This window comes from Jannaschia sp. Os4, assembly GCF_016820245.1.
Taxonomy (GTDB): Bacteria; Pseudomonadota; Alphaproteobacteria; order Rhodobacterales; family Rhodobacteraceae; genus Jannaschia.
The window spans coordinates 380038-434732 of the sequence record NZ_JAFCAR010000001.1 but is presented as its reverse complement, the minus strand read 5'-3'; the positions used below and the strand labels follow the sequence as shown (position 1 = coordinate 434732).

The following is a 54695-nucleotide window of genomic DNA, read 5'->3' as shown; positions in this document are numbered from 1 at the left end:
CCAATCGACCTTCGGCGCCTCCGCCATCAGCCCCATCTTGGCGAAGTTGTGCTCCGCCTCGTGCAGCTGGTGGGAGGCATGGAGAAGCGCCTTGGACGGGATGCAGCCCACGTTCAGGCAGGTTCCCCCCAAGGTCTCGCGCCCCTCCACGCAGGCCGTCTTCAGCCCGAGTTGCGCCGCGCGGATCGCGCAGACGTAGCCGCCGGGGCCGGAGCCGATGACGATGAGGTCGTATTGGGCCATGGGGTCGTTCCTCGTTGCCGGTCGCCGGGGGCGCTGCCCCCGGACCCCCGGGATATTTCGACCAAGAAAGGGGTCAGATCAGGGTTGAGATAGCCATTGCCACGGTCGCCGTGAACCCGACCATCCACGCGATGGAGCGGCCGGGCCGCGCGCCGAACGCGTAGAGCGGGACGTAGACGACGCGCGCGGCGAGGTAGGTCCACGCGCAGGCGGCGGTGAAGGCGGTGGACTGGCCCGAGAGCGTGACGACCAGCACGGCGGCGGTGAAGGGCACCATCCACTCGGTGTGGTTGTTCAGCGCGCGGTAGAGGCGGGCGGTTCGCTCCGACAGCAGGTCCTCGAGGTTCCCGCCCAGCCGCGCGCGGTCGCGCGCCGACATGGTCTTGCCGGGGCCGACCTCGCGGTTGGCGGGGATCGCCATGAGCGCGAACTGCGCCGCGTGCAGAAGGACGGCGAGGGCGAGGACTGTCAGTTCGGGTGTCATGCGCGCTCCGCCTAGTGCGAGGCACCCGCAGGGTGGGCGAGAGCCCACGCATGCGCGTCCGTCGCCGCCATCCGACCGCGTGGTCTCTCGCCCACCCTACGAGCCATCGCCGCCCCGCCGCGAGCGGATCACCATGTAGGTCGTGAAGAGCGAGATCGCCGCGTAGCCCGCCGCCAGCCACCACAGCATCGGGTCCGGCCCCCGCCACGCCTGCAGCAGGATGACGAGGATCACCGCGATGCCGACGCGGAGGATCCAGAAGGCGATGGCGCGGCGGGTGGGGGTCATGTTTTGCCATGTTCTACAGTCGGCTCGCCGGAGGCCGGAGATGGGAGAACTATTGCGACATCTAAATCCGCGCCGAGTTTTCTGGATATGTAGTTGGTCAGGAAGAAGCAAAGACCGATGCTAGTCAAAGCAATTAGCGATGCGAGCAGTCGATTCCCGAAGGGATCATAAATAATGATCTGTGGAATAGAGAAGACGATGATCGTTAGTCCGCCGCCTATAATTGCGATCGCACTCTCGCTCTGCCGAAACCGCTCCTCAAGCAAAACAGCGCCAACTTCTGATATGCGCCGAGCGCGGATGCTCCATTTTGCCCGTTCCGGAGATCTGAGGAGATATGCTGTCCCGACCGTGATAAGCAACTCTCCGATGACATACGCAATAAATACCAAGAAGAACCCTATTGCACCTTGAACAATTGGCTCAAGGCTCTCCATCCATTCCAACAAAGATCCGAGCGGATCTAACGAATACAGTTCATCAACTCTCTCTATGGCTAGGAGCGTCCTATCGCGGAATGCACTCAAACGCTCAGAATCAAATCCCTGTTCTAGGGTCACAATCTCCTGCTCGAGGGAAGATATTTCCATTCCCAACTCTTGAAGCTCACCAACCATAGGGGCAAAGTGCCCAATAAGGATTGAGCTAAAAAGATAGAGTGCTCCAAAGCCGACAGCCGAGAACGCGCGAGGCCACCTTGTTGGCAGATGTTGCATCATCTTTCACAAATCCATCAACAACCGCCGCGGGTCCTCCAGCGCCTCCTTCACCCGCACGAGGAACGTCACCGCGCCCTTCCCGTCCACGATCCGGTGGTCGTAGCTCAGCGCGAGGTACATCATCGGCCGCACCACGATCTCGCCGCCGACCACCACGGGGCGCTCCTGGATCTTGTGCATTCCGAGGATGCCCGACTGCGGCGGGTTCAGGATGGGCGAGGACATCAGCGAGCCGTAGACCCCGCCGTTCGAGATCGTGAACGTCCCGCCCTGCATGTCCTGCATGGTCAGCTTGCCGTCGCGCGCCGCCACGCCCTTCTCGGCGATGGCCTTCTCGATGGCCGCGAACGACATCGCGTCGGCGTCCCGGATCACCGGCACCACGAGGCCCGTCGGCGTGCCCACCGCGATGCCCATGTGGACGAAGCGCTTGTAGACCACGTCCGTGCCGTCGATCTCGGCGTTGACCTCCGGCACCTCCTGCAGCGCGTGGCAGCAGGCCTTGGTGAAGAAGGACATGAAGCCCAGCTTCACGCCGTGCTTCTTCTCGAAGAGGTCCTTGTATTCCTTCCGGAGCGCCATGACCGCCGACATGTCCACCTCGTTATAGGTGGTCAGCATCGCGGCCGTGTTCTGCGCGTCCTTCAGGCGGCGCGCGATGGTCTGGCGCAGGCGCGTCATCCGCACCCGCTCCTCGCGAGGGGCGTCGTCGGCGGAGACCGGCGCGCGCGGCGCGGCGGCGGCCTTCGGCGCGGGCGCGGACATCCCGGCCACGTCCTCTTTCATGATCCGCCCGTCGCGGCCCGAGCCCGCGACGGAGGCCGGGTCGATCCCCTTCTCCGCCATGATCTTCTTGGCCGAGGGCGCGTCCTCGCCGCGCTTGGCCCCGGCGGCGGCCACGTTGGCCTTGGCCTCCTCGGCCTCGGCCTTCCCCGCGCCCGGCGCGGGCTCCGGGTTCATCGCGGGGGGCTTCGCCGCCCCCGAGGCCGCGCCCGAGGACATGCGCGCCAGCACGCCGCCCGCCTCGACCGTGTCGCCCTCGGCCACCAGCAGCTCGGTCAGCGTCCCGGCGGCGGGGGCGGGCACCTCGACGGAGACCTTGTCCGTCTCCAGCTCGCACAGCATCTCGTCGGCGGCCACCTCGTCGCCCACCGCCTTGAACCACGTGGAGACGGTCGCCTCCGTCACCGACTCGCCCAAGGCGGGGACCATGACGTCGACGCTCTCGCCGCCGCCGTCCGAGGGCGCGTCCCCCGACGATCCGGGCTCGGCCACCGCCGCCGGCGCCGCCGCGTAGGAGGCGGACGCCCCCGCCCCCTCCGAGATGGTCGCCAGCAGCGCGTCGACGCCCACCGTCTTGCCCTCGGCGGCGACGATCTCGCCCAAGGTGCCGGTGGCGGGGCTGGGCACTTCCACCGTCACCTTGTCGGTCTCCAGCTCGCAGAGCATCTCGTCCGTCGCCACGGCGTCGCCGGGCTTCTTGAACCACGTGGCCACCGTGGCCTCGGTCACGGACTCGCCCAGCGTGGGCACCTTCACGTCGATCGCCATGTCTCAGTCCTTCTCGCTCAACGCCTCGGCGACGAGCGCCTGTTGCTGGGCCTTGTGTTGGGAGGCCAAGCCCGTCGCGGGCGAGGCCGAGGCGGCGCGCCCCACGTAGCGCGGCCGGGTGTGGGAGGCGCCGATCCGCGTCAGCACCCATTCGAGGTTCGGCTCCACGAAGGTCCAGCCGCCTTGGTTCTTGGGCTCCTCCTGGCACCAGACCACCTCGGCCTGGGGGAAGCGCCCGAGCTCGTCGACCATCGACTTGGCCGGGAACGGATAGAACTGCTCCAGCCGCAGGAGGTAGACGTCGTCGCGCCCGTCCGCGTCCCGCTGCTCCAGGAGGTCGTAGTAGACCTTGCCCGAGCAGATCACGACGCGCCGGATCTTGGCGTCGGGCTTGAGCTTCAGGTCGCTGTTGCCCTGCTGCGCGTCGTCCCACAGCACCCGGTGGAAGGTGGACCCGCGCTCGAACTCCTCGCGCTTGGACACGGCCAGCTTGTGGCGCAGCAGCGACTTGGGCGTCATCAGCACCAGCGGCTTGCGGAAGTCGCGGTGCAGCTGCCGCCGCAGGATGTGGAAGTAGTTGGCCGGCGTCGTGCAGTTGGCCACGATCCAGTTGTCCTGCCCGCACATCTGCAGGAACCGCTCCAGCCGCGCCGACGAGTGCTCCGGCCCTTGGCCCTCGTAGCCGTGCGGCAGCAGGCAGACGAGGCCGGACATCCGCAGCCACTTGGATTCGCCCGACGAGATGAACTGGTCGAACATGATCTGCGCGCCGTTGGCGAAGTCGCCGAACTGCGCCTCCCACATCGTCAGCGCGTTGGGCTCGGCCAAGGAGTAGCCGTACTCGAAGCCCAGCACCGCGTATTCCGACAGCGCCGAGTCGATCACCTCGTAATGGGCCTGCCCGTCGCGGACGTGGTTGAGCGGGTAGTAGCGCTCCTCCGTCTCCTGGTTCACGAGGCCGGAATGGCGCTGCGAGAACGTCCCGCGCGTCGAGTCCTGCCCCGCGAGGCGCACCTTGTAGCCCTCCGTCAGCAGCGAGCCGAAGGCCAGCGCCTCGGCGGTGGCCCAGTCGAACCCCTCGCCCGTCTCGAACATCTTGGCCTTGGCCTCGAGCAGGCGCCCGATCGTCTTGTGCACGGGCATCCCGTCGGGGGCCGAGGTCAGGGCGCGCCCCACCTCGTCGACCGTCTCCGGCGCGATGCCGGTCTCGCCGCGCACGTAGTCGTCTTGGTCGCGGCGGTCCAAGTGCGACCACCGCCCGTCCAGCCAGTCGGCCTTGTTGGGCTTGTAGTCGCGGCCCGCCTCGAACTCGGCGGCGAGCTTCTCCTGGAAGCCCGCCTTCATGTCCTCGATCTCGCCCTCGGGGATCAGCCCGTCCTTGACCAGCCGCTGGGTGTAGAGCGTCAGCGTGGTGGGGTGCCCCTTGATGCGCTTGTACATCACGGGGTTGGTGAACATGGGCTCGTCGCCCTCGTTGTGGCCGAACCGCCGGTAGCAGAAGATGTCGAGCACGACGTCCTTGCCGAACTTCTGGCGGAACTCGGTCGCCACGCGCGCGGCGTGGACCACCGCCTCGGGGTCGTCGCCGTTCACGTGGAAGATCGGCGCCTCGACCACCAGCGCGTTGTCCGTGGGGTAGGGGCTGGAGCGCGAGAAATGCGGCGCCGTCGTGAAGCCGATCTGGTTGTTGACCACGATGTGGATCGTCCCGCCCGTCCGGTGGCCGCGCACGCCCGACAGCGCGAAGCACTCCGCCACGACGCCCTGACCCGCGAAGGCCGCGTCCCCATGCAGCAGCACGCCCGTCACCTTGGTGCGCGCGGTGTCGTTCTTCTGGTCCTGCTTGGCCCGCACCTTGCCCAGCACCACCGGGTTCACCGCCTCGAGATGCGAGGGGTTCGCCGTCAGCGACAGGTGCACGGTGTTGCCGTCGAACTCGCGGTCCGACGACGCGCCGAGGTGGTACTTCACGTCGCCCGAGCCATCCACGTCCTCGGGCTTGAACGACCCGCCTTGGAACTCGTTGAAGATCGCGCGGTAGGGCTTGCCCATCACGTTGGCGAGGACCGACAGGCGCCCCCGGTGGGGCATCCCGATCACGATCTCCTCCAGCCCGAGCTGCCCGCCCCGCTTGATGATCTGCTCCATCGCGGGGATCAGCGCCTCGCCCCCGTCGAGGCCGAACCGCTTGGTGCCCATGTACTTGACGTGGAGGTACTTCTCGAACCCCTCCGCCTCGACCAGCTTGTTGAGGATCGCGCGCCGCCCGTTCTCGGTGAAGTCGATCTCCTTGCCCAAGCCCTCGATCCGCTCCTTGAGCCACGCGGACTGCTCGGGGTCGGAGATGTGCATGTACTGCAGTGCGAACGTCCCGCAGTAGGTCCGCCGCAGGATCGCGACGATCTGGCTGAGCGTCGCGACCTCCAGCCCCAGCACGTTGTCGATGAAGATCGGGCGCTCCATGTCCGCGTCCGAGAACCCGTAGCTCCTCGGGTCGAGCTCCGGGTGCGGCACCTCGGCCCGCATCCCCAGCGGGTCGAGGTCGGCGGCCAGGTGCCCCCGGATGCGGTACGCGCGGATCAGCATCAGCGCCCGGATGCTGTCGAGCACCGCGCGCTTCACCTGATCGTCCGTGACCTCGGCGCCCGTGGCGGCGGCCTTCGCCCGGATCTTCTCACCCGCCGCCTTGGCCTCCTTGGCCTGGGTCGCGGGCGCGGCGGGCCACTCCCCCGTCAGCGCGGCGGTCAGGTCGTCGCCCGGCACCGGGGGCCAGTCGCCCCGCGCCCACGACGGGCCCTCGGCCTCGGCCCGCGCGTCGGCGGCGTCGTCGCCCATCGCCCGGAAGAACTCGGCCCACGTCGCGTCCACCGCCGAGGGGTCGGCGGCGTAGCGGGCGTACATCTGCTCCAGCCAGTCCGCGTTGTGCCCCTGCAGGAAGGACGTGTTGCGGAAGGCGTCGTTGGGGGATTGCTCGGTCATGGCTGGACCTTCACGGATTGGGGGAACGGGGCGGGACGAGGGGTCATGGGGCGGTCTTGATCGTGACCATCTGGAGGTAGACGGGGAAGGCGAGCGCGCGGGCCGCCTGCGCCTCGGGCGGCAGCCGCGTCGCGTCGATCAGCGTCGCGGTCTGGCTGCGCCCGTCCGTCCCCGCCGAGGACGGGCGGGTGGCGACGTGCGCCGGGTGGTCCTGCCCCACGAGGCCGAGATCGACCGCGGCCGACCCCATCAGGTCCTCCCACGTCCCGCCCGCGGCGGGGGACATGTAGGTGCAGGCGGTCAGCGCGTCCCGGTCGCCATAGGGCTGCTCGGTCACGTAGAGGACCGCGCCCTGCGGGTGACGGAAGCCGGCGTGGCCGGGGGCGGCGAAGGCGCGCGCGGTCTGCTCGGCCATCGCCGCGACCCGCGCCGCCAGCTCCGCCTCGTCGGCGACGCCGGCGCCGGGCCGCAGGACGAGGTAGTCCCGCGCCACGAGGTCCGCCGCGTCGCGGAACGCCGCCGCGGGGCCGGACGCCGACGTCCATCCCCCCGCGGCGAGCGCCGCGGCCCGCGCGCCGGGCGTCAGCGCGTCGTCGTCGCACAGCGCCGCCGCGCCCTCCAGCGCGGTGCCGTCGGCGGACGCCGCCGCCGCCCACGTGGCGAGCGCCGCCGCCGCGGCCCCGGCGGCGGCGCGGCGGCGGCGCCTCGCCCGGATGGACGCGGGCGTCATCGCGCCTCGTCCTCGGTCAGGATCGTCCGCGTCTCGATCAGCGTGGCCACCGCCACGGGGCGCTCCGTCAGCAGCGAGAGGGTGTCGGGGTCGAGGGGCTGCACGATCACCTCCGCGTCCCCGATCCGGGACGCCTCCACGGGACCGAAGCCCTCGGGATACGCCCGCGCGGCCAGCCCATCCAGCGCGATGCGGCACACCTGCTCCACGCGACCGGGCAGGGTGGTCGTCCGCGAGATGGTCAGCGCCGCGCCCTCGCGGATCGCGACGCGCGCCCGGCTGGTCTCGGTGTCCACCTTGCGCGCCAGCCCCGCCACGGCGCGGCGCTGCAGGTCGTGCAGCTCGGCCAAGCTCGCGCCTCCGGTGTCGGCGGCCACGTAGGTCGCCACGAGGCCCCAGCCCAGCCGCTCGGCCGCGTCGGCGGGCACGGGCATCCCCGGCGTCAGCACCGTCCAGCCGCCGTCGGCCAGCGCCGCCACCGCCGCGTCGAACGACCCGCCCAAGAGGCAGGGCGGCGGCGCGGTCTGCGCGTGGGCGGACGTGGCGGCGAGGGCCACCGCGAAGAAGGCCGCGATCCGTCGTTCCATCTTGCCGTCCTCCATTCGCCCGCGACCGCCGGACCCGCCCGGTCAGCCCGCGATCGCCTCCTTGACCGCCTCGCCCAGCGTCGCGGGGCTGTCCGCCACCACGATGCCGGCCGCGCGCATCGCCTCGATCTTCGATTCCGCGTCGCCCTTGCCGCCCGCCACGATGGCGCCCGCATGGCCCATGCGGCGGCCCGGAGGCGCCGTGCGGCCCGCGATGAAGCCCGCGACCGGCTTCCACCGTCCCGCCTTCCGCTCGTCGGCGAGGAACTGCGCCGCCTCCTCCTCCGCCGTGCCGCCGATCTCGCCGATCATGACGATCGACTGCGTCTCGTCGTCGGCGAGGAACATCTCCAGCACGTCGATGTGCTCGGTCCCCTTGATCGGGTCGCCCCCGATGCCGACCGCCGTCGACTGGCCCAGCCCCATGTCGGTGGTCTGCTTGACCGCCTCGTAGGTCAGCGTGCCCGAGCGCGACACCACGCCCACGGACCCGCGCTTGTGGATGTGGCCCGGCATGATCCCGATCTTGCAGGCGTCCGGCGTGATCACGCCGGGGCAGTTCGGCCCGACCAGCCGCGTCTTGGACCCGTCCAAGGCGCGCTTCACCTTCATCATATCCAGCACCGGGATGCCTTCCGTGATGCACACCACCAGCGGGATCTCCGCGTCGATCGCCTCGAGGATCGAGTCGGCGGCGAAGGGGGGCGGCACGTAGATCACCGAGGCGTCCGCGCCGGTCCGCTCGACCGCCTCGTGGCAGCTGTCGAACACCGGCAGGTCGAGATGGGTCTGCCCGCCCTTGCCGGGGGTCACGCCGCCCACCATCCGGGTGCCGTAGGCGATGGCCTGCTCCGAGTGGAACGTGCCTTGGCTTCCGGTGAAGCCTTGGCAGATCACCTTGGTGTCAGTGTCGATGAGGATGGCCATTCGGGTCTCCGGGTCGTTTGTGCGTATGGGCGCGGGGCGGCGGTCAGCGCCCGCGCGAATGGATGACGAGGACGACGGGGTGGACCACCTGCGCCGTCTCGCCCGTGTCGGGGTTGGTGAAGCCGGTCGTGGCGAGGGGCACCGTCACCGACAGGTCGTCGAAGAAGAGGCCCACGCCGTCGGCGGCGTTGGTGCCCGCGCCCACGGGCGTCGCGGTCAGCCGGTCGCCCTCGACCAGCCGCGCCTGCAGCATCTCGCCCGCGACGCGGTTGGCCCCGGTCAGGCCCACCGCGGGCGAGCCGACCGAGCAGCCGTTGCCCTGATAGGTCACGTCCCGCCCGTCGGCGGCCGTCACCGACTGCCGGGGCGAGGGGCCTATCCGCAGGAAGGTCAGCGTCGCCGGGTTGACGTAGAGCACCGCGCCCGCCTCCGCCGGCTCGCGCAGAGGGAAGGACAGGGCCCGCGCCGCCCGTTCCTGCGCGGCGCGGGTCCGGTTGTTCAGGCACACCGCCTCGGCGGCGAAGCGCATCCGCTGGAACGCCGCCGCCTCCGTCGCCGCGTCCGCGCCGATCGGGTTGGTCGGCACGCACCCGGCGGCCAGCAGGGCGAGGGGCAGGAGGAACCGGATCATCGCAACACCTCTTCGCTCGCCTCGGGCGTCAGCCGCTCGACCGACAGGAACGTCTCGACCCCGTCCGGCCCGGGCCGCGTGCCTGTGTGGACGACGGCCACCCGCGACGGGTTCAGCGCCCGCGCGCCCAGCAGCGTCGTGCCCGGCAGCGCCGGGTGGGACGCGGGCACCGGCGCGTCCGCGCGGATGCCCTCCGCCTCCAGCGCCGCCGCGGCCGTCTCCGCCGCCGCCGCGCCGCGGTCCCCGTCGAACGCGACCTCGCAGCGCCGGTCCGTGCCCGGCGTGACGTCCGCGCCCGGCGAGGGCGCCACGTCCGAGAAGGGGGCGAGGTCGTAGAAGTCCACGCGCGCGCCCGTCGCGGCGATCTCCGCCTCCGCCCGCGCGGCGGTCAGGTAGGGCGAGAAGCAATGGTCCGCGAACGCGCCCAGCATGGCGTCGCGCGCCGGGTCCGCCCCGGCCGGCATCGCCGCCGCCACCACCGCGGCGCCGACCGCCATCCGGCGGCCGCGACGGGGCGCGGACCGGTCCCCCGGACCGCCCGCCCCGCGACGGCGCCGCGGCCCGTCGCTCACCCCTTCACCGCCTTCACGATCTTCTCCGCCCCGTCCGACAGGCTGTCGGCGGCGATCACGTTGAGCCCGGAGCCGTTGATGATCTCCTTGCCCTTCTCGACGTTCGTGCCCTCCAGCCGGACCACCAGCGGCACGGCCAGCCCGACCTCCTTCACGGCGGCGACCACGCCCTCCGCGATCACGTCGCAGCGCATGATGCCCCCGAAGATGTTCACGAGGATGCCCTTCACGTTCGGGTCCGACGTGATGATCTTGAAGGCCTCCGTGACCTTCTCCTTCGTCGCGCCGCCGCCCACGTCGAGGAAGTTCGCGGGCTCCGCGCCGTAGAGCTTGATGATGTCCATCGTCGCCATGGCGAGGCCCGCGCCGTTCACCATGCACCCGATCTCGCCGTCCAGCGCGATGTAGTTGAGGTCGTACTTGGAGGCCGCCAGCTCCTTGGGGTCCTCCTCCGTCTCGTCGCGCAGCGCCTCGATGTCCTTGTGGCGGTAGAGCGCGTTGCCGTCGAAAGAGACCTTCGCGTCCAGCACCTTCAGGTCGCCCGCGTCCGTCACGATCAGCGGGTTGATCTCCAGCATCTCCATGTCCTTGGACGTGAACGCCTCGTAGAGCAGCCCCATCAGCCGCACGCACTGCTTGACCTGCTGGCCCTCCAGCCCCAGCGCGAAGGCGATGCGCCGCCCGTGCCAGCCTTGGTAGCCCGTGGCCGGGTCCACGTCGAAGGAGAGGATCTTCTCGGGCGTCGAGGCCGCGACCTCCTCGATGTCCATGCCGCCCTCGGTGGAGCAGACGAAGCCCACCCGGCTCGTCTCCCGGTTCACCAGCAGGGCCAAGTACAGCTCCCGCGCGATGCCCGACCCGTCCTCGATGTAGACGCGGTTGACCTGCTTGCCCGCCGGGCCGGTCTGGTGCGTCACCAGCGTGTTGCCCAGCATCCGCTTGGCCTCGTCGGCGGCCTCCTCGACGGACTTGGCCAGCCGCACGCCGCCCTTCTCGCCCGCCTCGGCCTCCTTGAAGTGGCCCTTGCCGCGCCCGCCCGCGTGGATCTGCGCCTTCACCACCCAGAGCGGGCCGTCGAGCTGGCCGGCGGCGGTCTTCGCGTCGGCCGCCTTCGTCACCGCCACGCCGTCCGAGACGGGGGCCCCGAAGTCGCGCAGCAGCGCCTTCGCCTGATACTCGTGGATGTTCATGGGAGGGCCTCGTGGGTGGTCGATGCGTCCCCCGACCCCTACCCATCCCGATTCCCGGGGCCAACGGCATTCGTGCCCTTGCGGCGGAGAGGCGCGGATGCCCGGGCGAACGTGATCACACCTCCGACGGGTGTGATCACATTCGGCCGCGCGAGGCCCCGAACTGATTCGCCGCCTAGCGGTCGGGCGGGAAATGCCGCGCGAGATAGGCGTCGTCGTAGCGCGCGAGGCCCTCGGTGCAGGCATCCGGGGCGCGCTGCTCCGCCAGCGTCGCGACGGGCCGGTCCCGCTCGCCCGTGGACAGGTCCTGCCGATCGACGCCCACCGCCTCGACGATCACGGCCCCCGTCAGCAGGTTTGCCGAGCAGGTCAGCGCGGCCGCGTGGATCCGGTCGAGCAGGCTCCAGTCCCAGCCGATCACGCGCAGGGCCCCGTCCCGCAGGTCGATCACGACCGAGACGGTGGCATGGGTGCGCCCGCAGGCGAAGCAGCCCCAGCTGACGCGGAGGTTGCCGTTCCCCATCCGCTCCAGCGAGGGGGAATCCGACAGGTTGATCGGGGTGGCGAAGGCCGCGAGCAGCCCGTCGCCCCGCACCGTCACCACGTCGTGCGCGTCGTCCAGCGCGTAGACCGCCGCCGTCTCCGGGCGCCCGTCGCCGTCGAGGTCGACCTCGACGGACGCGCGCGGCCGGGGCAGGGCGTCGCGGTCGATCACCGGCTGCGCCCATGCCCCGGACGTCGCGCAGAGGACCGCCGCGGCGACCGCGGCGACCCTGATCGGCCCGTTGCGGTCAGCCGAGATTGCCGTCGATCCCGCGGCAGGCCTCGACGAGGCCCTTCACCGCGTCGACCGACTTGTCGAACATCGCCTGCTCGTCGCGGTCCAGCTCGATGTCGATGACCCGCTCGATCCCGTTCGCGCCGATCACCGTGGGCACGCCCACGTACATCCCCTTCAGCCCGTAGGCCCCGTCGACCCACGCTGCCGCCGGCAGGACGCGGCGCTGGTCGTTCAGGTAGGCCTGCGCCATCTCGATGGCCGAGGACGCGGGCGCGTAGAAGGCCGAGCCGGTCTTGAGCAGGCCGACGATCTCGGCGCCGCCGTCGCGCGTCCGCTGCACGATCGCGTCCAGCGACTCCTGCGAGGTCCAGCCCATCTTCACGAGGTCCGGCAGCGGGATGCCCCCCACCGTCGAGTAGCGCACCAGCGGCACCATCGTGTCGCCGTGCCCGCCGAGCACGAAGGCGGTGACGTCGCGCATCGACACGTCGAACTCGAGGCTGAGGAAGTGCCGGAAGCGCGCCGAGTCCAGCACGCCCGCCATGCCCACGACCTTGCTCGTCGGGAGGCCCGAATACTGCTGCAGCGCCCAGACCATCGCGTCGAGCGGGTTGGTGATGCAGATCACGAAGGCGTCGGGCGCGTTGTCGCGGATGCCCTCGCCCACGGCCTTCATCACCTTGAGGTTGATGCCCAACAGGTCGTCGCGCGACATGCCGGGCTTGCGCGGCACGCCGGCGGTCACGATGCACACGTCCGCCCCCGCGATGTCGGCGTAGTCCGACGAGCCCTTGAGCGACGCGTCGAAGCCCTCGACCGGCCCGGACTCCGCGATGTCGAGCGCCTTGCCCTGCGGCACGCCGTCCTGGATGTCGAAGAGGACGACGTCCCCCATCTCCTTCATCGCGGCGAGATGGGCGAGCGTGCCGCCGATCTGTCCCGCGCCGATCAGCGCGATCTTGGGTCGGGCCATGGGGGCCTCCTGTCCGGTCCGTTGGTCGGGGCCGGGCGTAGCGAAGGGGGGTGGGGCGCGCAAGCGGGCGCCCCCGTGCGGCATCCCTCGCCGCGCCTCCGCCGCCGGGCCGACGGGCCCCGCGGCGCCCGGGGCGGGCGCCGCCGATCCCCATGCGGGCAGGGCGGCGAGCCAGATCAGCAGGAGGATGCGGGCGAGGGGCATGGGGGCTCCGGGCGATGCATGGCGGACCATGCCTTGGGCGGAACGTTCGGGGAACGGGAATCTCCCGCGCATTCGGGTCGAATGCGTCAGGCCTCCGAGTCCGCGAGATGCGCGAGGTCGTCCATCCGCTCCTCCCAGTGCCGCCCCGACGCGATCAGGCAGGTGCGCCCGTCCGGCATCGTCAGGGCCACGGTCCACGTCCCGGTCTCGTCCGAGGCGAAGATCTCCATGATCCCGGCCCGCGCCAGCCCGAGGGCGCGGCGCGTCTCCCCGAATCGCTCCGCGAGCCGCGCCACGACCGCCGCGCGCGGCCCGCAGGCGTCCGGGGCCGCCGGGGCGGGCAGGGCGGTCAGCGTGGCCACGGCGGCGACGAGGGCCGCGAAGGTGGCGTTCAGGACGCGGATGCGTGTCATGGCGATCTCCTCCGCCCACGCCGCCCGAGACGGCCCGCGGGCGTCTCGGTGATGGGACCGCCCGGTCCGGGGCGGCGACGGGAGCAGAGGACGCCAGAGCGGTTAACGGACCGTTGACGCTTGCGGCGGAACTGCGGCCTCCGGTCATGCCGCGCCGCAGAAATGGTTGAGGAAGGGTTGATTTGCCGCGCTGCGGCGCGCGCGGGGGTCCGTTTGTGTCGCCGGAGGCGGTTCCGCCTTGCCGATCCTGTCGCGCTCGCCTAGCCCGTCCCCATGGTCGACCGTCCCCTCCGCTCCGTCCTCTACGTCCCCGCCGACAAGCCGCGCGCTTTGGAGAAGGTCCGCACCCTCCCCGTCGACGCGGTCATCCTCGACCTCGAGGACGCCGTCGCGCCCGACGCGAAGAGCACGGCCCGCGACGCGATTTCGTCCGCGCTGTCAGGGAATTGGGGCGACCGCCTCGTCCTCCTCCGCGTCAACGCCGCCGACACGCCGTGGCATGCCGACGACATGGCCGCCGCGCGGGCCGCCGGCTGCGGCACGCCCGACCGCCCCGTCCTCCTGCCCAAGGTGGACGCCGCCGAGGACGTCCCCGGCGACGGCGCGTTCTGGGCGATGATCGAGACCCCCGCGGGCGTCGACGACGTCGCCGCCATCGCCGCCTCCTGCGGCGGATTGGTGATGGGGACCAACGACTTGGCGAAGGAGCTCGGCACCGGCGACGACCCGTCCCGCCTGCCGCTGCTGCACGCCCTGCAGGCCTCCGTGCTCGGCGCGCGGATGGCGGGCGTCCCCATCGTAGACGGCGTCTACAACGCCTTCCGCGACGAGGACGGCCTCCGCGCCGAGGCGGTGCAGGGCCGGGCATGGGGGTTCGACGGCAAGTCCCTGATCCACCCGGCGCAGGTCGCCGTCGCCAACGCGGTCTTCGGCCCGTCGGAGGCCGAGGTCGATCTCGCCACGCGCCAGATCGAGGCGTTCGAGGCGGCGCAGGCCGAGGGGAAGGGCGTCGCCGTGCTCGCAGGGCGCATCGTCGAGAACCTGCACGTTGACACCGCCCGCGCGATCTTGGCCAAGTCGGCCGCGATCGCCGCGCGGGAGGGATGAATGGGCTGGACGCTACTGATCGGCGGGGTCGTCCTGTGGACCGCCGCGCATCTCTTCAAGCGGCTGGCCCCCGAGGCCCGCGCCAAGCTGGGCGAGCCGGGCAAAGGGCTCACCGCGCTGCTGCTCGTGGCCTCGGTCGTCATGATGGTGTTCGGCTACCGCTGGGCCGAGGGCGCGGTGTTCTGGGGCCGCGAGGGCTGGAACACCGGCCTCAACAACCTGCTGATGCTGCTGGCCTTCTACTCCTACGCCGCCTCGGGCGCGAAGGGGGCGAAGGTCTGGTGGGGCACCAAGACCCGCCACCCGCAACTGATCGGGTTCAGCCTCTGGGCCGTCGCGCACCTGCTGGTGAACGGGGACACGCCGTCCTTCGTGCTGTTCGGCGGGCTGCTGGCATGGGCGCTGGCCGAGATGGCGATCATCAACCGGCAGGAGGGCCCCTTCGTCCCGCCGCCCCGCGCGCCGGTGAAGAAGGAGGTCGTCGCCGTGGTCGCGACGCTCGTGGTCTATGTCGTGGTCGCGGGGATCCACGCATGGGCCGGTTACAACCCCTTCGGATGACGCCATGATCTACCGACTGCTCACGGGCGAGGACACGTCCGCCTTCTGTCATAAGGTCTCCGAGGCGCTGTCGAAGGGCTGGGCGCTCCACGGCTCGCCCGCCTATGCGTGGGACCACGCGGCGGGCGTCATGCGCTGCGCCCAGGCCGTGACCAAGGAGGTCGACGCCCCCTACGCGCCGGACATGAAGCTGGGCCAGCAGTGAGCCGCTTCTTCGAGGACTACCGCGTCGGCGAGGCGCTGGTCCACGCGACGCCCCGGACGCTCACCGAAGGGGAGCGGGCGCTCTACCACGCCTTCTACCCGGCGCGGATGGCACTGACCTCGTCGGACGCCTTCGCCCGCGATTGCGGCTGGGAGGACGGGGCGCCGCTGGACGAGATGATCGTGTTCCACACGGTGTTCGGGCGCTCCGTGCCGGACGTGTCGCTCAACGCGGTGGCGAACCTCGGCTATGCGGAATGCCGGTTCCTGCGGCCCGTCTGGCCGGGCGAGACGCTGCGGGCGGTGTCCGAGGTCATCGGCCTGAAGGAGAACTCGAACGGGCGCACGGGCATCGTCTGGGTCCGGACGACGGGCCTGAACCAGATGGACGAGCCGGTGCTGTCCTTCGTGCGCTGGGTGATGGTCCGCAAGCGGGACGCCGACGCCCCCGCGCCCGAGACGGTGGTGCCCGAACTGGCCGACGCGGTGTCGGCGCAGGACCTCGTGATCCCCGAAGGGCTGGACCTGCGCGGCTACGACCCCCGGCTGGCGGGGTCGTTCAAGCGGGCGCGGGACCATGCGGCGGGCGAGGTGATCGAGCATCCCGACGGCGTCACCGTCGAGGAGGCCGAGCACATGATGGCCACCCGCCTATGGCAGAACACGGCCAAGGTGCATTTCGACGCGACGGTGCGGGAGGACGGGCGGCGGCTGGTCTACGGCGGGCACGTCATCAGCCTCGCCCGCACGCTCAGCTTCGACGGGCTGGAGAACGCCTGCCTCGTGGCGGGGATCAACGCGGGCAGCCACGCGAACCCCTGCTTCGCGGGCACGACGGTGCGGGCGTGGTCCGAGGTACTAGAGATGACGGAGCTGCGCGAGGACGTGGCCGCGGTGCGGCTGCGGCTCGTGGCGACGGACGGATCGACGGCGGCGGGGGAGTTGCGCGGCGAGGACGGGCGGTACTTGCCGGGGGTGCTGCTCGATCTGGATTACTGGGCACTGATGCCGGCGTAGGGTGGGCGACAGCCCACGTGGCGTGCGGCGTGGGCTGTCGCCCACCCTACGAGCGGCGCGCCCGCGCGGAACGCGAGCGCCAACGAGCCGCGCATCGCCGGGCCGTCCCCACGGCACGGCGATCCGTCTCCGTTCGCGCGCTGTTCGATCGTCGTGCGGGGGTGATGGATAAAGTGCCTTGCAATGAGGTCGCATCGCCGCGCCACGGCCCTGCGACGCGCTCCCGTCACGGGATTCGCTAGACCTCCTGCACCTCCGCCACGCCCTTGAGGCTCCGCAACGCGCCCTTGACCGCAGGGCCCACGGGGTAGGGGTCGGGCAGCTCGAGCTCCACCTCGCCGGGCAGGTCGTCGTCCATCAGGCACAGGCGCAGCGGGCCGCGCACGCGGGCGGGCTCGGCGCGGAGCCGATCGAGGAGGCCCGACAGCGCGGGCAGCGTCTCCCGGTCCGACAGGAACACGCGCAGGCCCGCGGGCGCCGCCCGGTCGATCACATCGTCCATGGGCGTCACCCCGCGGGCGAGCAGCTTGAGCTGCCCCGCCTCGGAGGTCGCCTCGATCTGGAGCACGACCTTGGCGCCCGGCTCCAGGGCGTCGCGGTGCTTCTCGAGCACGTCGGCGAAGACCATGCACTCCCACGCGCCGGTGGGGTCGAGGCACTTCACGAAGGCGAAGCGGTTGCCGCGCGCCGACTTGCGCTCCTGCCGGTACTCGACGACGCCCGCCATCTTCACCACCGCGCCGCCCTTGGACTCCATCGCCTGCTGCACGTCCGCGAGCGTCTGGATCCCGGAACGCTTCAGCGCGGGCATGTCGTCGTCGAGCGGGTGGCCCGAGAGGTAGAAGCCGATGGCCGCGAACTCCTCGGCCAGCCGCTCGGCGGGCAGCCAGTCGTCGCGCTCGGGCAGGCGCGGCTCGGGCAGGTCCTCGCCCGCCTCGCCGAACAGGCTCACCTGCGACGACCCCCGCTGCTCGTGGATGGCCGCCGAGTAGCCGACCAAGGGGTCGATGGACGCCAGCACCCGCGCGCGGTTGCGGTCGAGCTCGTCGAAGGCGCCCGCCTTGGCCAGCACCTCGAGGGGCCGCTTGCCGATGCGCTTGAGGTCAACCCGACGGGCGAAGTCGAACAGGGTGGCGAACGGCTTGTCGCCGCGCCCCTCCTCCACCAGCTTCATCGCCTCCGCGCCCACGTTCTTGAGCGCGCCGAGCCCGTAGACCAGCTTGCCCGCGTCCACCGTGAAGCACGCCTCCGAACGGTTCACGCAGGGCGGCACGATCTCGATCCCGAGGCCCCCGCGCTCGGCGGGCTTGCGCACCTCCTCGGCGTAGACGGCCAGCTTGTCGGTCAGGTGGATGTCGGAGTTCATGATCCCGGCCATGAACTCGACGGGATGGTTCGCCTTGAGCCACGCGGTCTGGTAGCTGACCACCCCGTAGGCGGCGGCGTGGGACTTGTTGAAGCCGTAGTTCGCGAACTTGTCGAGGAGGTTCCACACCTCCATCGCCTTCTGCTTGTCGACCCCGTTCTTGGCCGCGCCCTCCAGGAAGAGGGGCCGCTGCGCGTCCATCTCCGCTTGGATCTTCTTGCCCATCGCGCGGCGCAGCATGTCGGCGCCGCCCAAGGTGTACCCGGCCATCTTCCGGGCGATCTCCATCACCTGCTCCTGATAGACGATGATGCCTTGGGTCTCGTCGAGGATGTCGTCGATCAGCGGGTGGAGCGTGTCGCGCTTGGACAGCCCGTTCTTCACCTCGCAATACTTCGGGATGTTCTCCATCGGACCGGGCCGGTAGAGCGCGACCAGCGCCACGATGTCCTCGATGCAGGTGGGTTTCATGCGCCGCAGCGCGTCCATCATGCCCGTCGATTCCACTTGGAACACCGCGACGGTGTTGGCGCTGGAGTAGAGCGCGTAGGACGCCTCGTCGTCCAAGGGGATCGCGTTGATGTCGTTCACCGTCTCGGGCGTCGGCTCGTAGAGGGTGCGCCCGTCGGCCGCGACGTGCAGGTCGCGGCCCTGCGCGCGGATCATGTCGACCGCGTTCTGCACCTGCGTCAGCGTCTTGAGGCCGAGGAAGTCGAACTTCACCAGCCCCGCCTTCTCGACCCACTTCATGTTGAACTGGGTCGCGGGCATGTCCGACCGCGGGTCCTTGTAGAGCGGCACGAGCTTGTCCAAGGGCCGGTCCCCAATCACCACGCCGGCCGCGTGGGTCGAGGCGTTCCGCAGGAGCCCTTCCAGCTTCTCGGCGTAGTCCATCAGCCGCTTCACGGGGTTGGTCCGCCCCTCGCGTCGGTCCTGCTCGGACTCGGCGCAGGCCTCGCGCAGGCGCGGCTCGTCTGCCAGCGCCTTGGTGATCGAGACGGGCTTCACCCCCTCCACGGGGATCATCTTGGAGAGCTGGTCGCACTGGAAGTACGGCATCTGCAGCACGCGGCCCACGTCGCGCACGGCGGCCTTGGACAGCAGCGCGCCGAAGGTGATGATCTGCCCCACCCGGTCGGCGCCGTACTTCTCCTGCACGTAGCGGATCACCTCCTCGCGGCGGTCCATGCAGAAGTCGATGTCGAAGTCCGGCATCGAGATCCGCTCGGGGTTCAGGAACCGCTCGAACAGGAGGCCGTAGCGGAGCGGGTCGAGGTCCGTGATCGTCAGCGCATAGGCCACGAGGCTGCCCGCGCCCGACCCGCGCCCCGGGCCGACGGGAATGTCGTGGTCCTTGGCCCACTTGATGAAGTCGGCCACGATCAGGAAGTAGCCGGGGAAGCCCATCCGCTCGATCACGCCCAACTCGTAGTCGAGGCGCTCCTCGTACTCCGCCACGGGCGCGGCGTGGGGAATGACCTTGAGGCGAGCGGCCAGCCCCTCGTGCGATTGGCGGCGCAGCTCGGCCACCTCGTCGTCGGCGAACCTCGGGAGGATCGGGTCGCGCGGATAGGCGGCGAAGGCGCAGCGGCGCGCGACCTCCAGCGTGTTGGCCGTGGCCTCCGGCAGGTCCGCGAAGAGCGCGGCCATCTCGGCGGGCGACTTGAGGTACTGCTCCGGCGACACGCGGCGCCGCTCCGCCTGCTGGTCGACGTATGACCCCTCGGCCACGCAGAGGAAGGCGTCGTGCGCCTCGTGCATCCCCTTCTCGGCGAACATCACGTCGTTGGTGGCGACGAGCGGCAGGTCGCGGGCATAGGCCTGCTCGACGTGGAAGCGCTCGGTCGGCTCGGGCGCGCCGCGGCGCTGCAGCTCGACGTAGAGGCGGTCGCCGAAGAACTCCTGCAACTGGTCGAAGATGCGGAGCGCCTTGGCCTCCTGTCCCGCCGCGACCAGCCGCCCGAGCACCCCGTCGGGGCCGCCGGTCAGGCAGATCAGCCCCTCGGCGTGGCGCCCCAGCTCGTCCAGCGTCACCTGCGGCTCCATCTCGGGGCGCGCCATGTAGAGGCAGGTGTTGAGCGCCATCAGGTTCTCGTAGCCCCGCTCGTCCTGCGCCAAGAGGACGACGGCGGCGGGGGAGCGCGGCTTCTCGCCCGGCTGGGCGGGGTCGTGCATGACGCTGACCTGGCAGCCCATGATCGGCTGGACGCCCGCCTTGGCGAGGCCCTGCGCGGCCTCGAGGGCGGAGAACATGTTGTTCGTCTCGGTGACCGCCACGGCGGGCATGCGCTGCTTGGCCACGAGGCCCGGCAGCGCCTTGAGGCGCACCGCGCCCTCCAGCAGCGAGTACTCGGTGTGCAGGCGGAGGTGGACGAACTGGGCCATGCCTCTCAGATAGTCCGCCCGCACCGCATGTTGAATGTCGATGTCGGGTTATCCCCAAGATGTGGCCCCGCGACGCCGCGCCCCTTGCAAACCCCGGCCCCGCTTGGCTTTACTCTGCCGCGACCGCCGCCCCCTCTACGCCGCATCGAGGGGGGCCTCCGGCGCCATCCGGTATCGCGGCCCGGACTCCCATGCAGATCACGTTCCGCCTCAACGGCGAGACCGTCACCGAGACCGTGGACGACCCCACGACGACCGCGCTCGACTGGCTGCGCGCGCGGGGCCTGACCGGGACCAAGGAGGGCTGCAACGAGGGCGATTGCGGGGCCTGCTCGGTGATCGTTACCGACGACTGCTCCGCCCGGGCGCTCAACGCCTGCATCCTCTTCCTACCCCAACTCCACGGCAAGGCGGTGCGCACGGTCGAGGGGATCGCCGCGCCCGACGGCACGCTCCACCCCGTGCAGCGCGCCATGATCGACCGCCACGGCAGCCAGTGCGGCTTCTGCACGCCGGGCTTCGTCACCACGATGGCCGCCGCCCACCTCAACGGCGCGACCGACCATGCCGACCAGGTCGCGGGCAACCTGTGCCGCTGCACCGGCTACGCCCCGATCCTCGCGGCCTGCGCGGACGTGGCGGACGCCCCCGTCCCCGACCACATGCGCGACGCCCCCCTCTCGGAGACGCCCCCCTTTCTTGGCCGAAATATCCCGGGGGAGGCGGCGCAGCCGACGGGGGCGGAGCCCCCCGCGATGCCCGGCAGCGAGGACGACCTCGCCGCATGGGCGCAGGCCAACCCGGACGGCACGATCGTCGCGGGCGCCACCGAGGTCGGCCTCTGGGTGACCAAGCAGTTCCGCGACCTCGGACCCCTCTGCTTCGCCGCCGGGGCGGAGGACATGCGCGGGGTGGCCGTCACCGACGACGCCATCCGGATCGGCGCGCTGACGGACATGGAGACGCTGCGCCACGCGATGGCCCCCCACCACCCGGCCTTCGCCGAACTCCTGCGCCGCTTCGCCTCCGTCCAGATCCGCAACGCCGCGACCATCGGCGGCAACGTGGCCGAGGGGTCGCCCATCGGGGACTCGATGCCGGCCCTGATCGCGCTGGGCGCGACGGTGCACCTGCGCCTCGGCGATCGGCGGCGTGAGATGCCGCTGGAGGACCTCTACCTCGACTACCGCGTGCAGGCGCGCGAGCCGGGCGAGATCGTGACGCGGATCGACATCCCTCGTCAGCGCGACACGCTCCGCTGCCACAAGCTCTCCAAGCGGTTCGATCAGGACATCAGCGCGGTCTGCCTCGCCGCCACCCTCCCCGTGGCGGACGGCGTGCTGGCGTCCCCCCGCGTCGCCTTCGGCGGCATGGCGGCGATCCCGAAGCGCGCCGCGGCGGTGGAGGCCGCGCTCGACGGTCGGCCCCTCGACCGGACCACGCTCGAAGCCGCCGTCGCCAAGCTGGCTGACGACTTCACGCCGCTCTCCGACATGCGCGCCTCCGCCGACTACCGGCTCGACGCCGCGAGGGGGATGCTGCTGCGCCTCGCCTCGGACGAGCCTTCGGTGCTGGAGGTCGCGCCATGACCGTGGCCAAGCCGCTCCCCCACGAGTCCGCCGAACTGCACGTGACAGGGCAGGCGCGCTACGCCGACGACGTGCCCGCGCCCGCGGGCACCCTGCACCTCGCCTTCGGGCTGGCGGAGGTCGCGGCGGGCACCCTCGACGCGCTCGACGTCGAGGCGGTGCGTGCGGCCCCCGGCGTCGTCGCGGTGCTCACCGCCGCCGACCTCGACTCCATGCCCGACTGCTCGCCGTCCAACCACGACGAGCCGCTGCTCTGCACGGGGACGATCCACTACGCCGGCCAGCCGCTCTACCTCGTGGTCGCCGACAGCCACCTTGCCGCCCGCCGCGCCGCCCGCCTGCACCGCGCGGAGGTGACGGAGACGGCGCCGATCCTTACCGTCGAGGACGCCCTCGCCGCCGAGGCGTGGTTCGACGGCGGCCCCCGCATCTGGTCGGACGGCGACGTGGAGGCCGCTCTGCGGGACGCGCCGCACGTCACCACGGGCGAGATCGAGATCGGCGGGCAGGAGCATTTCTACCTCGAAGGACAGGCCGCGCTGGCCCTGCCGGGGGAGGACGACATGCACGTCGTCACCTCGACGCAGCACCCGACCGAGATCCAGCACAAGGTCGCCGACGCGCTGGGCGTGCCGATGCATGCCGTCCGCGCCGAGGTGCGCCGGATGGGCGGCGGCTTCGGCGGCAAGGAGAGCCAAGGCAACGCGCTGGCCATCGCCTGCGCCGTGGCGGCGCGGCGGACGGGCCGCCCCTGCCGCATGCGCTACGACCGCGACGACGACATGGTGGTGACCGGCAAGCGCCACGCCTTCCGCGTGGCCTACGAGGCGGGCCATGACGGCGAGGGCCGCCTGACGGGCGTGCGGTTCCGGCACTGGGCGCTCTGCGGCTGGAGCCAGGACCTGTCGCTCCCCGTGGCCGACCGCGCCATGCTACACGCGGACAACGCCTACGACGTCCCCGCGATGGAGATCGCCTCGTGGCGCCTGCGGACGAACGTGCAGTCCGCCACCGCCTTCCGCGGCTTCGGCGGGCCGCAAGGGATGCTGGGGATCGAGCGGGTCATGGACCATGTCGCCCACGCCGTAGGGCGCGATCCGTTGGAGGTAAGACGCCTCAACTACTACGCCGAAGCGCCGGCGGAGGAGGCCGGGGGGCCAGCCCCCCGGACCCCCCGGAGTATTTCGGGAACATCGACGACCCATTACGGGCAGCCCGTGGACGACTTCTGCCTCGGCGCGATGACCGACCGGCTGGCGGACCGGTGCGACTACGCCGCCCGCCGCGCCGCCGTGGCCGCGTGGAACGCCGCCCACGACGTGCTGAGGAAGGGCATCGCCCTGACCCCGGTGAAGTTCGGCATCTCCTTCACCCTCACCCACCTCAACCAAGCGGGGGCGCTGGTCCACGTCTATGCCGACGGCTCGATCCACCTGAACCACGGCGGGACGGAGATGGGGCAGGGGCTCCACTCCAAGGTGGCGCAGGTGGCGGCCTCCCGGTTCGGCTGCGACCCGGGGCGCGTGCGGATCACCGCGACCGACACGTTCAAGGTGCCCAACACCTCGGCCACCGCCGCCTCGTCGGGCGCGGACCTCAACGGCATGGCGGTGGCGCGGGCCTGCGACACGATCCGCGACCGCATGGCCGAGGTGCTGGCCGCCGACCACCAGGCCGACGCGGCCTCGGTCGAGTGGGCGGGCGACCGGGTGCGGGTCGGCGGCGCGGAGTACGGGTTCGAGGAGGTCGCCGCCAAGGCCTACGCCGCGCGCGTCTCGCTCTCCTCGACAGGGTTCTACGCCACGCCCGAGATCAGCTGGGACCGCGAGGCCGGGCGGGGGCGCCCGTTCTACTACTTCGCCTACGGGGCATCCTGCTCCGAGGTCGTCGTCGACACGCTGACCGGCGAGAACCGCGTGTTGCGGACCGACATCCTCCACGACGCGGGCAGTTCGCTGAACCCCGCGCTGGACGTGGGCCAAATCGAGGGTGGCTTCGTGCAGGGCATGGGCTGGCTGACCATGGAGGAGCTGGTCTGGGACGACGCCGGGCGCCTGCGGACCCACGCGCCCAGCACCTACAAGATCCCCTGCGCCTCCGACGTGCCGGACCTGCGCGTCCACCTCTGGGACGCGCCCAATCGGGCCGGGACGATCTACCGGTCGAAGGCCGTGGGCGAGCCGCCCTTCATGCACGGGATCAGCGCCTTCATGGCCCTGTCCGACGCGCTGCGTGGCGACCGCTATCCCATGCTCGACGCCCCTGCCACGCCGGAGCGCCTGCTGCGCGCCGCGCGGCGATGATCACCGTCACCGTCGCCTCCACGCGCGGGTCCGTCCCCCGCGAGGGTGGCGCGTCGATGACCGTGACGGAGGAGGGCCAGACCGGCACCATCGGGGGCGGGCGCCTCGAATGGGAGGCGGCGGCGCATGCCCGCGCGATGATGGCCCGCGGGGAGACGCGCGACCGGCGCACCTACCCCCTCGGCCCGGCGCTGGGGCAGTGCTGCGGGGGCGCGGTTACGCTGGCCTTCGAGGCGGGCCGCCCCGAGCCCACGCGCGCCGGGCCGCCGCTCTGGGTCTGGGGCGCGGGCCATGTGGGCCGGGCGGTGGTCGCGACGATGTCCCCCCTCGCGGATCGCCCGATCACGTGGATCGACTTCGACCCCGACCGCTTCCCCGACCCGGCGCCCGACGGCGTGGACACGCTCGCGGCCGCCGAACCGGCCCGACTGATGCCCCGCGCCCCGTCCGACGCGGACCACCTGATCCTCACACACTCCCACGACCTCGACCTCGCGCTCTGCCACGCAGCTCTCTCCCACGGCTTCCGCTCCTGCGGCCTGATCGGCTCGGCGACGAAGTGGGCGCGCTTCGAGAAGCGGCTGAGGGCGCTCGGCCACGCCGACCTGGGCCGCATCGCCTGCCCGATAGGCGACCCGACCTTGGGGAAGCACCCGCAGGCGATTGCCGTGGGCGTCGCGGCCGCGCTACTGAGGCCCGGCACGAAGGGGGACTCGTGACGGACATCCTGACGATCGACGGGCTGACGAAGCGCTATCCCGGCGTGACGGCCAACGATTCCGTCTCGCTCCGCATCCGCCGCGGCGCGATCCACGCGCTGCTCGGCGAGAACGGCGCGGGAAAGTCCACGCTGGTCAAGGCGATCTTCGGCCTCGTGAAGCCGGATGCCGGGACCATGACCTTCGACGGCGCCCCCCACGCCCCCGCCGACCCGCAGGCCGCGCGCCGCGCGGGCGTGGCGATGGTGTTCCAGCACTTCTCCCTGTTCGACGCGCTCTCGGTGGCAGAGAACGTCAGCCTCGGGATGGAGGACCCGCCCGCGCTGCGCGACCTCGCCGGCCGCATCCGGCAGGTGTCGGAAGCCTACGGCCTGCCGCTCGATCCGGCCCGCCGCGTCGGCGACCTTTCGGCGGGCGAGCGCCAGCGCGTCGAGATCGTGCGCTGCCTGCTCCAGGAGCCCAAGCTCCTCATCATGGACGAGCCGACGAGCGTGCTGACCCCGCAGGAGGTGGACCGGCTCTTCTCGACGCTCCGCAAGCTCTCGGCGGAAGGGACGTCGATCCTCTACATCTCCCACAAGCTCGAGGAGATCCGGCAGCTCTGCGAGGCGGCCACGATCCTGCGGGGCGGCAAGGTCGTGGCCGAGGCCGATCCGCGCGCGACCTCCGCCGCGCGTCTCGCCGAGACGATGGTGGGGCAGGCGCTCCGGCCGCCCAAGGCCGCCGCCCACGCCACCGGCGACGTCCTCCTGCGCGTCGAGGGCCTGTCGCTGCCCCCGGCGTCCAAGTTCGGCACGCCGCTGCGCGACGTCGCGCTGGAGCTTCGCGCGGGCGAGGTGCTGGGGATCGGCGGCGTCGCGGGCAACGGGCAGGACGAACTGCTGGGCGCGCTGTCGGGCGAGCGGCGGAGCGCGCCGGGCACGATCACCCTCGAGGGCGCGGACGTCTCCCGCCTCGGCCCGACCGAGCGCCGCCGCGCGGGCCTGCTCGCCGCGCCCGAGGAGCGGCTGGGCCACGCCGCCGCCCCCGCCATGTCGCTCACGGAGAACGCCGCGTTGACGGGGACCGTGCGCGAGGACCTCGCCGCGCGGGGCTTCGTCCGCTGGGGCGCCGCCCGTGCCTTCGCCGAGCGCGTCATCTCCGCCTTCGACGTCCGCACCCCCGGCCCGGGGGCGGCGGCCCGCTCCCTTTCCGGCGGCAACCTGCAGAAGTTCGTCATCGGGCGCGAGGTGCTGCAGCGCCCCCGCGTCCTCGTGGTGGACCAGCCCACGTGGGGCGTCGACGCCGCCGCCGCCGCGGCGATCCGGCAAGCCCTGCTCGACCTCGCCGCCGGGGGGGCGGGGGTGATCGTCGTCTCCCAGGACCTCGACGAGGTCATGGAGATCGCCGACCGCTTCGCCGCGCTGAACGAGGGCCGCCTGTCGGCGCCGGTGCCGGCCGCCGACCTCACGCTGGAGCGGATCGGCCTGATGCTCGGCGGGGCGCACGGGATGCAGGCTGCATGATCCGCCTCGAACGCCGCCCCCAGCCGTCGCGCGCGTGGTCCTATGCCGCGCCCGTGGTGGCCGTCGCGCTGACCATGGTGGCGGGGGGGCTGATGTTCGCGGCCCTCGGGATCGATCCCTTGGCGGCGCTGAAGGCGATCTTCTGGGATCCCCTGCTCGGCGAGTTCGCCTTCTACTACCGCGGCCAGATCCTCGTGAAGGCCGGGCCGCTGATCTTGATCGCCGTGGGCCTCGCCTTGGGGTTCCGGGCGGGCGTGTGGAACATCGGGGCCGAGGGCCAGTACATCATGGGCGCCATCCTCGGCGCGGCGGCGGGGCTCGCCTTCTACCCCTCCGGCTCGTGGCTGATCTTCCCCCTCATGGTCGTCGCGGGCGCCTTGGGCGGCCTGCTCTGGGCGATGATCCCCGCGCTGTTGAAGGTCCGCTTCGGCACCAACGAGATCCTCGTCTCGCTGATGCTGGTCTACGTGGCGGAGAACGTCCTCGCCTCGGCCTCCGTCTCGTGGCTGCGCAACCCGGAGGCGGTGGGCTTCCCCGGCTCGCGCAACCTCGGGCGATGGGAGGCGAGCGCGAACCCCGAACTGATCGCGGGGACCGGCGCGCATTGGGGCGTGCTGACCGCGCTGCTGGCCGTGGTCGCCGCCCACGTCCTGCTCCACCGCCACCTGCTCGGGTTCCACCTGCGGCTCGCGGGGGAGGCGCCCCGCGCGGCGCGCTTCGCGGGCGTGAACCCCGGACGCCTCGTGGCGGTGTGCTTCTGCATCTCGGGCGCGCTGGCGGGCTTGGCCGGGCTGTTCGAGGTCACGGGGCCGGCGGGGCAGGTCAACATCGACTTCGCGTCGGGCTACGGGTTCACCGCCATCATCGTGGCCTTCCTCGGGCGGCTGTCGCCCATCGGCATCCTGCTCGCAGGGCTGCTGATGGGGCTGACCTACGTGGGCGGGGACGCGGCGGCGACGAACCTCGGCCTGCCCATCGCGGCCATCTCGGCGTTCCAAGGGATGCTCCTGTTCTTCCTGCTCGCGGTGGACGTGCTGGCGAACTTCCGGGTGACGCGGACATCTCCACCTGCGGCGAAGGCGGCGCTGCCAAAGACGGTTGGAGACCATTCCTTCGGAGGCGCCGAATGACCCACGCCCGCATGGCCCTGCCGATAGGCGCCCTGATGGGGGGCGCGATGCCCCTCATGTGGCACGCGATGGGGGCGGGCGCCGGCCTCGGCTTCGCCCTCGCCCACGTGGCGGTCGTGGCGGCCGCGCTGTCCCTCGCCCTCGTCTGGCCCGCCGCGCGGGCCTTCGCCACGCGCCACCGTCCGTCCCCGGCGTTACTAGGACAAATGGCGCTTGGCGGGGCGGCGGGCTTCGCCCTCGCCTGTGCCCATTGCGTCCTCGCGGGGCACCTCGCGTGACGGGCTCGCGCGATCCCTCCCTCCTCGTGGCGGCCGCCATCGGCCTGCCGCTCCTCGTGCTCGCGGCGGGGCTGGGCGGCTTCGTGGGCACCGCCGCGCTCTACTTCGAGTCCGCCCGCATCCTCTACGTTCCGCACTGGGGCATTCTGCCCTTCGTCCTCCTGCCGCTCGGCCTCCTCGTCGCCGCGTGGCGGTCGGGATGCCCCCTCTGGCTGCGCGCCGCCCTCCTCGGCTGGACGGGCGGGGCCGTCGCCGCGGCCATCGCCTCCGGAGGGACCGTCAGTGTCTGACCACGCGCGCCCAGAGGCCAAGGAATGATCGGCTCCATCGACCCGGCTTTGCTCGTCGCGGCCCTCATGGTTGCCTCGACGCCCATCCTGCTCGCCGCCTTGGGCGAACTCGTCGTCGAGCGCGCGGGCGTCCTCAACCTCGGGGTCGAGGGGATGATGATCATGGGGGCCGTCACCGGCTTCATGGCCGCCGTCGCGTCGGACAACTCGTGGGTCGGCTTCCTCGCCGCGATGGGCGCGGGCGCGGCGATGGCCACGCTGTTCGGCATCCTGACCCAGCACCTGCTGTCGAACCAAGTGGCGACGGGCCTCGCCCTCACGCTCTTCGGGCTCGGCCTCTCGGCGCTGCTCGGGCAGGGCTGGGTGGGGATCAAGGCGCCGGGGCTCGCGCGGCTGGACCTCGGCCCGCTCTCGGACCTTCCGGTGCTGGGGCCCATGCTCTTCCGCCACGACCCGCTGGTCTACGTCTCGCTCGCCCTCGTGGCGGCGACGTGGTGGGTCCTGAACCGCAGCCGCGCGGGCCTCGTGCTGCGCGCCGTGGGCGAATCGGCCGAGGCGGCGCACGCGCTCGGCTACGACGTCCGCGGGGTCCGCATGGCCGCTATCGCCTTCGGCGGCGCGATGGCGGGGCTGGGCGGGGCCTACCTGTCGCTCGTCCGGGTGCCCGCGTGGACCGAGGGCATGACGGCCGGCGCGGGATGGATCGCGCTGGCCATCGTGGTCTTCGCCTCGTGGCGCCCGGGCCGCGCTCTGATCGGCGCCTATCTCTTCGGCGGCATCGCCGTGCTGCAGCTGAACCTGCAGGCGGCGGGCGCCCGCATCCCGGTCGAGCTGCTGAGCGCGTCGCCCTACCTTGCCACCATCCTCGTCCTCGTGGTCATCTCCGCGCGCGCCAAGGCCGGCGGCGTCCGGGGCGACGCCCCCGCCGACCTCGGCAAGCCCTTCCACGCGGCGAGATAGCCGTCACTGCCACTGCCAAAGCGGCCCGCCCTCGCGGCCGCCACTTAGGGGAGACCTCCATGATCCGCAGAACCCTGCTCGCCACCGTCGCCGCGCTGGCCGCCACCGCCACCGGCGCCTTCGCCGACGGGCACGAGCCGCTGAAGGTCGGCTTCGTCTACGTCGGCCCGATCGGCGACGGCGGCTGGACCTACCAGCACGACCAAGGCCGCCTCGCGGTGGAGGAGGAGTTCGGCGACCGCGTCGAGACGATCTACCAGGAGAACGTCCCCGAAGGGGCCGACGCCGAGCGGGTCATCACCCAGATGGCGCTCCAAGGCGCGGACCTGATCTTCACGACGTCCTTCGGCTACATGGACCCGACCAACGCGGTCGCCGCCAAGTTCCCGGACGTGAAGTTCGAGCACGCCACCGGCTTCAAGCGCGAGCATCCTAACGTCTCGACCTACGACGCGCGCTTCTACGAGGGCCGGGCCGTGATCGGCCACATCGCCGGCCACATGACCGAGACCAACAAGATCGGCTACATCGCGTCCTTCCCGATCCCCGAGGTCATCCAAGGCATCAACTCGGCCTACCTCCATGCGTCCAAGGTGAACCCCGACGTCGAGATGGTCGTGACGTGGGTCTACACGTGGTTCGACCCCGCGAAGGAGGCCGACGCGGCCCGCGCGATGATCGACCAAGGCGTCGACGTCATCATGCAGCACACCGACTCGACCGCGCCGCAGGCCGCCGCCGCCGAGGCCAACGCCAACGGGGGCCGCGTGTTCACCTTCGGGCAGGCCTCCGACATGTCCGAGTTCGCCCCCAACCCCCGCATCGCGTCGATCATCGACGACTGGGCGCCATACTACATCGAGCGCGTGGGCGCGGTGCTGAACGGCACGTGGGAGCAGCAGGCCCACTGGGGCGGGATGCCCGAAGGCGAGGTCGTGATCGGCGAGATCACCTCCGAGGTCCCCGCCGAGGTGAAGGCCGAGGCCGAGCAGATGATCGCCGACATCACGTCGGGCGCGTACCACCCGTTCACCGGCCCCATCAACAAGGCCGACGGGACGCCGTGGCTGGCCGAGGGCGAGGTCGCCGAGGACGGCGCGCTCGCGGGGCTCGACTTCTACGTCGAGGGCATCGACGCCGAGATCCCGAACTGAGCCGGTCGAGACGACCTGCGGAAGGGCGCCCCTGCGGGCGCCCTTTCTCGTTCCGGGCCTAGCGCCGGTCGCGTGGCCGGGAGGAGAGGGCCGCCGCCACCGGCCGTCCGAGCGCCGCGCTCTCGAGCGCCTCGCCGCGGGCAAGCACGTCCAAGGTCGCAGCCAGCCGCTCGACGCGCCACAGGCCGATGCCGAACGCGGCCCCGCCCGCGAGAAGGCCCGCCGCCCCGCCGAGGCCCAGCCCCAGCAGCGCGACCATGGTCCCCGCGAGCGCGACGGACCATGCCTGCGCCTCCGCGCGCATCGCGGTCGCCCGGACGTGGGGACGCGGCGCGCCGCGTCGGCGCGCGGCCTCGACCAGCGCGTCGAACACGTTCTCCTCCAGCCACAGCAGCCGCAACGTCGCCAGCACGAGCCCGAGCGCGACGAGGGGACCGGGAAGGGCCGGGACGGCCAGCGCGGAGATCGCGAGAAGGGCGGCCCCCGTGGCGAGGTGGGCGGGATCGTCCGAGCGCGGCGGGCGGGACATGACGGGACCTCCGGAAGGAACGGGACGTCGGCACAACCCCAGCGGGTGCGGGCAAGGTTCCATGACATCCATGCGACGGCCGGTCCCCGCTTCCCAGCGCGCGCCCCGGCGTCCATGCTCGACCCATGACGCAGCTCACGACCCTCGACGGGACGCCCGTCTCCGGCCTCTGCTTCGGGGCGATGCAGTTCGGCGGCACCGCCGACGAGGCGGCCTCCCGCGCCCTCTACGACGCCTGCCGCGCGGCGGGGATCAACTGGTTCGACACCGCCCACGCCTACACCGGCGGGACGTCCGAGCGGCTCCTCGGCGGCTTCGCCTCGCCGGAGCGCGAGGCGGTGCTGATCGCGACGAAGGCCAGCTACGACGGCGGGGCGGGCCGGGCCAACATCCTGCGGAGCCTCGACGACTCCCGCGCGCGGCTCGGGACGGACGTGATCGACCTCCTCTACCTCCACCGCTGGGACGACGCGACGCCGCTGGAGGAATCGTTCGAGACCTTGGCCGAGCTCCGGCGGGCGGGCGCGATCCGCGCCATCGGGGTCAGCAACTACGCCGCATGGCAGGTGATGAAGGCCCAAGCCGTCGCCGCGGCCTTCGACACCCGGATCGACGCGATCCAGCCGATGTACAACCTCGTCAAGCGCCAAGCCGAGGTCTAGATCCTGCCCATGGCCGCCGACCAAGGGATCGCCGTCGCGCCCTACTCCCCGCTGGGCGGCGGCCTGCTGACGGGCAAGTACGCGGGCGGGACGGGCGGGGGGAGGATCGTGGACAACGAGATGTACGCGAAGCGCTATGCGCCCGGCTGGATGCACGCCGCGGCCGCCGACCTCGCGGCGCTCGCGCGCGAGGCGGGCCACGACCCGGCCACGCTGGCCGTCGCATGGGTCGCGGCGCACCCCTCCGTGACCGCGCCGATCGTCAGCGCGCGCTCCGTCGGGCAGCTGCGTCCTTCCCTCGCGGCGGCGGACCTCGTCCTCGACGGGGCGCTGAAGGCCCGGCTCGACGCGCTCGCCCCCGCCCCGCCCCCGGCCACCGACAGGCTGGAGGAGGCCTGAGCGCACCGTTTCCCGCCGCCGAACGTCCTGTCCCGCCGGAAGCGCTTGCCGAACGGCCCGTGCGGGGGGACGGTCGCGTCACCATGATCCACGCGGACTTCATCGTGATCGGGGGCGGCATCGCCGGCACCTCCGCCGGGGCCGCCCTCGCGTCGCTCGGACGGGTGCTGCTGTGGGAGGCGGAGGCCGACCTCCGCCACCATGCTTCCGGGCGCTCCGCCGCGCTGTTCGAGGAGAGCTACGGCCTTCCCCCGACCGTCGCCCTGAACCGCGCCAGCCGCGCCGCCCACGCGGCGGCGGAGCACCTGTCGGCGCGCGGCCTCCTGCTCGTCGGGATGGCGGGCGAGGAGGACGCGCTCGCGCGCGACGTCGGGGAGATGCGCCTCGCCCCCCTCTGCGCCGCCGAGGCCAGGGACCGCGTCCCGATCCTGTCGGACGCGGTGATCGGGGCGGGCTGGCACGACGACGCGTGGGACCTCGACACGGACGCCATGGTGACGGGCGCGGCCCGCGCCATACGCGACGCGGGCGGGGCGGTGGAGACCGGACGGCGGGTGGACCGGATCGCGCGCACGGCCGCCGGGTGGCGGGTCCACGCGGGCGACCGCGTCGCCGCGGCGCCGGTGCTCGTGGACGCCGCCGGGCCGTGGGCCGACGCGGTGGCGGGGATGGCCGGCGTGGCGCCCATGGGCCTGACGCCGCTGCGCCGGTCGATGGCGCGGATCGCGGCGCCGGCGGGCCATGACGTGCGCGGGTGGCCCATGGTCCTCGGGGCCGGGGAGTCGTGGTACATGAAGCCCGACGCGGGCGCGCTGATCGTCTCGCCTGCCGAGGAGGAGCCGGCGGAGGCCCATGACGCATGGGCCGACGACATGGTCATCGCCGAGGCGCTGCACCGCTGGGAAGGGGCCGTCACCGTGCCCGCGACCCGGCCGCTCGCGACGTGGGCGGGGCTGCGGACCTTCGCGCCGGACCGGGCGCTGGTCCTCGGGCCGGACCCGGACGAGCCGTCCTTCGTCTGGTGCGCGGGGCAGGGCGGCTACGGCTTCCAGACGGCCCCCGCCGCCGCCCGCCTCCTCGCGGACCGGGTGGCGGGGCGGGCGCCGGAGCTGGACCCCGCCACCGTCGCGGCCCTTTCCCCGGAGCGGCTCCGGTGACCCGCAGGCTGGACCTCCCCGACGGGGCCGAGGCGCGGGACGGGCTGCTGCACGCGCCATCGGCGGAACGGAACGCGGAGCCGATCCTCGCGGTGCTGGACCCGCGGCTGCCGACCGCCGGACGGGTGCTGGAACTGGCGTCGGGCACGGGCCAGCACGTCGCGACGCTGGCCGCGCGGCACCCCGGCCTGACCTTCGAGCCGACCGAGCCGGACCCGCTGCGCCGGATGACGATCGACCGCCGCTGCGCCGCGCTCCCCAACGTCGCGGCGGCCCGCGACCTCGACGTGTCGGTCGCGGGCTGGGGCGCGCGGGGACCTTGGGACGCGGTGGTCGTGGTGAACCTGCTGCACCTGATCTCGGACGCGGAGATGGCGGTGCTCCTCGACGAGGCGGCGCGGGGCCTCGCGAGGGGCGGCCTCTTCGCCGTCTACGGGCCGTTCCGGCGCGCGGACGCGCCGATGACGGAAGGCGACGCGGCCTTCGACGCGAGCCTGCGGTCACAGGATCCGGCCATCGGCTACAAGGAGGCGGAGGTGGTCGAGAGCGTGCTCGCTGCGCTCGGCCTGCGGCCCGAGCGGGTCGAGATGCCGGCGAACAACCTGATGGTGCTGGCGCGGCGGTAGCCGGACACGCGACCGCCGCGCGGGCGCGTCGCTCAGGAGGAAGCCGACCCGGCCGTCCCCCGCAGCCACGCCAGCATCTCGGCCGCCGCCGCGCCCGGCGCGCTCCGGCCGGCGGCGACCGCCTCGGACATCGCCGCCATCTGCGCCCTCGCGTCCCCCTCCCGGAGCACGGCGAGCAGCCCCGCCCGCACCTCCTCCTCGAACCAGTGCGCGGCCTGCGCCGCCCGCGCCGTGGCCCAGTGCCCCTCGGCCCGGCGCCAGTCCGAAAGCTCCGTCATCGCCGCCCACGCCGCGTCGAGCCCCGTCCCCTCCACCGCGCTGACCGGCAGCACCTTGGGGAAGCCCGGCGCGTCCTGCGGGCGGCGGCGCAGGAGCCGCAGCGCGGAGGCGTAGTCCGAGACGGTGCGCGTCGCGGTCTTGGCCAGTTCGCCGTCGGCCTTGTTCACGAGGATCAGGTCGGCGGTCTCCATGATGCCGCGCTTGACGCCCTGCAGCTCGTCCCCGCCCGCGGGCGCGATGAGCAGCACGAAGAGGTCCGACATGCGCGCCGCCGCCGTCTCGCTCTGGCCGACGCCGACCGTCTCGATCAGCACGACGTCGAAGCCCGCCGCCTCGCACAGGCTGGCGGCCTCGCGGGTCCGCCGCGCCACGCCGCCCAGATGCGCGGCCGAGGGGGAGGGGCGGACGTAGGCGTCAGGGTCGCGCGACAGCCGGTCCATGCGGGTCTTGTCGCCGAGGATCGACCCGCCGGTGCGGGCGCTGGACGGATCGACGGCGAGGACCGCCACCTTGAGGCCGAGCCCCGTGAGCATCCCCCCGAACGCCTCGACGAAGGTGGACTTGCCCACGCCCGGCGTCCCCGACAGCGCGATGCGCGCCGCCTCCCGCCCCTCGGACTGCGCGGCCTGCAGCAGGTCCACGGCCCGCGCCCGGTGGTCGGGGCGGGTCGATTCGACCAGCGTGATCGCCCGCGAGAGCGCCCGGCGGTCGCCGGAAAGGAGGGGCGCGAGGAGGTCGTCCATGCGCGCGGTGATGGCATGAGGGGGCGGTCCGCGCTAGCTGACGCTCATGCGCCTGTTGCTCGCCCTCCTTCTGCTCGCCCCGCCCGCCGCCGCCCAGTCGGCGTGGGAGATGCGCGTGGCGGGCGTGCCGGTGGGCGAGGCGACGCTGACGCTGTCGGGATCGGTCCTCGAGGGAACGGCGCGGTCCACGGGCATCGCGCGGGCGGCCGGGGGCTACGACTGGGCCGCGCGGCGCAGCGGCACGCGCTACGAGGAGGCGGAGCGCGTGCGGGGCGAGGACCGGCGCACGCGGCTGCGCCTCGGGTCCGGCGTGGAGGTCTTGGAGGTGCCGGAGGGGGAGGTCGCGCTGGACGCGGCCCTGCTGCGCGGCGCGGTGGACCCCGTGACCGCGATGGTCCGCCTCCTGCGCGACCGGCCTGCCGGGGCCGCGCCCTGCGCGCTCGACGTCCGGTTCACGGACGGGGTGAGGCTCGGGCGGATGACCTTGGCGCCCGGACCCGATCCGCTGACCTGCGCCGGGGCTTGGGCCCGCTTGGCCGGGCCGCCCCCGGCGGACGGGCGCGAGCGTCGCCGCTCGGCGGCCTTCGCGGTGGTGCTGGTCCCGCTGGGCGACGGCTTCCGCGTCGTGGAGGTCAACGCCGAGGCGCCCATCGGACGGTTCCGCCTGATCCGGCGATGAGGCTGCCCGTCGACGACGTGCTGCCGGACCTCCTGCGCGCCCTGCGCGCCGACGGGGCCGCCGTGCTCCAAGCGCCGCCCGGCGCGGGCAAGACGACCCGGGTGCCGCCCGCGCTCTTGGAGGACGTGAGGGGCAGGATCGTGATGCTGGAGCCGCGCCGCCTCGCGGCGCGGGCCGCGGCCACGCGCATCGCGGAGGAGATGGGCGAGGCGCCGGGCGGGGCGGTGGGCTATCGGATGCGGGGGACGTCCGTCCCCGGGGACCGGATCGAGGTCGTGACCGAGGGGATCCTGACCCGGATGCTGCAGTCCGACCCCGACCTGCCGGGCGTCGGCGCGGTGATCTTCGACGAGTTCCACGAGCGCTCGCTCAACGCGGACCTGGGGCTCGCGCTGTGCTTGGAGGCGCGGTCGGTGCTGCGCCCCGACCTCTGGCTGCTGGCGATGTCGGCGACGCTGGACGCGGGGCCGGTGGCGGAGCTGATGGGCGCGCGGGTCGTGACGTCGGAGGGCCGGGCCTTCCCGGTGGAGCGGCGGTGGCGGGCCAAGCCCGCCGGCGGGCGGCTGGAGCAGGACGTGGCCGGGCTGGTGCGCGACGCCCTGGAGGCCGTGGACGGCGGGGTGCTGGCCTTCCTTCCGGGCGAGGGGGAGATCCGGCGGTGCATGGCGCTGCTGGACGACCTGCCCCCCGGCGTGGAGGTGCGGCCCCTCTACGGGGCGCTGCCCTTCGAGCGGCAGAGGGCGGCGATCCGACCGGCGGACGGGGGAACGCGAAAGGTCGTTCTGGCGACGTCCATCGCCGAGACCTCCCTCACCATCGAGGACGTGCGCGCGGTCGTGGACGGCGGTCGGGCGCGGCGGATGCGGTTCGACCCCTCCTCGGGCATGGCGCGGCTGGTGACCGAGCGGGTCACGCGGGCGGAGGCCGCGCAGCGTGCGGGGCGCGCGGGGCGGGTGGCCGAGGGCGTGGCCTTCGCCAACTGGACCCGCGGGGAGGAGGGGGCGCTGGCCGCCCACGCGCCGCCGGAGATCGAGGTGGGCGACCTCGCGGGGCTGGCGCTGGAACTGGCGGCGTGGGGGTCGGACGACCTGCCGTTCCTGACCCCGCCCCCGGAGGGTGCGCTGGCCGAGGCGCGGGCGCTGCTCCACGACCTCGGGGCGCTGGAGGACGGGGCGATCACCGAGCACGGACGGGCCCTCGCCCGCCTGCCGCTCCATCCCCGCCTCGCCCACATGGTCGCGCGCGGGGGCAGGGGCGCGGCCCGCCTCGCGGCGCTGCTCGCGGCGCGGCCGGCCCCGGGGCCGGTGGACCTGACGGACGCGTTGCGCGCGCTCCGGCCGGAGGTGGCCGCCGAGGCCAAGCGGCTGCGGCGCCACGAGGGCGGCCCGGACCTGTCCCCCGCGCAGCAACTCTCCCTCGCCTATCCCGACCGCATCGGCCTGCGCCGGCACGGCGACGCGCCGCGCTGGCTGCTCTCCGGCGGCAAGGGTGCATGGATGGACGCGGGGGAGCCGCTGGCGCAGGTCCGCCTGATCGTGGCCGCGGACCTCGACGGGGACCGGCGGGAGGCGCGGGTGCGCCGGGCGCTCGCGCTGTCGGAGGCGGAGCTGCGCGAGGTGCATGGCGCGCGGATCGCGTGGGTGGACCTGTGCGCATGGTCGCCGCGGGACCGCCGGGTGCAGGCCCGCCGGCAGGAGCGGCTGGGGGCCATCGTGCTGGACGACCGTGTCTGGCGGGGCGCGCCGCCCGAGGCGCGGGCGCGGGCGGCGCTGGACGGCGTGCGCGACCTCGGGCTCGAGTGCCTCGACTGGACCGCGGCGGCGCGGCTGGCGCGGGCGCGGCTCGCCGCCGCGGGCCTGCGGGACGTGACGGATGCCGGGCTGCTGTCCGCCGCGGAGGATTGGCTGCTGCCCGTCCTCGGCGGGGTGCGTTCGGCGGACGACCTCGCGCGGCTGGACCCGGCGCGGGCGCTGCTCGACTGGCTGGACTGGGGAGAGCGGCAGGACCTCGACCGCCGCGCGCCGCCGCACTACGAGACCCCGCTCGGGCGACGGGTGCCGATCGACTACGGGGGAGAGACGCCGACGGTGTCCCTGCGCCTGCAGGAGCTCTTCGGAGAGACGCGGCATCCGGCGGTCGGAGGCACCCCCCTCCGCATGGAGCTGCTGTCGCCGGGGCAGAAGCCCGTGGCGGTGACGACCGACCTGCCGGGCTTCTGGCGCGGCGGCTACGCGGACGTGCGCAAGGACATGCGCGGGCGCTACCCCCGCCATCCGTGGCCGGAGGATCCCACCGAGGCGGACCCGACGCTCCGCGCCAAGCGCCGCGGCTCCTAGGCCAACAGGTCCTTGAGGATCCGGCTGCCTGCGTCCTCCAGCCCCTCGATCACGTCGAAGTGGTGGCGGCCCGTGTGCAGCCGCAGCGTCGCGCCCCACACCTCCGACAGGCGGTCTGCCTGCCAGAGGAACGCGGGACGCTCGGCCGCGCCCACGTGCACCGAGATACGGACGCCCGAAAGCGGGCGCCCGAGGACCGGGGATTCGGAATGGGCGTCCTCCGCGTCGATGCGCCAGTCCGAGTTGAGCGTGAGGCGGGCCAGAGGCCGAAGGTCGGAGAGGGGCGAGATCGGCACGGATGCGCGGAGGCGGGCGGCGCATCGCGGCGCCGCATCGGGCATGGAGAGGCGCGCGACGAGGTGGCCCCCGGCGGAGTGCCCCGCGAGGCGGACCGGCCCCGGGACCCGCGCGGCGGCCGCATCGACGGCGCGGGCGACGTCCCGCGTGATCGACGCGATCCGCGCCTCGGGGGCGAGCACGTATCCCGGGATGGCGACCGCGTGCCCCGCCTCGAGCGCGCCCCGCGCGAGGTGAGACCAGTCGCTGCGGTCGAACGCCCGCCAGTATCCCCCGTGCACGAACACAACGAGGCCCCGCGGCGGGCCGTCGGGCCGGAACAGGTCGAGCGCGGCCCGCGGATGGTCGCCGTAGGCGATGGTCTCGGGCGGTCGGGCCTCGCGGAACGCGGCCGCGGCCTCGGCCCAGCGGTCCGGGTAGGCGGCGGCGCCGGGGATGTGGGGCGCGTTGGCGTACCCGTCGTCCAGCGACGCGCGCTCGAGGTTTCGCCAGCCGTCCATCCTGCGCCCCTCCGGATGCGAAAAGGGCGCGGATGGCCCGCGCCCTCGTCGGATTGGAGAAGACCGTCGCGTCGGGATCAACCCCTCGGCGACGGACCCGTGGCCCCGCGCCCGCGATGCGGACGAAAGGCCGCGGTTCAGTGCATCTTCTGACGCACGACCTCGATCGAGTCGTCGATCAGCTTGTTCGCCTGCTGCGCGCCCATCTGCGCAGCCACGACCTGCGCCGCGACGGAGGTCGCCACTTGGATCGCGCGGTCGCGCACCTCGCGGACGGCGGCGTCCTGGGCCGAGCCGATCTGGTCCTCGGCGGCGGACAGGCGGCGCTCCACCTGGCGGTCGAGGTCGGCGCGGGCCTGCTGCGAGGCGGCCTCGGCCTCGCGGCGGGCGTTAGCGACGATCTCGTCGGCTTGGTCCTGCGCGGCGCGGGTCTTGCGCTCGTAGTCGGCGAGCACCTTCTGCGCGTCCTCGCGGATGGTGCGCGCCTCGTCGAGGTCGCGGCGGATGCCCGCGGCCCGGTCGTCGAGCATGGCCGACAGCTTCGGCGGGACCTTCAGGTAGAAGATGATGCCCACGAAGAGGAGGAAACCGATTGTGACGACGAAGTCGGTGTTCTTCAGCGAGAAGAACGGCCCCGACGCAGCCAGCGCCGGCGTGGCCAGCAGCAGGAGGGGGAGGGCGAGTCGGATCATTGCTCAGGCTCCCTTCACGCGGGCGTCGACGGCGGCGTCGATGGCGGCTTGGTCCGGCGTGCCACCGAGGGCCGCCACGAGGTCGCCCGCCACGTCCTTGGCCACTTGGGCCACGGAGGTCTCGGCGCCCGCGCGGATCTCCGCGATGGCGGCCTCGGACTCGGCGGTCTTGGCGGCGATGCGCTCGTCGGCCTGCGCGAGCGCGGCATCGAGGTCGCGTTGGATGTCGGCGCGCATGTCCGCGTTGATGCGGTTCGCCTCGGCCCGCGCGTCGGCCAGCGCCTTGTCGTAGGCGGCCTCGGCCTCGGTGGCTTGGCGCTTGAGGTCTTCGGCGGCGGCGAGGTCGTTTGAGATGGTGCCCGACCGCTCGGCCAGCACCGCGGTCATGCGCGGCAGGGCGTAGCGGGTCAGGATGAAGAAGATCGCGGCGAGGGCCACCAGCAGCCAGAAGATCTGGTTGGCGAACCACGCGTCGCAGAGCTGCGGCATGCCGATGGCGTTGCCGAGCGCGTTGACGCAGGCGCTGGCGGTCCCGTCCGTGACGACGACGGCGTCGGCCATGTCAGGCTCCGTGGATCAGAGGGGGGATGCTACGGCGGGGGCTTCGGGCCCCCGCCGCGCGCAAGGATAGCCGATCGCTCAGACGGCGAACATCAGCAGCAGCGACACGAGGAAGGCGAAGATGCCCAGCGCCTCGGCGAACGCGATGCCGATGAAGAGGGTCGCCGTCTGGGCGCCGGCGGCCGACGGGTTGCGCAGCGCGCCCGCCAGGAAGTTGCCGGCCACGTTGCCCACGCCGATGGCGGCGGCGCCCGAGCCGATGGCGGCCAGACCGGCGCCGATGAACTTGCCGGTGTCGGCCAGGATTACGATGTCGCCTTCCATGGGGATGCTCCTTGCGTTGGAAGTCAGTCGTGAGGGGGTCCGATCCGGCCCGTCAGTGGTGCGGGTGCAGCGCGTCCTTGAGGTACACGCAGGTCAGGATCGTGAAGACGTAGGCTTGGATCGCGCTCACCAGCACCTCCAGCCCGAAGATGGCGACGATGCCGAGGATGGCGATTGGCGCGACGGCGGTGATGGCCGCGAAGCCCGCGAACACCTTGAGCACCGCGTGGCCCGCCATGACGTTGCCCGCCAGTCGGATGGAGTGGCTCACGGGGCGCACGAAGTAGGAGATGATCTCGATCACGGCGAGGATCGGGCGCAGCGCCAGCGGCGCGCTGTCGACCCAGAACAGCTTGAGGAAGCCCGCGCCGTTCTTGACGAAGCCGAGGATCGTCACCGCGATGAACACCCCGAAGCCCAGCACCGCCGTCACCGCGATGTGCGAGGTGGGCGAGAACGACATCGGGATCAGCGCGAGGAAGTTCGCGAAGAAGATGAACAGGAACAGCGTGAAGATGTAGGGGAAGTACTTGAGCGCGTCGCGCCCGGTCACGTCCTCGACCATCTTGTGCACGAAGCCGTAGGCCAGCTCGGCCATCGACTGCCCCTTGGACGGCACGATCGCGCGGCCCCGGGTCATCAGCAGCATCAGGATCGCGACGCAGGCGACGGCCAGCGCCATCCACGCGGTCGCGTTGGTGATCGTGTACCACGCCACGGGGTCGCCCGCCTCGCCGAACAGCGGCTTCACGATGAACTGGTCCATCGGGTGGAACGACAGGCCACCCTCGTAGTCGGCCTCGGGCGTGACGCCCACGGCGTCCACGGCGGGCTCGGCGTCGGGCACGGGGGCGGCGGTGACCATGTCGGTCTGGTCGCCCTCGACCACGATGACCTCTTCGTTCTCCATCAGGCGTCCCCGTCCTTGGTCGCGTCTCTCTCGGGCGCGTCCATGCGCGCCTGCACCTCCTGCGCGGAGGCGATCATCGTCTTCACCCCGGCCGCGAAGCCGAGCAGCGTGAACACGACCAGGAACCACGGCAGGGTTCCGAAGAGCGCGTCCAGCCCGTATCCCATCCCGAAGCCGATCAAGAGGCCGGCGACCAGTTCGACCACCATCCGCCATGCAAGCTGGGCGCGGTGATGGTGGCTCTCCTGATGGGGGGCGGGGGCGTCCTTGGCGCGCATCTCGGCGATCCTGCGCTCCAGCGCGGCCAGCCGATCCTCGTCCTCGGGCATCCTCGGGTCCCCCACGGGTCGGGCAGGCGTCTAGGCGGCGGCGGGAGGGGTGTCAAACGGACCGAATTTCCCAACCGGAGCAGTGGTTTGACGAGCGCCGCAAGCGCCTCCGGCGAATCCGCTCGTTCAACCCCGGCGTTGAACGTCAGTCGCGCGTGCGGACCACCCGACCGCCGAATCCGGGGCCGATGCCGCCCGCCAAGGCCAGCCGCCGCGCCCCGAGCCCCTCGGGCAGCACGTAGCCCGCCCGCGCGGAGAACCGCCCGTCGTAGGGCCCCGCGTAGACCGCGCGCCGCCCGGCCAGCGGCGCGAGCGAGAGGTCCGGCGCGAAGCGATGGCCCAGCCCCGACAGCCGGAAGCCGGGCGCCGCCGCGATCCGATCGAGGTAGCCCTCGACCGCGAGCGCCCCGATCCCCGCCGCGAATGCCGCACGCCCGACATCGGCGCGCTCGACCCGCAGCCCGCCGTCCTCGCCGCGCCCGAGCGCGGTGACGTAGCTGCCCGGATCGACCCGTGCGTCGATCGGAGCCCCGCCGATGCGCCCGTCCCCCGCCGTGCCGGCCACGAGGTCGAGCGGATGCGGCGCGGGCTCCACCCGGCTCGCCACGAGGGTGCCGCCCTCCCACACGCCGCTCACGGCGGCGCGTTCGCCCTCGACCGGGCGGCCGAGCGCGCCCCGCTCCGCGCGCACCGGGGAACCGTTCACCGTGAACCGCCCGCCGCGCAGCTCCCGCACCGTCCCGACGAGCTGCCAGTCGATCGAGACGTCGCGCGTGGCGTAGGTCCCGTCCGCCGCGCGGACGGCCCGCGCCGAGAGCGACATCCCCTGCGCGAGGGCCGAGGGGGCGACGTCGCCGTAGGCCGTGCGCACGCGCAGCCCCTGCGCGAAGCCCAGCCGCAGGCCGTTGACGCGGATCGAGCCGAGCGCCGTCAGCGTCCCGACGATCCCTGTCCCCCCGATCCCGCCCTCGAACGGATCCTCCCGGTCCTGACCGCGCGCGGGCGCGGCGATGGACGCGCCGAGCAGCGCCAGCAGGGAGCGGCGGTCAATCGTCACGGCGGTCCTCCTTGTCTTCCCGCAGCAGGTAGACGCCGAAGCGATAGCGCTCCGTCGCGGCCGCGTCCCCCGCCGCCTCGCGCTGGAGGTCGGTGGACATGGCGTTGAGGTCCTCCAGCGCGGACTGCGCGAGGTCGCGGGCCCGCGCCTCGACGGCGTCCACCGCCCCGGGGGTCAGCCGGTTGAAGAACACGGCGCGCTCGAGGAACCGCGGCTCCCCCGACAGGACGTTCTCCGTGGCCGCCGCGAGGTGGTCGCCGACGTTGGCGGCGAAGAACACCATCCGGTCGTCGGCGGCCCCCGGCCCGGCCAGCGCCGTCTCGGTGAGGTGGAGCAGGCCGTCGCGCTCCTCCACCAGCCCCTGCCGCATCAACTCGTCGAGCACGGTGCGCGGACGCACGTCCCGGCTCACCTCCCCCGCCAGCGTCTCGAAGTCGGCGCCGCCCGCGTCCGCGCGGGGCAGGGGCATGGGGCGCCCGTCCGCGTCGCGCAGGTCCGCCCGGCCGCGCCAGCGGCCCAGCACCGTAGCCGAGGTCGCCGCCTTCTGCCGCGCCGTCTCCCACGCCTCGTCGGTGGCCGACAGGATCGCGCGCACGTCGCGGCGGTGCACCCCCGTCAGGATCGTCACGCGGCTGTCGGTCGGGGGCGCGTCGTCGATGCGGAAGTCGCGATGGGCGACCTCGACGTAGACGGACTTGAGCAGCCGGTAGAGCGCGGGCGCGGTCACCCCGCGCGCGATCAGGAGGCGCACGAGGGGGCGCAGCATGCCCCGCAGCATGCGCATCGTGGTGGTCGCGTCCGAGTCGCTCATCCCTCCCCAGATAACGACCGTGTGAAAAATCTCCACACCATCGTTGACACGATGCCGGCATGCCGCAGATTGCGACGTGGGTAAAATGCACACAAGACTGGTCCGGCACCCACCGGACCCGACAGGAGAGACCGATGACCCTATCGCTGACCCGCCGCGCGGCCCTCGCCGCCGTGGCCGCCGCCGCCTCCGTCACGCTGGCCGCGCCGCTCCCCGCCAAGGCGCAGGCCACGGGCGACATCGTGGACACCGCCGTCGCGGCGGGCTCCTTTTCCACGCTGGTCGCCGCCGTGCAGGCCGCCGGCCTCGTCGAGACGCTCAAGGGCCCCGGCCCGCTGACCGTCTTCGCTCCGACGGACGAGGCCTTCGCCGCGCTGCCCGCCGGCACGGTCGAGTCGCTGCTGCTGCCGGAGAACCGCGACCGGCTGGTGTCGATCCTCACCTATCACGTCGCGCCGGACAGCTACCCCGCCGAGGCGCTGCTCGGCCAGCGCGGGCGCATCCCCACGGCGCAGGGCGGGCGCCTGCGGATCGACGGCACGGACGGGGTCTCCGTCGACGGGGCGACCGTCACCGCGCCGGACGTGTTCGCCACCAACGGCGTCATCCACGTCATCGACGCGGTTCTGATGCCCGATCACTGATCGCCGCGCCGCCCGCGGGCGCCCGTTCCACCGGGCGCCCGCATCTGGCATGGACGGTCCATGCCCGCGCCCTCCCTCGACACGGTCTTCGCCGCCCTCGCCGACCCGACGCGGCGTGCGATCCTGTCGATGCTGCTCGAGGACGACATGGCGGTGACCGACGTGGCCGCCCCCTTCGACGTGAGCCTCGCGGCCATCTCCAAGCATCTCGGCACCCTCGTGCGCGCCGGGCTCGTCGTGCAGGAGCGGCGGGGCCGCGTCGTGTGGTGCAAGCTCGACCCCGACGGCCTGCGCGAGGCCGGGGCGTTCCTGCAGGGGTTCGGACGGTTCGAGGGGCCGGACTGGGACCGGATCGAGGCGCTGCTCGAGTCCTACGGGATCAGCGAGCGGTAGAGCGCGGCGACGCGCTCCCCCTTGGCCGGCCACAGGCCCTCCGCCTCGACCTTCGCCCTGGCGCGCGCGCCCATCTCCGCCGCCGCGACCGGGTCGTCCGCGATGCGGCGGATGCCGGCCGCGATGCCTGCGACGAACGCCTCCGGGTCGCTCGGCGGCACCATCACGGCGCAGCTTCGATCGAGGATCGCGCCCGGCCCGCCGTAGTCGGCGGCCACGATCGGCAGGCCCCAGCGCATCGCCTCGTAGACGACGTTGCCCGCCGGCTCCCGGAACGACGGGAACACGAACGCGTCCGCCGTCGCGTAGAGCGCCTCGACCTCCCCGCGCGGGATCAGCCCGAGGAACCGCACCCGGTCCCCCAGCCCCGCCGCCTCGGCCTCGGCCCGGCAGGGCGCGATCTCCGGCCCGTCGCCCGCGGAGGTCAGGTGCAGGCGCGGGTCGTTCAGCCGCGCCATCGCCCGGATCACGTCGCGCAGCCCCTTGGTCCGCACGCCGCGGCCGACGTGGAGGAGGCGGACCTTGCCGTCCCCCACGGGGCGGCGCGGCCCGGCCACGCCGTCGATCCCGAGCTCGAGCACCGTCTCGTAGCGGCGCGGCGGCAGCCCCGCCGCCACCAGCCGCTCCCGCACGTAGGGGGCGACGCCCAGCACCAGCGCCGCCTCGGCGTAGGATCCGCGCAGCCACGGGTCGCGGCGCAGGCGCAGGCCGTCGAGGCCCCGCGCCGCCTCCTTCAGGGTCGGGCGCCCCATCTCACCGCGCAGCCCCGGCGGGGTCGGCAGCGCCCCCCCCAGCGGGCCGATCACGAAGGGCAGCGGCCCGCCCCGGAACGGGCTGGGGTAGCGCATCGCCTGCGGCATGACCTGGTGGCCGAGGTCGTAGTCGCCCGCGTGCTCCCGCACGTGCCGCCGCACCCGGCGCGCCAGCAGCGGCCATTCCGGCTTGGCGAGGCGGCGCAGCGCCCCCATCCGCCAGACCGCGCCGGGCAGCCGCGCCCCGATCACGCGCACGCCCGGCAACTGCTCCGCCATCGGGGTGTGGCCCGGCTGCTCGAACGCCATCAGCGTGAGGTCCACGCGGTCCGCCAGCATCTCCGCCCAGCGGAAGGCAACGAAGGCCTCGCCCGTCGCCTCCCGCGAGGCGAAGGGCGAGACCATCAGCACGCGGGGCCGGCTCACCGTCCCGCCTCCTCCTGCGCGAGCCGGGCGCGGGCGACGGCCTCGTGCGCGGCGGCCTCGCGCTGGTCGCGCAGGCGACCGCGCACGTAGTCGAGATGCCCCTCCATCGCCCCCCGCGCGCCCTCGGCGTCGCGCGACTGGATCGCGGCGTTGATCGCGCGGTGCTGGTCGAGCAGCGCGCCGCCGGTCGTCCGCTGGCGGAACATCACCGCCCGGTTGCGCGCCACCGCCTCGCGCAGGAGCCCGAGGGTCGCGCGCATCACGTGCAGCATGACCGCGTTGTGGGACGCCTCGGCGATCGCCATGTGGAAGTCCGCGTCGAGCCGGGCCTCCGCCTCCGCGTCGCCCTTGGCCGCCGCCGCCTCCATCTTCCCGAACACCGCGTCGATCAAGGCGAGGTCCGTCTCCGACCCCGCGCGGGCGGCGCGGGCGGCGGCGAGCCCCTCGAGGTCGCGGCGGAAGGCCACGTGATCGTCGAGCGCCGTCTCGTGGGAGGCGAAGAGCGCGATGAGGGCGGGGGCGAAGCCTTGGCCGAGCGCGGCGTCGACGTAGACGCCCGACCCCGCCCGGCTCTCCAGCAGGCCGCGCGACGAGAGGTCCGCGATCGCCTCGCGCAGGGAGGGCCGCGACACGCCCAGCCGCTCGGCGAGGTCCCGTTCGGGCGGCAGCCGGTCGCCGGGGCGCAGCACGCCGCGCAGGATCAGCCCCTCGATCTGCCGGATCACGGCGGCGGCGAGCTTCTCGGATTCGATCGGCCGGAAGGGGGCGAGGGTCTGCGAGGACGAGGGTCGGGGGGACATGGGCGCGGCTCCGTTGGTCAACTCATATGACCACGTGCGCGTCATGTCACCGTGTCCTCCGGACGCAAGGAGGCCCCCCCGGACGCGCCCGGGGAGGCCCCGCCGACCCGGCGGTGGTTATCGATGTGGTGCGCCGGGCCGGACCGCGATCACCCGGCGGGGGTGATCACGATCTCGACGCGGCGGTTCTGCTGGCGGCCCTGCGGCGTCTGGTTCGTCGCGATGGGCTGGCTCTCGCCGCGGCCGGTGGCGATCACCTGGCTGGAGCCCGTGCCCGCCGAGCGCAGGATGTTGGCGACCGCGCGCGCGCGGCTCTCCGACAGGTCTTGGTTGAAGGCGGCGTCGCCGGTGCTGTCGGTGTGGCCGATCACCTGCACCGTCTGGTTCGGGTAGTTCCGCAGCACGCCCGCGAGGTCGAACAGGTCGTCCTGCAGGTCGCCGCGCACCGCCGAGGAGTTCACGTCGAACAGGATGTCCTGCGGCAGGTTCACGATCAGCTGGCTGCCCGTGTTGGTGATGCCGATGCGCCCGTCGCCCAGCTCGCGGCGCAGCTCGGCCTCCTGCCGGTCGAGGATGTTCCCGACCCCCGCCCCGATGGCCGCGCCGATCAGCGCGCCCGCCGCGACGTTGCCCGCGTCGCGCTCGCCGACGCGGCTACCGATTGCGCCGCCCGCGATGGCACCCGCGATGGCCCCGCCCTGCGTGTTGTTCTGAATCCCGCCCGTGGGGGCGCAGGCCGACAAGGCGAGCGCGCCGGCGGCGGCGAGAGTGAAATGCGTCTTCATGTCGATCCTCGACTTGTCCCGTGATGGAGCGGAGGGAACGCATGGATCGCGCGCCGGGTCCGCCCCTCCGGTCCGAACCGTGCAGGTCGGGCGGAGAGTTGCCGGCAGATGGGGGCAGGCGCCCGCGTTATGCAATATCGGCAGTGGGTTTGCCGATATGCGCCGGTCCCGCCTCGGTCCGGGCCGCCTCCCACGCGAGGATCGCGCGCTTGACCGGCAGGCCCCAGTGATAGCCGCCGAGGCCGCCCGACGCGCGCAGCGCCCGGTGGCACGGGATCAGGTAGGAGACCGGGTTCCGCCCCACCGCCGTGCCGACGGCGCGCACCGCCTTGGGGTGGCCGATGGCGCGCGCGATCTCGCCGTAGGTCGTCACGTGGCCCGAGGGCACGCGCATCAGCGCCTCCCACACCTTGATCTGGAACGGCGCCCCGATCAGGTGGAGCCGCGCCTCCCCGCGCGCGCCCCACGCGTCGCGCGCCATCTCCGCCACCGCGTCCTCGTCCGCCACGTAGTCCGCGGCGGGCCACCGCGCCCGCAGGTCCGCCATCGCCACCTCCGGCCCCATGTCCGCCGCCAAGGCGATCCCGCAGATTCCCCTGTCCGTCGCCATCACCAGCGCCGGCCCGAAGGGCCCGTCCACCCAGCCGTGCCGGATCGTCAGCCCCGCGCCCTTCCGGGCGTAGTCGCCCGGCGACATCGCCTCCCACCGCAGGAACAGGTCGTGCAGCCGCGACGTCCCCGACAGCCCGACCGAAAGCGACGTCTCCAAGGTGGTGAACCGCTCCGACAGCAGCGCCTTGGCGTGGCCGAGCGCGAGATACTGCTGCAGCCGCTTGGGCGAGATGCCCGCCCACGCCGTGAACACGCGCTGCAGGTGCGAGGGCGACAGCCCGACCGCCGCCGACAGGTCCTCCAGCGTCTGGTTCGGCGGCCCCGCGTCCACCGCCTCGATGGCCCGGCGCATCACGCCGTAGTGGTAGCGGTCCGCATGGGGGTCGGGGGGGAGGGCGCGCATCTGGGTCATGGGGGCCAAGATACGGGGCCGGCCCCCGTCCCGCGACCCGAACCTTGCGGGACCGCCCCCCGCATGGCACCGGGCGCCGCATGGCCAAGCAACTGCCCTACGCCACCATGCAGGAGGTCTTCCGCCGCTTCCACGCCGCGGAGGCCGAGCCGAAGGGCGAGCTGGAGCACGTCAACGCCTACACCCTCGTCGTCGCCGTGGCGCTGTCCGCGCAGGCCACCGACGCGGGCGTCAACAAGGCCACGCGGGGCCTCTTCGCCGTGGCCGACACGCCCGAGAAGATGCTCGCCTTGGGCGAGGAGGGCGTGACCGAGCACATCAAGACGATCGGTCTGTTCCGCAACAAGGCCAAGAACGTCATCAAGCTGTCCCACCGCCTCGTCGACGAGTTCGGCGGCGAGGTCCCGACCTCCCGCGCCGCGCTGGAATCCCTCCCGGGCGTCGGGCGCAAGACCGCCAACGTCGTCCTCAACATGTGGTTCGGCCACCCCGCGCAGGCCGTCGATACCCACATCTTCCGCGTCGGCAACCGCACCGGCATCGCGCCCGGAAAGGACGTCGTCGCCGTCGAGCGCGCCATCGAGGACCACGTCCCCGTCGAATGGCAGCGCCACGCCCACCACTGGCTCATCCTGCACGGGCGCTACACCTGCGTCGCGCGCAAACCCAAGTGCCCTGCCTGCCTGATCCGCGACCTCTGCCCCTACGAGGAGAAGACGGAATGATCGCTGCGGACTGGTCTGCCCGGACCACCGAGGCGGCCACGGCGATGGCGCAGATCCGATCCGGCGACGGGGACACGTACCGCGCGATCCGGGCGATGGAGGCGCTCGGGCCGGAGGCATCGGACGAGGTGATCGAATACCTCACGGGCGTCCTGTTCGAGGCAGGCGGCTCCCCGACGGACTTCCGAGAGGTGCAAGCCATGCTCGCGCGCGGCGCGTCTGCTGCCGAAATCGCCCGCCATATGAACACCCCGCTCTAGGGACACCTCCCTCATCTTGCTCCAATTACCTCGGGGGTCCGGGGGCGGAGCCCCCGGCGGATCGGCCCGCAGGGCCGACACGAAGGACACGAACATGAGCACCCAAGTCATCGGCATCGGCAACGCGATGGTCGACGTCATCGCCCCCGCCACCGACCTCTTCCTCGACCAGATGGGCATCGAGAAGGGCATCATGCAGCTGATCGAGCGCGACCGTGCCGAACTGCTCTACGCCGCGATGACCGAGCGGACCGAGGCGCCCGGCGGCTCGGTCGGCAACACCATCGCGGGGATCGGCGCGCTGGGCCTGCCGACCGCCTTCATCGGCAAGGTCCGCGACGACGCGCTGGGCCGCTTCTACGCCGACGCGATGGAGGCGCAGGGCACCGCCTTCCCGCTGCCGCCGCAGCCGGTGGAGCGCCCCACCTCCCGCTCGATGATCTTCGTCTCGCCCGACGGGGAGCGGTCCATGAACACCTATCTCGGCGCGGGCGCCGACCTCGGGTCGCGGGACGTGGACGGGCTGGGGGACTCGATCTTCGCGCAGGGGGGCCTGCTCTTCCTCGAGGGCTACCTCTTCGACAAGCCCGAGGGGAAGACCGCCTTCGCCGAGGCGGCTGCCAAGATGAAGGCGGCGGGCGGACGGACGGCGATCACCATCTCCGACCCGTTCTGCGCCGAGCGCCACCGCGCCGACTTCCAGCGCCTCATCGCCGGGGACGTGGACATCGCCATCGGCAACGCCGCCGAGTGGACGACCCTCTACGAGACCGACGACCTCGACGCGGCGATCGACCGCGCCGCGTCCGCCTGCGACCTCGTCGCCTGCACCCGCTCGGGCGAGGACGTCTGGATCCGGCAGGGGGCCGAGCGCTTCACCGCCCCCGTCACCCCCGCCCGCGTGGTCGACGCGACCGGCGCGGGCGACCAGTTCGCCGCCGGGTTCCTCTACGGCCTCGCCACCGGCCGCGACCCCGGCACGGCGGCCCGCATGGGCGTGGTCTGCGCGGCCGAGGTGATCGGCCACATCGGCCCCCGCCCGCAGGTCGACGTCATGGACCTGTTCCGCGAGGCGGGGCTCGCCTGACCCGTAGGGTGGGCGACAGCCCACGTCTTGGGACGCGTGGGCTGTCGCCCACCCTACGCCGCCCTTCCCCTCGCCCCCGCCCCGCGCCACACTCCCCCCGACCACCACCGGAGGCCGCCCATGAACATCCTCGTCACCGGCGCCGCCGGCATGATCGGACGCAAGCTCGTCGACGCGCTCGTGGCCCAAGGCCATCTCGGCGGCACCGAGATCACCGCCCTCACCCTCGTGGACCAAGTCGCCCCCGTGCTGCCCGACGGCGTGCCGGGCGCCGCGCTGGCCGTCGACATCGCCGACCCGGCCGCCGCCCCCGCCCTGATCGAGCAGCGGCCCGACGTGATCGTCCACCTCGCCGCCGTGGTCTCGGGCGTGGCGGAGGCGGACTTCGACCTCGGCTACGACGTGAACCTCGACGGCACGACGCAACTGCTGCGCGCCATCGCGGACCAGGACGGCTACCGCCCCCGCTACGTCCAGACCTCCTCCATCGCCGTGTTCGGCACCCCGCTCCCGGACCTCATCCCCGACGAGCAGCCGCTCGAGCCGCTCACCTCCTACGGCACGCAGAAGGCGATGGGCGAGCTGATGGTCAACGACCTCAGCCGGAAGGGCGTCCTCGACGGCATCTCGCTGCGCCTGCCCACCATCTGCGTCCGCCCCGGCAAGCCCAACGGCGCCGCCTCCAGCTTCTTCTCCGGCATCGTCCGCGAGCCGCTCAACCGCGAGGAGGCCGTCCTGCCCGTCCCCGAGGACGTGCGCCACTGGCACGCCTCGCCCCGGGCGGCGGTGAACTTCCTCCTCCACGCCGCGACCATGGACCTCGAGCCGATGGGGCCCCGCCGCGCCCTGTCGCTGCCCGGCGTCTCCTGCACCGTGGGCGAGCAGATCGCCGCCTTGGAGCGGGCCGCGCCCGGCGCCTCCAAGCTGATCCGCCACGAGCCGGACGAGACGGTGATGAAGATCGTCGAGACGTGGCCGCGCGGGTTCGACCCCAAGCGGGCGCGGTTCTTGGGCTTCGAGGCCGAGCCCGACTTCGACGCCATCGTCCGGGTCTACGTCGAGGAGGAACTGGACGGCGAGGTCCCGTCCTTCGGGTAGACCGTCCTGACGCGGTCCATGCGGCGCGCCTTGCGCGATACGCCCGCGCAGCGGGCCGCGCATCGCCGGGCCGCCCCCCGGCCCGGCGATCCTGCGACGATGGCGCTCCGCTTGGGCTGCGTGCGGGGGTGAGGGATAAACTGCTTCGCCCGGAGGGCGCATCGCCGCGCCGCGGCCCGCCGATGCGCTCGCGTCACGCCTCACCCCAGCCGCGCCTCCAGCCGCTCGAACCCCCGGAACCGCACCCGCGCGCCCCGCCGCGTCCCCGTCACCGCGTAGCTGGGAAACCGCGCGAGGAACCGCTCCACCGCCAACCGCCCCTCCATCCGCGCCAGCGTCAGCCCCACGCACACATGCGGCCCGCCCGCGAAGGCTAGATGCCTCGGCGCCCCCCGGTCCAGCCGGACGGCGTCGGCGTCGTCCCATACCGCCCCGTCCCGGTTCGCCGCCCCGATGCACAGGTGCAGGTCCGTCCCCGCCGCCACCTCGACCCCGTGCCAGACGCAATCCCGCACCGCCTGCCGGTTCCCGAACTGGTTGGGGGACTCCATCCGCAGCACCTCCTCCACCGCCGCCTCGACCGCCCGCCCGTCGCCCGCGCAGGCCGCCCGCGCCGCCGGATGCCGGTCCAGCAGCCACAGCGCGTTGCCGATCAGGTTCGTCGTCGTCTCGTGCCCCGCGTTCAGGATGAAGATGCAGTTGTGTAGAAGCTCCGCCTCCGACAGCTCGCCCCCCGCGATCAGCCGCGTCAGCACGTCCACCTCCGGATCGCCCGGCGCCGCGCGCCGCAACGCCACGAGATCGCGCAGATAGGCGAGGAACTCCGTCACCGCCGCGTTGCCCGCCGCCGCCTGCGCGGGCGTGAGCATCGGCTCCAGCGCGCCCAATATCGCCAGCGACCACCCCCGCAGCGGCCCCCGCTCGTCGCGCGGCACGTCCAGCAGGTCGCCGATCACCTCCACCGGGATCGCCGCCGCGAACCCCTCGATCAGGTCCGCCTCCTCGTCCAGCCGGTCCAAGAGCCCGTCCACCAGCGCCTCCAGCCGGGGCCGCAGCCGCCCCAGCGCGCGCGGCGTCAGCGCGCCGGTCAGCACCCGGCGCACCCGCGTGTGCAGCGGCGGGTCGTTGAACACGAGCGAGGTGGTGTGGTGCGCGTAGAGCGGCGCGTCGCCGTACTTGGGCGCGAACACCTCGCGCTTGTCCGAACGATACCCCGCCACGTCGCGGTAGATCGCCGACAGGTCCGCGTGGCGGGCCAGCAGCACGGACCCGTCCGGCTGGCGCACCGCCCCCGCCTCCCGGGCGGCGGCGTAGTGCGGCCACGGGTCGTCGTGGAAGCCGGGGGGCAGGGCGGTGAGGATCATGGCGCGAACGCTGCGCGCGCGGCCCTAGAGCGTCAAGCGCGGGTCCTCGCCCATCTCCAGTCCCGGGAACACGGTCCCCTCCAGCACCGACCGGTCCACGCCGAAGAGGTCGCGCAGCGCCCACGCCGCGTAGGCGCGGACGTCCCGCGTGGGCCGCAGGTCGCGGCGGTCCAGAAGGTCCGCCTCCGCCAGCCCCGGCCAGTCCGTCCAGATCCGCCCGCCCCGCAGCGCGCCGCCCGCCAGCATCATCGCGCCCCCGGTGCCGTGGTCGGTGCCGCGGTTGCCATTCTCGGACGCGGTCCGCCCGAACTCCGTCACCGCGAGCACCATCGTCCGCGCCCAGAGCGGCCCGAGGTCGTCGCGCAGCCGCAGAAGCCCGGCGGAGAGCTGGCCCATCGGGCGGCGCAGGGCCGAGCCCTGCCCCCGATGGGTGTCCCAGCCGCCGAGCGACAGCGCCGCGATCCGCGCGTCGCCCCGCAGCTGGCCCGCCGCGAAGGCGAACAGGCGGTCCGCCCCGCCGCCCTGCTCCGGGCCGCCATCGGCGGAGAGGCGCAGCGCGTCCTCCACCACCGGGCGGAGGAGGGGGTCGTCGTGATGGACGTGGCGCAGCAGGTCCGCCGTCGCCCCGTCCAAGGCGATGCGCGACTCGGGCGCCCACGCGCCCGCCGGGGCGGGGCCGCGCAGGATCAGCATGTCGTCGCGCCCGACGGCGATGGCGTCCCGCCCCGTCGCGCCGGGCATCGCGCCGAGGAGCCGGTTGAGCCAGCCCGCCCGCCCCACGCTCGGCGGCACGCCCACGGTCCCCGCCTCCAGCACGTCCTGCCCGTCGAAATGGCTCCGCCCGTCGCGGTAGGGCGTGGCCACCGCATGCGCGAAGGCCAGCTCGCCCGCGCGCCACAGCGGCAGCAGGTCGGCGCCGAAGTCGTGCAGCGCGAACCGCCCGTCGAGGTCGTGCGCGCCGCCCTCCGGCCCAACCGACAGGGTCGGGCGCAGGGCGCGCAGGCCGGGATCGGCATAGGGCTGGAGCACGTCCAACCCGTCCATCGCGCCGCGCAGCACGACCACCACCAGCCGCCGGTCGCCCGGAAGCGAGGCGAAGGCCATCGGCGTGGCCGCCGGGAACGCGGCGGCGGAGCAGCCCAGCGCGGCGAGGAAGCTGCGGCGGTCCATCGGCGTCTCTCCTTATCTGCGCTGGAACTCGGGCGAGGTGAGGACGAGGGCGACGCCCTCCTCCCGCGACTCGGCCGCCCCGGCGGCGAAGCGGGTGCGGTCCGCGAGCAGCGGGCCGAGGGCGGCCTCGGCGAAGGCGCGCGGATCGGGCACCTCGCCGGTCCACCCGGGGGCCCGGAGCGCCCAGTCCAGCCGCGCGGCGAAGTTCTGCGGCGTGGCCCACGCCACCGCCTCGTCGGGCCAGCCCTGCGGCCCGGGCGGGCGCGGCAGGTCCTGCCCCATCTGCAGCATCGGGCGGGTCACCACGCGCCGCTTGGTCTGGGCGTCCGCGCGCAGCAGCGCGTCGTCGCGGCCCAGCGCGCGCAGCCCGGCGGCGATCATCTCCAGCGGGCGGCGCATCTTGGCGCGCTCGGGCGCCCACGCGGCGGGGTGGTCCAGCATCGCGGCGTAGACCGCCATGAGATCCCCGTCGGTCGCCCGCCACGCCGCCTCCATCGCGGCGACCGCGCCCGCGGGCGGGACGTCGGCGAGGAAGTGGCCCGCGAGCTTGCGGCAGATGTGGGACGCCGTGGCCGGGTGGATCGAGAGGTCCGAGAGCACCGCCCGCACCTCGTCGATCCCGGGGTCGCGGTCGCCGTAGCTGCGGCCCAGCACCGTCTCAGCCCCCGGCTCGGCCCGCTCGGGCTCGAAGTCGAGGCGCCCGCGCCGGTCGACCCGCAGCCCCGTGAGCAGTTCCGCCAGCTGCCGCACGTCCGCCTGCGCGTAGGGGCCGCCCGCGCCGAGCGTGTGAAGCTCCAGCACCTCGCGCGCGAGGTTCTCGTTCAGCCCGCGCCCGTTCCGGCCGCGCCGGGAGTTCGGCCCGACCGAGACGACCTGGTCAAGGTAGATCAGCATCGCCGGGTGGGTCACGGCGGCGATCAGCAGGTCCGCGAACCGGCCCGCGACGCGGGGACGGAGCGCGTCCTCGTGGTAGCCGCCCATCGCCATGCGCGACGCCCCGCGCGACGAGGCGACGGTGAAGTGGTCGGCCCAGAACCAGACGAGCCGCTCGCGCAGGCCGTCCGCCGTGGTCGCGCCGCGCAGCACCATCCGCACGAGGTCGTCCTGCCACGTGACGTTCAGCCGGCGGGTCTGGGCCCGGAACGCCTCGAACGCGCCCGCCACGCCGTCGCGCTGCTGCCGCCGCAGCGCGTCGCGCTCCAAGGCGGCCGCCGCGCGGACGTCCCAGCCCGGATGGGGCAGGGCGCGGGCCACCGCGTCCGGCCCCGCCAGCGCGGCCAGCAGGTCGTCCGCGTCCGAGGGCGGCGGGATCACCGGCGAGAGGCCGGTGCCGAAGCGGGTGGCGGCGAGGGCGGCGCGGGGCGTCATGGGCGGTCCGGGACGGCTCAGGTCAGGGCATCTCGTGACGACAGGTAGGGGTCCGCGCGCCCCGCCGC

Annotated in this window: 56 protein-coding genes and 1 pseudogene (1 of these 57 running past the window's edge); 24 read left to right on the top strand and 33 right to left on the bottom strand. The window is 73.1% G+C overall.

Annotated features, from left to right (window positions below; genetic code table 11):
• The 15 genes from lpdA to JQC91_RS02195 form a co-directional block, all read right to left on the bottom strand.
• A protein-coding gene (gene lpdA, locus JQC91_RS02265; RefSeq protein ID WP_203285144.1) for a dihydrolipoyl dehydrogenase crosses the window boundary here: on the bottom strand, nt 1-243 show its start. Its footprint begins 1143 nt before the window's first position; the window shows 243 of its 1386 coding nt (coding positions 1-243); the start codon lies at nt 241-243; its stop codon lies off the left edge, out of view.
• Nucleotides 244-316: 73 nt separating this feature from the next.
• Nucleotides 317-727, bottom strand: coding sequence for an MAPEG family protein (locus tag JQC91_RS02260; RefSeq protein WP_203285143.1), 411 nt, complete (start codon nt 725-727; stop codon nt 317-319).
• A gap of 96 nt (nt 728-823) precedes the next feature.
• Complete coding sequence (locus JQC91_RS02255; RefSeq protein ID WP_203285142.1) at nt 824-1015, bottom strand: hypothetical protein; 192 nt, start codon at nt 1013-1015, stop codon at nt 824-826.
• Nucleotides 1012-1734, bottom strand: coding sequence for a hypothetical protein (locus tag JQC91_RS02250; protein WP_203285141.1), 723 nt, complete (start codon nt 1732-1734; stop codon nt 1012-1014). Before JQC91_RS02250 ends, JQC91_RS02255 begins: the two co-directional genes overlap by 4 nt.
• Nucleotides 1735-1737: 3 nt before the next feature.
• On the bottom strand, nt 1738-3285 hold the full coding sequence (odhB, locus tag JQC91_RS02245; protein ID WP_203285140.1) for a 2-oxoglutarate dehydrogenase complex dihydrolipoyllysine-residue succinyltransferase: 1548 nt from the start codon (nt 3283-3285) through the stop codon (nt 1738-1740).
• Nucleotides 3286-3288: 3 nt separating this feature from the next.
• Nucleotides 3289-6264 (bottom strand): 2-oxoglutarate dehydrogenase E1 component, encoded by a 2976-nt coding sequence (locus tag JQC91_RS02240; protein ID WP_203285139.1) that lies wholly within the window; start codon nt 6262-6264, stop codon nt 3289-3291.
• A gap of 43 nt (nt 6265-6307) precedes the next feature.
• Complete coding sequence (locus tag JQC91_RS02235) at nt 6308-6994, bottom strand: hypothetical protein (protein WP_203285138.1); 687 nt, start codon at nt 6992-6994, stop codon at nt 6308-6310.
• Complete coding sequence (locus tag JQC91_RS02230; RefSeq protein ID WP_203285137.1) at nt 6991-7581, bottom strand: hypothetical protein; 591 nt, start codon at nt 7579-7581, stop codon at nt 6991-6993. The genes JQC91_RS02235 and JQC91_RS02230 overlap by 4 nt, the downstream gene beginning before the upstream one ends.
• Nucleotides 7582-7623: 42 nt before the next feature.
• On the bottom strand, nt 7624-8508 hold the full coding sequence (gene sucD, locus JQC91_RS02225; RefSeq protein ID WP_203285136.1) for a succinate--CoA ligase subunit alpha: 885 nt from the start codon (nt 8506-8508) through the stop codon (nt 7624-7626).
• A gap of 43 nt (nt 8509-8551) precedes the next feature.
• Nucleotides 8552-9139: a hypothetical protein gene (locus JQC91_RS02220; RefSeq protein WP_203285135.1), complete on the bottom strand. Its 588-nt coding sequence runs from the start codon at nt 9137-9139 to the stop codon at nt 8552-8554.
• On the bottom strand, nt 9136-9636 hold the full coding sequence (locus JQC91_RS02215) for a succinyl-CoA synthetase subunit beta (RefSeq protein ID WP_238941245.1): 501 nt from the start codon (nt 9634-9636) through the stop codon (nt 9136-9138). The genes JQC91_RS02220 and JQC91_RS02215 overlap by 4 nt, the downstream gene beginning before the upstream one ends.
• Nucleotides 9637-9707: 71 nt before the next feature.
• Nucleotides 9708-10901, bottom strand: a complete 1194-nt coding sequence (gene sucC, locus JQC91_RS02210; RefSeq protein WP_203285134.1) for an ADP-forming succinate--CoA ligase subunit beta — start codon at nt 10899-10901, stop codon at nt 9708-9710.
• 175 nt (nt 10902-11076) lie between these two features.
• Nucleotides 11077-11616 (bottom strand): hypothetical protein, encoded by a 540-nt coding sequence (locus tag JQC91_RS02205; RefSeq protein WP_203285133.1) that lies wholly within the window; start codon nt 11614-11616, stop codon nt 11077-11079.
• Between the two features lie 76 nt (nt 11617-11692).
• Complete coding sequence (gene mdh, locus JQC91_RS02200; protein ID WP_203285132.1) at nt 11693-12655, bottom strand: malate dehydrogenase; 963 nt, start codon at nt 12653-12655, stop codon at nt 11693-11695.
• Nucleotides 12656-12945: 290 nt separating this feature from the next.
• Nucleotides 12946-13272, bottom strand: coding sequence for a hypothetical protein (locus JQC91_RS02195; RefSeq protein WP_203285131.1), 327 nt, complete (start codon nt 13270-13272; stop codon nt 12946-12948).
• A gap of 273 nt (nt 13273-13545) precedes the next feature.
• Between JQC91_RS02195 and JQC91_RS02190 the strand changes: the two genes are divergently transcribed.
• From JQC91_RS02190 to JQC91_RS02175, 4 genes are read left to right on the top strand one after another with little or no spacing between them, the layout of a single operon-like run.
• The gene (locus JQC91_RS02190) at nt 13546-14379 is read left to right on the top strand and encodes a CoA ester lyase (RefSeq protein ID WP_203285130.1); all 834 of its coding nucleotides are present in this window, start codon (nt 13546-13548) and stop codon (nt 14377-14379) included.
• The gene (locus JQC91_RS02185; RefSeq protein WP_203285129.1) at nt 14380-14940 is read left to right on the top strand and encodes an NnrU family protein; all 561 of its coding nucleotides are present in this window, start codon (nt 14380-14382) and stop codon (nt 14938-14940) included.
• A 4-nt stretch (nt 14941-14944) separates the two neighbouring features.
• Complete coding sequence (locus JQC91_RS02180) at nt 14945-15145, top strand: DUF1737 domain-containing protein (protein ID WP_203285128.1); 201 nt, start codon at nt 14945-14947, stop codon at nt 15143-15145.
• Nucleotides 15142-16161, top strand: a complete 1020-nt coding sequence (locus JQC91_RS02175) for a MaoC family dehydratase (RefSeq protein ID WP_203285127.1) — start codon at nt 15142-15144, stop codon at nt 16159-16161. Before JQC91_RS02180 ends, JQC91_RS02175 begins: the two co-directional genes overlap by 4 nt.
• 238 nt (nt 16162-16399) lie before the next feature.
• Here the strand turns inward: JQC91_RS02175 and dnaE are convergent, their stop codons facing one another.
• Nucleotides 16400-19912, bottom strand: a complete 3513-nt coding sequence (gene dnaE, locus JQC91_RS02170; RefSeq protein WP_203285126.1) for a DNA polymerase III subunit alpha — start codon at nt 19910-19912, stop codon at nt 16400-16402.
• Between the two features lie 191 nt (nt 19913-20103).
• Here dnaE and xdhA point away from each other — a divergent pair, with 191 nt between their 5' ends.
• Genes xdhA through JQC91_RS02125 form a run of 9 tightly spaced genes read left to right on the top strand, consistent with a single transcriptional unit; the run spans nt 20104 to nt 29840 of the window.
• On the top strand, nt 20104-21501 hold the full coding sequence (gene xdhA / locus JQC91_RS02165) for a xanthine dehydrogenase small subunit (RefSeq protein ID WP_203285125.1): 1398 nt from the start codon (nt 20104-20106) through the stop codon (nt 21499-21501).
• Nucleotides 21498-23804, top strand: a complete 2307-nt coding sequence (xdhB, locus tag JQC91_RS02160) for a xanthine dehydrogenase molybdopterin binding subunit (RefSeq protein ID WP_203285124.1) — start codon at nt 21498-21500, stop codon at nt 23802-23804. Before xdhA ends, xdhB begins: the two co-directional genes overlap by 4 nt.
• The gene (xdhC, locus tag JQC91_RS02155; protein ID WP_203285123.1) at nt 23801-24523 is read left to right on the top strand and encodes a xanthine dehydrogenase accessory protein XdhC; all 723 of its coding nucleotides are present in this window, start codon (nt 23801-23803) and stop codon (nt 24521-24523) included. The genes xdhB and xdhC overlap by 4 nt, the downstream gene beginning before the upstream one ends.
• The gene (locus JQC91_RS02150; RefSeq protein WP_203285122.1) at nt 24520-26028 is read left to right on the top strand and encodes an ABC transporter ATP-binding protein; all 1509 of its coding nucleotides are present in this window, start codon (nt 24520-24522) and stop codon (nt 26026-26028) included. The genes xdhC and JQC91_RS02150 overlap by 4 nt, the downstream gene beginning before the upstream one ends.
• Nucleotides 26025-27158 carry an ABC transporter permease gene (locus JQC91_RS02145; RefSeq protein WP_203285121.1) on the top strand — a complete coding sequence of 378 codons (1134 nt, stop codon included), beginning with the start codon at nt 26025-26027 and terminating at the stop codon, nt 27156-27158. The genes JQC91_RS02150 and JQC91_RS02145 overlap by 4 nt, the downstream gene beginning before the upstream one ends.
• A complete protein-coding gene (locus tag JQC91_RS02140) occupies nt 27155-27436 on the top strand; it encodes a hypothetical protein (protein ID WP_203285120.1) in 282 nt (93 codons plus the stop codon). Before JQC91_RS02145 ends, JQC91_RS02140 begins: the two co-directional genes overlap by 4 nt.
• Entirely contained in the window at nt 27433-27726 is a 294-nt protein-coding gene (locus JQC91_RS02135) for a hypothetical protein (RefSeq protein WP_203285119.1), read from the top strand. Before JQC91_RS02140 ends, JQC91_RS02135 begins: the two co-directional genes overlap by 4 nt.
• Nucleotides 27727-27750: 24 nt before the next feature.
• The gene (locus tag JQC91_RS02130; protein WP_203285118.1) at nt 27751-28686 is read left to right on the top strand and encodes an ABC transporter permease; all 936 of its coding nucleotides are present in this window, start codon (nt 27751-27753) and stop codon (nt 28684-28686) included.
• 59 nt (nt 28687-28745) lie between these two features.
• A complete protein-coding gene (locus JQC91_RS02125; RefSeq protein WP_203285117.1) occupies nt 28746-29840 on the top strand; it encodes a BMP family ABC transporter substrate-binding protein in 1095 nt (364 codons plus the stop codon).
• A gap of 58 nt (nt 29841-29898) precedes the next feature.
• Here the strand turns inward: JQC91_RS02125 and JQC91_RS02120 are convergent, their stop codons facing one another.
• Nucleotides 29899-30369: a hypothetical protein gene (locus JQC91_RS02120; protein ID WP_203285116.1), complete on the bottom strand. Its 471-nt coding sequence runs from the start codon at nt 30367-30369 to the stop codon at nt 29899-29901.
• 125 nt (nt 30370-30494) lie between these two features.
• Here JQC91_RS02120 and JQC91_RS02115 point away from each other — a divergent pair.
• The 3 genes and pseudogenes from JQC91_RS02115 (at nt 30495) to JQC91_RS02105 (ending at nt 33213) form a co-directional block, all read left to right on the top strand.
• Nucleotides 30495-31430 (top strand): annotated as a pseudogene (locus JQC91_RS02115) (aldo/keto reductase).
• 83 nt (nt 31431-31513) lie between these two features.
• A complete protein-coding gene (locus JQC91_RS02110) occupies nt 31514-32587 on the top strand; it encodes an FAD-dependent oxidoreductase (protein WP_203285115.1) in 1074 nt (357 codons plus the stop codon).
• Complete coding sequence (locus JQC91_RS02105; RefSeq protein ID WP_343069886.1) at nt 32584-33213, top strand: DUF938 domain-containing protein; 630 nt, start codon at nt 32584-32586, stop codon at nt 33211-33213. Before JQC91_RS02110 ends, JQC91_RS02105 begins: the two co-directional genes overlap by 4 nt.
• A 32-nt stretch (nt 33214-33245) precedes the next feature.
• On the opposite strand, the gene meaB is transcribed toward JQC91_RS02105, so the two are convergent.
• Nucleotides 33246-34235 carry a methylmalonyl Co-A mutase-associated GTPase MeaB gene (gene meaB, locus JQC91_RS02100; RefSeq protein ID WP_203285114.1) on the bottom strand — a complete coding sequence of 330 codons (990 nt, stop codon included), beginning with the start codon at nt 34233-34235 and terminating at the stop codon, nt 33246-33248.
• Between the two features lie 46 nt (nt 34236-34281).
• On the opposite strand from meaB, the gene JQC91_RS02095 reads away from it, so the two are divergent.
• Nucleotides 34282-34914 (top strand): hypothetical protein, encoded by a 633-nt coding sequence (locus tag JQC91_RS02095; RefSeq protein ID WP_203285113.1) that lies wholly within the window; start codon nt 34282-34284, stop codon nt 34912-34914.
• Nucleotides 34911-37250, top strand: coding sequence for an ATP-dependent helicase HrpB (gene hrpB / locus JQC91_RS02090; protein WP_203285112.1), 2340 nt, complete (start codon nt 34911-34913; stop codon nt 37248-37250). The genes JQC91_RS02095 and hrpB overlap by 4 nt, the downstream gene beginning before the upstream one ends.
• Here hrpB and JQC91_RS02085 read toward each other — a convergent pair.
• The 8 genes from JQC91_RS02085 to JQC91_RS02050 form a co-directional block, all read right to left on the bottom strand.
• Complete coding sequence (locus JQC91_RS02085; protein WP_203285111.1) at nt 37247-38047, bottom strand: alpha/beta hydrolase; 801 nt, start codon at nt 38045-38047, stop codon at nt 37247-37249. The genes hrpB and JQC91_RS02085 overlap by 4 nt on opposite strands.
• 137 nt (nt 38048-38184) lie before the next feature.
• On the bottom strand, nt 38185-38739 hold the full coding sequence (locus JQC91_RS02080) for a F0F1 ATP synthase subunit B (RefSeq protein ID WP_203285110.1): 555 nt from the start codon (nt 38737-38739) through the stop codon (nt 38185-38187).
• Nucleotides 38740-38742: 3 nt separating this feature from the next.
• Nucleotides 38743-39300, bottom strand: coding sequence for a F0F1 ATP synthase subunit B' (locus JQC91_RS02075; RefSeq protein WP_203285109.1), 558 nt, complete (start codon nt 39298-39300; stop codon nt 38743-38745).
• A 78-nt stretch (nt 39301-39378) separates the two neighbouring features.
• Entirely contained in the window at nt 39379-39624 is a 246-nt protein-coding gene (locus JQC91_RS02070) for a F0F1 ATP synthase subunit C (protein ID WP_203285108.1), read from the bottom strand.
• Nucleotides 39625-39676: 52 nt separating this feature from the next.
• A complete protein-coding gene (locus JQC91_RS02065) occupies nt 39677-40390 on the bottom strand; it encodes a F0F1 ATP synthase subunit A (protein WP_238941294.1) in 714 nt (237 codons plus the stop codon).
• Nucleotides 40391-40533: 143 nt separating this feature from the next.
• Nucleotides 40534-40863 (bottom strand): AtpZ/AtpI family protein, encoded by a 330-nt coding sequence (locus JQC91_RS02060; RefSeq protein WP_203285107.1) that lies wholly within the window; start codon nt 40861-40863, stop codon nt 40534-40536.
• Nucleotides 40864-41008: 145 nt separating this feature from the next.
• The gene (locus JQC91_RS02055; protein ID WP_203285106.1) at nt 41009-41920 is read right to left on the bottom strand and encodes a hypothetical protein; all 912 of its coding nucleotides are present in this window, start codon (nt 41918-41920) and stop codon (nt 41009-41011) included.
• Complete coding sequence (locus JQC91_RS02050) at nt 41910-42731, bottom strand: DUF6502 family protein (protein WP_203285105.1); 822 nt, start codon at nt 42729-42731, stop codon at nt 41910-41912. Before JQC91_RS02050 ends, JQC91_RS02055 begins: the two co-directional genes overlap by 11 nt.
• A gap of 134 nt (nt 42732-42865) precedes the next feature.
• On the opposite strand from JQC91_RS02050, the gene JQC91_RS02045 reads away from it, so the two are divergent.
• Nucleotides 42866-43375, top strand: coding sequence for a fasciclin domain-containing protein (locus JQC91_RS02045; RefSeq protein ID WP_203285104.1), 510 nt, complete (start codon nt 42866-42868; stop codon nt 43373-43375).
• A 60-nt stretch (nt 43376-43435) separates the two neighbouring features.
• Nucleotides 43436-43768: a metalloregulator ArsR/SmtB family transcription factor gene (locus JQC91_RS02040; RefSeq protein ID WP_203285103.1), complete on the top strand. Its 333-nt coding sequence runs from the start codon at nt 43436-43438 to the stop codon at nt 43766-43768.
• On the opposite strand, the gene JQC91_RS18195 is transcribed toward JQC91_RS02040, so the two are convergent.
• The 4 genes from JQC91_RS18195 to JQC91_RS02020 form a co-directional block, all read right to left on the bottom strand.
• On the bottom strand, nt 43747-44946 hold the full coding sequence (locus tag JQC91_RS18195; RefSeq protein WP_203285102.1) for a glycosyltransferase family 4 protein: 1200 nt from the start codon (nt 44944-44946) through the stop codon (nt 43747-43749). The two genes, JQC91_RS02040 and JQC91_RS18195, sit on opposite strands and share 22 nt — an antisense overlap.
• A complete protein-coding gene (locus tag JQC91_RS02030) occupies nt 44943-45746 on the bottom strand; it encodes a FadR/GntR family transcriptional regulator (protein WP_203285101.1) in 804 nt (267 codons plus the stop codon). The genes JQC91_RS18195 and JQC91_RS02030 overlap by 4 nt, the downstream gene beginning before the upstream one ends.
• 149 nt (nt 45747-45895) lie before the next feature.
• On the bottom strand, nt 45896-46531 hold the full coding sequence (locus tag JQC91_RS02025; RefSeq protein WP_203285100.1) for an OmpA family protein: 636 nt from the start codon (nt 46529-46531) through the stop codon (nt 45896-45898).
• A gap of 127 nt (nt 46532-46658) precedes the next feature.
• On the bottom strand, nt 46659-47555 hold the full coding sequence (locus tag JQC91_RS02020; RefSeq protein ID WP_238941244.1) for a bifunctional helix-turn-helix domain-containing protein/methylated-DNA--[protein]-cysteine S-methyltransferase: 897 nt from the start codon (nt 47553-47555) through the stop codon (nt 46659-46661).
• Between the two features lie 80 nt (nt 47556-47635).
• Between JQC91_RS02020 and nth the strand changes: the two genes are divergently transcribed.
• From nth to denD, 4 genes are all read left to right on the top strand, one after another.
• Entirely contained in the window at nt 47636-48280 is a 645-nt protein-coding gene (nth, locus tag JQC91_RS02015; RefSeq protein ID WP_203285099.1) for an endonuclease III, read from the top strand.
• Nucleotides 48277-48540: a hypothetical protein gene (locus JQC91_RS02010; protein ID WP_203285098.1), complete on the top strand. Its 264-nt coding sequence runs from the start codon at nt 48277-48279 to the stop codon at nt 48538-48540. The genes nth and JQC91_RS02010 overlap by 4 nt, the downstream gene beginning before the upstream one ends.
• Nucleotides 48541-48634: 94 nt before the next feature.
• Complete coding sequence (locus tag JQC91_RS02005; RefSeq protein WP_203285097.1) at nt 48635-49627, top strand: adenosine kinase; 993 nt, start codon at nt 48635-48637, stop codon at nt 49625-49627.
• A gap of 120 nt (nt 49628-49747) precedes the next feature.
• Complete coding sequence (denD, locus tag JQC91_RS02000; protein ID WP_203285096.1) at nt 49748-50725, top strand: D-erythronate dehydrogenase; 978 nt, start codon at nt 49748-49750, stop codon at nt 50723-50725.
• A 200-nt stretch (nt 50726-50925) separates the two neighbouring features.
• Here denD and JQC91_RS01995 read toward each other — a convergent pair whose 3' ends face one another.
• Genes JQC91_RS01995 through JQC91_RS01985 form a run of 3 tightly spaced genes read right to left on the bottom strand, consistent with a single transcriptional unit; the run spans nt 50926 to nt 54627 of the window.
• Nucleotides 50926-52089, bottom strand: a complete 1164-nt coding sequence (locus JQC91_RS01995) for a cytochrome P450 (RefSeq protein ID WP_203285095.1) — start codon at nt 52087-52089, stop codon at nt 50926-50928.
• 24 nt (nt 52090-52113) lie between these two features.
• A complete protein-coding gene (locus JQC91_RS01990; protein ID WP_203285094.1) occupies nt 52114-53259 on the bottom strand; it encodes a DUF1501 domain-containing protein in 1146 nt (381 codons plus the stop codon).
• A 12-nt stretch (nt 53260-53271) separates the two neighbouring features.
• Nucleotides 53272-54627, bottom strand: coding sequence for a DUF1800 domain-containing protein (locus tag JQC91_RS01985; RefSeq protein ID WP_203285093.1), 1356 nt, complete (start codon nt 54625-54627; stop codon nt 53272-53274).
• Nucleotides 54628-54695 lie beyond the last annotated feature (68 nt).

Excerpts from the sequence above, each read along its gene's own strand:
- JQC91_RS02180 (WP_203285128.1), top strand. The coding sequence starts at position 14,945 with ATGATCTACCGACTGCTCACGGGCGAGGACACGTCCGCCTTCTGTCAT.
- JQC91_RS01995 (WP_203285095.1), bottom strand. The coding sequence starts at position 52,089 with ATGATCCTCACCGCCCTGCCCCCCGGCTTCCACGACGACCCGTGGCCG.
- nth (WP_203285099.1), top strand. The coding sequence starts at position 47,636 with ATGGCCAAGCAACTGCCCTACGCCACCATGCAGGAGGTCTTCCGCCGC.
- JQC91_RS02260 (WP_203285143.1), bottom strand. The coding sequence starts at position 727 with ATGACACCCGAACTGACAGTCCTCGCCCTCGCCGTCCTTCTGCACGCG.
- JQC91_RS02185 (WP_203285129.1), top strand. The coding sequence starts at position 14,380 with ATGGGCTGGACGCTACTGATCGGCGGGGTCGTCCTGTGGACCGCCGCG.
- denD (WP_203285096.1), top strand. The coding sequence starts at position 49,748 with ATGAACATCCTCGTCACCGGCGCCGCCGGCATGATCGGACGCAAGCTC.
- JQC91_RS02230 (WP_203285137.1), bottom strand. The coding sequence starts at position 7,581 with ATGGAACGACGGATCGCGGCCTTCTTCGCGGTGGCCCTCGCCGCCACG.
- dnaE (WP_203285126.1), bottom strand. The coding sequence starts at position 19,912 with ATGGCCCAGTTCGTCCACCTCCGCCTGCACACCGAGTACTCGCTGCTG.
- JQC91_RS02075 (WP_203285109.1), bottom strand. The coding sequence starts at position 39,300 with ATGGCCGACGCCGTCGTCGTCACGGACGGGACCGCCAGCGCCTGCGTC.
- JQC91_RS02255 (WP_203285142.1), bottom strand. The coding sequence starts at position 1,015 with ATGACCCCCACCCGCCGCGCCATCGCCTTCTGGATCCTCCGCGTCGGC.
- JQC91_RS02070 (WP_203285108.1), bottom strand. The coding sequence starts at position 39,624 with ATGGAAGGCGACATCGTAATCCTGGCCGACACCGGCAAGTTCATCGGC.
- xdhA (WP_203285125.1), top strand. The coding sequence starts at position 20,104 with ATGCAGATCACGTTCCGCCTCAACGGCGAGACCGTCACCGAGACCGTG.
- JQC91_RS02065 (WP_238941294.1), bottom strand. The coding sequence starts at position 40,390 with ATGGACCAGTTCATCGTGAAGCCGCTGTTCGGCGAGGCGGGCGACCCC.
- sucC (WP_203285134.1), bottom strand. The coding sequence starts at position 10,901 with ATGAACATCCACGAGTATCAGGCGAAGGCGCTGCTGCGCGACTTCGGG.
- JQC91_RS02095 (WP_203285113.1), top strand. The coding sequence starts at position 34,282 with ATGCGCCTGTTGCTCGCCCTCCTTCTGCTCGCCCCGCCCGCCGCCGCC.
- JQC91_RS02005 (WP_203285097.1), top strand. The coding sequence starts at position 48,635 with ATGAGCACCCAAGTCATCGGCATCGGCAACGCGATGGTCGACGTCATC.
- JQC91_RS01990 (WP_203285094.1), bottom strand. The coding sequence starts at position 53,259 with ATGGACCGCCGCAGCTTCCTCGCCGCGCTGGGCTGCTCCGCCGCCGCG.
- JQC91_RS02145 (WP_203285121.1), top strand. The coding sequence starts at position 26,025 with ATGATCCGCCTCGAACGCCGCCCCCAGCCGTCGCGCGCGTGGTCCTAT.
- JQC91_RS02195 (WP_203285131.1), bottom strand. The coding sequence starts at position 13,272 with ATGACACGCATCCGCGTCCTGAACGCCACCTTCGCGGCCCTCGTCGCC.
- hrpB (WP_203285112.1), top strand. The coding sequence starts at position 34,911 with ATGAGGCTGCCCGTCGACGACGTGCTGCCGGACCTCCTGCGCGCCCTG.
- JQC91_RS02085 (WP_203285111.1), bottom strand. The coding sequence starts at position 38,047 with ATGGACGGCTGGCGAAACCTCGAGCGCGCGTCGCTGGACGACGGGTAC.
- JQC91_RS02250 (WP_203285141.1), bottom strand. The coding sequence starts at position 1,734 with ATGATGCAACATCTGCCAACAAGGTGGCCTCGCGCGTTCTCGGCTGTC.
- JQC91_RS02020 (WP_238941244.1), bottom strand. The coding sequence starts at position 47,555 with ATGACCCAGATGCGCGCCCTCCCCCCCGACCCCCATGCGGACCGCTAC.
- JQC91_RS02120 (WP_203285116.1), bottom strand. The coding sequence starts at position 30,369 with ATGTCCCGCCCGCCGCGCTCGGACGATCCCGCCCACCTCGCCACGGGG.
- JQC91_RS02215 (WP_238941245.1), bottom strand. The coding sequence starts at position 9,636 with ATGGCGGTCGGCGCCGCGGTGGTGGCGGCGGCGATGCCGGCCGGGGCG.
- JQC91_RS02220 (WP_203285135.1), bottom strand. The coding sequence starts at position 9,139 with ATGATCCGGTTCCTCCTGCCCCTCGCCCTGCTGGCCGCCGGGTGCGTG.
- JQC91_RS02235 (WP_203285138.1), bottom strand. The coding sequence starts at position 6,994 with ATGACGCCCGCGTCCATCCGGGCGAGGCGCCGCCGCCGCGCCGCCGCC.
- JQC91_RS02045 (WP_203285104.1), top strand. The coding sequence starts at position 42,866 with ATGACCCTATCGCTGACCCGCCGCGCGGCCCTCGCCGCCGTGGCCGCC.
- JQC91_RS02040 (WP_203285103.1), top strand. The coding sequence starts at position 43,436 with ATGCCCGCGCCCTCCCTCGACACGGTCTTCGCCGCCCTCGCCGACCCG.
- JQC91_RS02190 (WP_203285130.1), top strand. The coding sequence starts at position 13,546 with ATGGTCGACCGTCCCCTCCGCTCCGTCCTCTACGTCCCCGCCGACAAG.
- JQC91_RS02080 (WP_203285110.1), bottom strand. The coding sequence starts at position 38,739 with ATGATCCGACTCGCCCTCCCCCTCCTGCTGCTGGCCACGCCGGCGCTG.
- JQC91_RS02140 (WP_203285120.1), top strand. The coding sequence starts at position 27,155 with ATGACCCACGCCCGCATGGCCCTGCCGATAGGCGCCCTGATGGGGGGC.
- JQC91_RS02130 (WP_203285118.1), top strand. The coding sequence starts at position 27,751 with ATGATCGGCTCCATCGACCCGGCTTTGCTCGTCGCGGCCCTCATGGTT.
- JQC91_RS02050 (WP_203285105.1), bottom strand. The coding sequence starts at position 42,731 with ATGAGCGACTCGGACGCGACCACCACGATGCGCATGCTGCGGGGCATG.
- JQC91_RS02125 (WP_203285117.1), top strand. The coding sequence starts at position 28,746 with ATGATCCGCAGAACCCTGCTCGCCACCGTCGCCGCGCTGGCCGCCACC.
- mdh (WP_203285132.1), bottom strand. The coding sequence starts at position 12,655 with ATGGCCCGACCCAAGATCGCGCTGATCGGCGCGGGACAGATCGGCGGC.
- JQC91_RS02240 (WP_203285139.1), bottom strand. The coding sequence starts at position 6,264 with ATGACCGAGCAATCCCCCAACGACGCCTTCCGCAACACGTCCTTCCTG.
- JQC91_RS02010 (WP_203285098.1), top strand. The coding sequence starts at position 48,277 with ATGATCGCTGCGGACTGGTCTGCCCGGACCACCGAGGCGGCCACGGCG.
- JQC91_RS02110 (WP_203285115.1), top strand. The coding sequence starts at position 31,514 with ATGATCCACGCGGACTTCATCGTGATCGGGGGCGGCATCGCCGGCACC.
- odhB (WP_203285140.1), bottom strand. The coding sequence starts at position 3,285 with ATGGCGATCGACGTGAAGGTGCCCACGCTGGGCGAGTCCGTGACCGAG.
- JQC91_RS02025 (WP_203285100.1), bottom strand. The coding sequence starts at position 46,531 with ATGAAGACGCATTTCACTCTCGCCGCCGCCGGCGCGCTCGCCTTGTCG.
- xdhB (WP_203285124.1), top strand. The coding sequence starts at position 21,498 with ATGACCGTGGCCAAGCCGCTCCCCCACGAGTCCGCCGAACTGCACGTG.
- meaB (WP_203285114.1), bottom strand. The coding sequence starts at position 34,235 with ATGGACGACCTCCTCGCGCCCCTCCTTTCCGGCGACCGCCGGGCGCTC.
- JQC91_RS02060 (WP_203285107.1), bottom strand. The coding sequence starts at position 40,863 with ATGCCCGAGGACGAGGATCGGCTGGCCGCGCTGGAGCGCAGGATCGCC.
- JQC91_RS02030 (WP_203285101.1), bottom strand. The coding sequence starts at position 45,746 with ATGTCCCCCCGACCCTCGTCCTCGCAGACCCTCGCCCCCTTCCGGCCG.
- sucD (WP_203285136.1), bottom strand. The coding sequence starts at position 8,508 with ATGGCCATCCTCATCGACACTGACACCAAGGTGATCTGCCAAGGCTTC.
- JQC91_RS01985 (WP_203285093.1), bottom strand. The coding sequence starts at position 54,627 with ATGACGCCCCGCGCCGCCCTCGCCGCCACCCGCTTCGGCACCGGCCTC.
- xdhC (WP_203285123.1), top strand. The coding sequence starts at position 23,801 with ATGATCACCGTCACCGTCGCCTCCACGCGCGGGTCCGTCCCCCGCGAG.